This window comes from Microbulbifer hydrolyticus (genome assembly GCF_009931115.1).
Lineage (GTDB): Bacteria > Pseudomonadota > Gammaproteobacteria > Pseudomonadales > Cellvibrionaceae > Microbulbifer > Microbulbifer hydrolyticus.
In genome coordinates, this window is record NZ_CP047491.1 from 3,750,001 (window position 1) to 3,807,671 (window position 57,671).

Sequence of the window (57,671 nt, forward strand, 5' to 3'; positions counted from 1 at the left end):
CGAACTTGGTGCCATCCGACTTGGTCACCAGTGGCAGGGTCAAACCAAACACCTTGCCCCGGTGCTGACGTCGCGTCAGATCCACGCCGCCGGTAATATTGCCCCACTGGTCCGAGCCCCCAATCTGCAGCGTGCAGTTGTGGCGCTTGTACAGCTCAGAAAAATCCATGGACTGCAAAAGGATGTAGGTGAACTCGGTAAAGGAGATGCCCTCCCCCTCACGCTGGATGCGCTGCTTTACAGACTCCTTGTTCACCATATTGTTAACCGAGAAGTGCTTGCCCACATCACGCAGGAAGTCGAGCACATTCAGGTCCTTGGTCCAGTCCAGGTTATTGACCACCAGCGCCGCATTATCCTGTGCATCAAAATCCACAAAGGCACTGACCTGGCGCTTGATTTTCTCAACCCAGCCATTAACTACCTCGGGGGTATTGAGGGAGCGTTCCTGCGCCTTGAAGGAAGGGTCGCCAATCAAGCCGGTTGCGCCGCCAACCAGCGCAATCGGCTGATGTCCTGCCGCCTGAAACCTCTTGAGTGTCAGCAGCGGGACTAGACTGCCTATATGCAGGGAATCCGCAGTGGGATCAAAGCCGCAATACAGTGTGCGACTCTCGCTCGCAAGGTGCTGTTCCAGTTCGCCGTCACCGGTGGCCTGATTGACCAGCCCGCGGCGCGTGAGATCTTCCAGCAGTGTCGCATCCACTCCGGCCATTGTATCCCCTTGCGGTAAGTTCAGATGTGCTCGAGACGGCCCCCGAACACTCGATCCGGCGGGCAAAAATTGGGCTGCAAATGTACCGAATCCTGCGCTAAATACAAGCGGAGCCGAGTAGTGGCGGCAAGTTGCCGGTTTTCTTGGGTGCGGCAGGATTTCGACGCAGGTCAGAGGAACTGAATCATGGACAGACAGGTCAATTACTCCGTGAACAAGGGCGGGAATTTTGTTATAAAGTTGCGCCGGTGTTCGTTTTTTAGGCACAATCGCCGGAACCCGATAACAACCACTGTCAGCGCTACCCCGATTTAAGATCATGCAGAAACAACGCAATAACCCTCGCCTGCTGGGCGCCATGGGCAAACACTTCCCCCGCACTCACGCACTGGCTGCGGGCGCAGCCAGTTTTGCGCTGGCGCTGACACTCTTCGTTTCCACCCCGGAAGTGGAAGCCAAGCGCACCTCGCTGGAGGTTTCCCTCACCCTCCCGGAAGAAGCCGTACAGCAGATCCAGGAGGAAGCAACCGCTGCAGCCATCGATGCGCCCCAGAGCGTCATGGAGGGGCTACGAGTGGTACAGGAGACCGTACGTAACGGCGACACCCTCTCCGATCTGTTCCAGCGTGCCGGTATCAGCAGCGCCGAAATGTACCAGCTGCTATCCAGCGGCAAAGAGGCCAAGCAGCTGGCCAAGCTGGTACCCGGGGAGGAACTCACCTTCCAGATTGACGGTGAAGGCAGCCTGCAGACCCTCGAGCTGCACCGCGACCGCCTGAGCAAGGTCGAATTCAGCCGCAACAGCTCCGACGAATACAAGTACGCGCTACACCAGCGTGAGGCGGAGCGCTATACCGCATTCCGCGAAGCCAAGATCGAAAGCTCTCTGTTCGTCGATGGCACCAAGGCAGGGTTGAGCAACAACCTGATTATGGAGATGGCGGACATCTTCGGTTCAGATATCGACTTCGCACTGGATATTCGTAAAGGTGACCGCTTTAGCGTGATCTTCGATGAAAAGTTCCTCGACGGGGAGAAGATTGGCAACGGCGCTATTCAGGCCGTGACCTTTACCAACCAGGGCAAGACCTTCAGCGCAGTGCGCTACACCGACAGCAACGGCGACACCAATTACTACACTCCCGACGGCAAGAGCATGCGCAAAGCCTTTATCCGTACGCCAGTGGATATCGGCCGTATCAGCTCTCATTTCAACCCGCGCCGCCTGCACCCGATCTTCAAAACCCGTCGGCCGCACAACGGTACCGACTATGCAGCACCCCGCGGCACTCCGGTTTACTCCGCTGGTGACGGCCGGGTCATCAAGGCCGGCTACAGCAAGGCCAACGGTAATTACGTATTCATTCAACACGGTGAGCGCTATATCACTCGCTACCTGCACCTGAACAAGCGCAAGGTAAAGCGCGGTCAGCGCGTCAAGCAGCGTCAGGTGATCGGCACCGTAGGCGCTACCGGATACGCAACCGGCCCGCACCTGCACTATGAGTTCCTGGTTGACGGCCATCACCGCAACCCGGCCACCATCGTGCGCAAGCTGCCCAAAGCAAAAGCCATCGCGAAATCGGAAATGGCCCGCTTCCAGACTCAAACCCAGCCACTGATTGCGCAACTGGAGCGTTTCGAGCAGCCCGCACTGGCACAAAATGCGGAAGAGAAGGACTCCGTAAACTGAATGACGGACCTTTACATTGGCCTGATGTCCGGCACCAGCGTCGACTGTATCGACGCGGTGCTGGTGGAATTCACCGAGTCAGACAACAGGCTGCAATGCCAGACCCGAGCCGCACTCGGGCACCCGATCTCATCCGCTATGCGCGAGGCCATTCTGGCCCTTTGCGCACCGGGTCCCTCTGAACTCGACCGCGCAGGGCAGCTCGATCGGCAGCTCGGCGAGGAGTTCGCTGCGGCTACCCTGGCAGTCCTCCAGGAAGCCGGCATCAAGCCTTCCGCGGTCAAAGCCATCGGCAGCCATGGCCAGACCGTACGTCACCGCCCCCCGGGCAGTGTATCCATACCCTTTTCCTTACAGCTGGGCGATCCGAATACCATCGCCGCACTCACCGGTATCACCACCGTGGCGGACTTCCGTCGCCGCGATATGGCCCTGGGCGGCCATGGCGCCCCGCTCATGCCGGCATTCCATAACGCCGTGTTCCAGGCAGGCCGTGACCGCGCTGTGGTGAATATCGGTGGAATGGCAAATATTACCGAGCTCGCGGCGGGTGGCGGGGTGCGCGGCTACGATACCGGGCCGGGAAACGCATTGCTCGATTACTGGGTAAAACTACACCGCGGCAAGGCCTACGATGCGGACGGTAGCTGGGCTGCCAGCGGCACACCACATACAGAACTGCTCAACCGCCTGATGTCCGACCCCTATTTTGCCGCACCCGCGCCGAAGAGCACGGGACGGGAAGCATTCAATCCTTCCTGGCTGGAGCGCGCCTGCGCCGGGCTGGAAGTCCCCCCCGCGGACATTCAGGCAACGCTGGCCGAAGTAACCGCAGCATCGATTGCCCAGGGGGTACACGAATTCGCACGTGGCGGAGAGCTGCTGGTGTGTGGTGGCGGTGCGCGCAATCGCGACCTTATGGACCGCCTGCGACGTCGTCTGCCCACCTGGTCGGTAGCGGCTACGGACGATTACGGAATCGATGCAGACTGGGTAGAAGGGGCGGGGTTTGCCTGGCTGGCTCGTCAGACCATGCTAGGGCTGAGCGGCAACTGCCCCGCAGTTACCGGCGCAGGGAAAGAGACCATCCTGGGCGGGATCTTCCCCGCCTGACATGTCCGTCGCGGTCTTTCCGGCGCGCAGGGCGGTCAAATAGAGAATGAGGAACCGCAGCCGCAGGTCGCGGAAGCGTTGGGGTTCTGAACCACAAAGCGGGAACCTGACAGCCCCTCTTCATAGTCCACGCTGGCACCCACCAGATACGGGTAGCTCATTGCGTCCACCAGAACCTCGATGCCGTCTTTTTCGACCACTGCATCGTCTTCGGCCACCAGTTCATCAAAGGTAAAGCCGTACTGGAAGCCTGAGCAGCCACCACCGGTCACAAAGACGCGCAGCTTGAGCTCCGGGTTGCCTTCCTCTTCCAACAGGCCTTTCACCTTGGCAACGGCCTTCTCGGTCACCTGGATCGGATCGGGAGAAAAGGAAACAGCTTCAGACATATATCACTCTCGAAACAGGTTCGCAGACCAACCCTCCGCAGAGAGCGGCTGCCCGCTGCCGAATGACAGCGGTGCGGGCGCATTATGGGTAAAACCCAGCAAACAGGTCAAGTATTGCCCGTTTCACCGGGTTTCACCAGCGTCCTCCGGCGCGTTATTCCGCGTCGACGGTGGTTGCGTCCTCGGAATAGCCCAGCATGCGAGGCTCACTGGTGTTATCCACTTCCACATTGGATACCAGGGAACCGTTGACCTGGGCGCCCTTGACCATCTCGATCAGCTTATAGTGCACATTGCCCTCAACGATGGCTTTGGAGGCGAGCTCCAGATGGCCACTTGCGTGGACGTCACCTTTTACATTGCCATTCACCACAACGTTGGGGACTCGGATCTCACCCTCGACGATACCGCCGTCAACGATTTGCAGGCGGGCGTCGCTATCACTGTGGGCGCAGACATTGCCGTTGACCCGGCCTTCAATCACCAGGTTACCGCGAAAGTGCAGGTCGCCGGTTACTTCGGTATGACGCGCGATCAGAGTCGTGTTGTTGCCACCAGTGCTAGCCATAGTTTTCTCTTTCTTCTTCAACATAATTCAACCAAAACCTCATGAATTGAGCGGAGCCTGGTAACTCCACTGAGAGCGCGGTACTGCGCTCACTTCAGCAAATCAGCTCTGCTGCACCAGCCAGCCGTAGCGCTGGTCAATATTGAACCCTTTGCGCTTGCTGGATTTAAGCGACAGTTCTACCCCTTCCGGCACGAAGCCCTCCGGCAACTGCAGCTCTCCCTCGATATTCTGGAAATACTTGAAACGCAGCGGAATCGACTCACTCTCAACCTGAGAGGAGAGGTCCGCCAACGCGTAACGGCGCGGCTCACCGTCGACCTGGCCAACGATCGTAAAACGCACCGCGCCAGTCACAACCTGATGACGGGCCGCGGACTGTTGCACCAGCAACTTGTACTGGTAGCGGCGCTCACCGGCTTCCGAGATACTGAAGCGACCAATGGAGACCCCATCGCTTCCCTCTGAAGGCGCCATGATACCGCGATAAAACGAGATCTCCTGGCGCAGCTCGGCAATCTGGTTTTCCTTCGCCACCAGCTCTCCGCGAACCGACTCGCTGGCCTGCTCGCCAATGGCCACCGACTGCTCCGCCGTGGCCGCGCGCACCCGCAAGGCCTCTATCTCGGCGCGCAGGCGATCGACCTCATCCAGAGCCTTGGCATGTGCCCGGGTCTTGTCATCCAGGTTTTTGCTCAGCTGATACTGCCCGGCAAAGTAAGCACCGGCACTGGTGGAAAGCACCAGCAGGGCCACCCCCAGCACAGAAAATACGCCGTGAAGTATGGGCCTGTGGGGCACCACCTTCATGCGATATTGCTTGCTGCCTTTAACTTTGCGTGCCATGTGTCCTGGGTGTCATTATCTGGATAGTGTTATCGATTGTCGTTTATTTTTCTATTCTGCGAATATCTTCGATTCTAAGGCAGCAATGCCGGGCTCTCCAGCCCCTGGTTCTCATTTAAGCCAAACATGATATTCATGTTCTGCACCGCCTGCGCTGAAGCCCCCTTGGCCAGGTTATCAATGACCGACAGGACAACAACGGTATCACGCCCCTGCGGCCTGAGAACCGCCAGACGACACATGTTGGTGCCGCGCACGCTGCGAGTCTGCGGGTGGCTGCCCGCCGGCATCACATCTACAAATGGCTCCGCCTGGTAACGCTGCTCAAACAGAGCCTGCAGCGCTTCCTGGGTCGCCTCCGCCGCAGCGGGGTTTTTCAGTTTCGCGTACAGCGTGGCATGGATACCGCGCACCATCGGCAACAGGTGCGGCACAAAGGTCAGGTCCACATTACCACCAACCACCTGGCTGAGCCCCTGCTCAATCTCCGGCAAGTGGCGGTGACCCGCCGCGGCGTAGGCGCGAAAGCTGTCGTTGTTTTCGGCAAATAACAGGTCGGTTTTAGCCTGGCGTCCGGCACCACTGGCACCACTGGCGGCATTCGCGATCAACCCGCTGGACTCAACCAGCCCTGCTTCCAGCAGGGGGATGAAACCCAGCTGAATCGCTGTGGGGTAGCAACCGGGGCAAGCGAGCAGCTGTGCGCCGCCTATCTGCTCCCGGTTGATCTCCGGCAGGCCGTACACCGCCTTCGCGGCCAACTCCGGGCAGGCGTGCTGCTGCCCGTACCACTGCTCCCAAGTGGGGATATCCTGCAGACGGAAGTCCGCGGACAGGTCGATCACCCGAACACCGCGCGCCACCAGGTCCGGCACCTGGGCCTGGGCCACGCCGTGCGGTGTGGCGAAAAACACCACATCACACCGGGCCAGCTCATCCACATCCGGTGCGCTGAACTTCAGATCGTAGTGACCACGCAGACTGGGGAAGAGTTCCGTCACCGGGGTGCCAGCTTCCGCACGGGACGTGATTGCGCTCACCTCCACCTGAGAATGGCCAGACAACAGGCGCAGCAACTCCACACCCGTATATCCCGTTCCACCTACGATTGCTGCTTTGATGACGCTCACTTTTGCTCCTCGCTGATCACTATCCCTGGCGGAACCTCCGCCGCTGCCTGATGGCGGGCGATAGCCCCTGTATACTGAGCCGTGCACTCTACCATAAGCCACCGATTTTAAAGGACTAACCGTGCGGCGACGCCAGCAGTCAAGCCCAGAGACTTTTACTTCGCCCCTATCCCAGCGGCGCCGCTCGAGCCTGCTCGAGCAGGCACGGGTCCAGCTGTCGTCACAGCAGGCGCTGGCGTTGCTGGTGTTGTTTGCCCTGATTATCGGGATCTGCGCGGGGCTGGTGGTGATTGGTTTCCGCCAGCTGAGTGAAGGGCCGGCGATTTTTTACCTGCCGCAACTGGAGGATTTTGAGTCTCTGTCCCCGGCGTGGCGCTTCGGATTACCGGTAAGCGGCGCCCTGGTACTGGGGCTGTTTTTCCACTGGGTCGCCCCATCCGGCCGCCCCACCGGCGTGGTACACGTGCTCGATCGACTGCACAATCACCAGGGCCGGATGCCCACCAAGAATGCCGTTCTGCAGTTCTTCGGCGGCGCTCTTGCCCTGCTGAGCGGCCAGTCGATCGGCCGTGAGGGGCCATCGGTTCATTTGGGTGCTGCCACTGGCAGCTGGATCGCGAAGCGTTTCCGCCTGCCCGACAATTCCGCGCGCACACTACTCGCCTGCGGCGTTGCCGCAGCCATTGCAGCCTCATTTAATACACCCTTGGCGGGGGTGATTTTCGCCATGGAAGTGGTGATGCTGGAGTACACCGTCGCCGGCTTTCTGCCGGTCATGATCGCCGCGGTGGTTGGCAGCGCGGCGACTCGCCTGGCGTTCGGGCACCAGGCCGCCTTCGACGTACCGGCCTCCCAGCTGGAATCCCTCGCTGAGCTGCCGATCCTTTTTGTCAGCGCCCTGCTCATTGGTGCACTTGCCTCGCTGTTCATTATCAGCCAGCGCCGCCTGGTTCCGCTGCAACAGAAACACTCACCCCTGCTGCGATTCCTGGTGGCCGGCACCGGCACCGGGCTTCTGGCACTGTGGGTGCCCGAGATCCTGGGTGCCGGCTACGACACGCTCGAGCTGGCCATGCTCGGCCAGCTCAGTATTGCCGCACTCTCCGCCATCGTGCTCGCCAAACTCGTCGCCACCGCACTGGCCACCGGGCTCGGAATTCCCGGCGGCGTCATTGGCCCCAGCCTGATACTGGGTGCCTGCATCGGCGGGGCCGCTGCGCACCTCGCCAATCTCTGGCTGGGGGCGGCTACCGCCAGCCCCGGCCTCTATGCAATGGTGGGCATGGCAGCCATGATGGCGGCACTGCTGAATGCGCCGCTGGCGGCACTGCTGACGATTCTCGAGCTCACTTACAACCCAAACGTCTTGTTCCCTGCCATGATGACGATTGTTATCGCCTGCCTGGTCAGCCGGCAACTGTTTGGCAGTGACGGCATCTATCAGGAATCCCTGCGCGCACTGGGCAAGAGCGGCACCCCCAGCTGGCGCGCGCAGATGCTGAGCAGAGTGGGCGTTGCCAGTGTGATGGAGCGGGCGGTAGCCATCACGCCGCAATTCCTTGAGCGGGCACAGGCCGAGCGTCTCATAGAGCAGCAACCGGCCTGGCTACTGGTCGGTGGTGAAACGACCCAACAGGCCCTGCGCACGGCCGACCTCGCGAATTTCCTGCAGCGTCCGCCAAAGGAGGGAGAAGGCGAGCGCCGCGAATCAAAGGAAGATGAAAAAATTGATCTCATGCGCCTGCCTGGCGAACGCCTGCAGCTGGCACCGCTCAGCTGGCGCGCCACGCTGCTGGAGGCGCAACAACAGCTTGAACAACAGGGGGCCGGTGCACTCTACGTAGGGAGAGATTACGACCAGGACAGCACGGGTATACTGAACAGCGATGTGGCGGGTATCATCCTGCCACAGCATATCGAACACTATTATCGGCAATAACGGTCATCAGTGGCCGCCAACGCCGAACTCAGAATAAATTCATAACCGGATCAATTTCCGGACAAGGAGCATCGATGTACGATTGGATCAAGGCTTTTCATATCGTATCCATGGTGTGCTGGTTTGCCGCACTGTTCTACCTGCCGCGGCTCTTCGTCTATCACGTGGACGCCACGGATGCGCTCAGCAAGGACCGCTTCCAGATAATGGAGCGCCGCCTCTACCGGGGCATCGCCATCCCCTCAATGATCGCCACCATCGTGTTCGGAGTCTGGCTGATTTACATCCAGAGGTCCTACAATCCGGATTACCTGAAAACTTCAATCTGGCTGCACGCCAAGCTGACGCTGGTCGTGCTGTTGATCGGTTACCACCACATCTGCGGCAGCTATGTGAAGAAATTCGCTGCCGGCACCATCAACAAGAGCGGTCGCTACTTTCGCGTATTCAATGAACTACCGGTACTCGCGCTGCTGGCCATCGTGATACTTGCTGTCGTCAAACCCTTCTGAGCACCGTGTTGAGCTAGGCGCGGGAGAGCACCGGAGGTGCCGCTGCCGCGCACTGGCAAGGCTAGAATGAATAGATCCCTCTTCAGGCCCTGAAAGGTTATGGATACACGCCAACCCATCATTCTCACGGTCACACATCACGATCCCAGTGGCAGTGCGGGCATTGCGGCAGATACGGAAACCGCCGCCAGCCTCGGCTGCCATTGCACCTCCGTGGTATCGGCGATCACGGTGGGTGATACCCGTGACCTGGCCGGCGTGGCGCCGGTGGACGAGAACCTGCTGGTGGAGCAGGCGCGGGCAATTCTGGAAGACATGCCGGTGGCCGCCATCAAAATCGGCTACCTCGGCTCGGTGGAAAATGTGCACGCCCTGCACAGCGTGCTGCGGGACTACCCGGACATTCCACTGATCATCGACCCCGATGCGACACTCGCCGACAAGGAGAGCGTGCTGGCACCACCGCTATGGAGAGCCATGTGCGACCTGCTGCTACCGCTGGCTACCCTGGTTGCGCCCAATAGACGCGAGGCCCGCGCCATGGCCGGCGAAGCCGATGTGCACGATGCACAGGCGCAGGAGCTGCTGGAAAGTGGCTGCCGTTACCTGCTGCTCACTGGTGTTCCCGCCGCCGACCAGCAACTGGAAAACCGCCTTTACGATACCCGCGGGCTGGTGCGGGAATTCCGCTGGCAACGCTTGCCGCCGGCCGCGTACGGCGTCTGCGGCATCCTCACCACCGCCATTGCCTGTCATATCGCCCACGGCCTGACCATGCTTGAAGCGGTAAACCGCAGCCAGCAGTTCACCTGGAGCGCCATCGCCGACAGCCGGCGCCTGGGCATGGGGCGGCCGGTGCCCAACCGGCTGTTCTGGACCTGCAAGGACTGAAAGCAGCACACCCGGGCACCCTTCCCCACAGTAATCTGTTGCGCAACCAAACATGCGGTTTGCGGCAACCGACCGTGGCGAAGATAATAGCCCGCACTTTCCGATCCCGTTTCACCCCATCTTTCAAACCAATCCGGTTTCCGAATTTCTATGAGCAAATCCGAATCCCTCTTTGCCGAAGCCCAGAAAGTCATCCCCGGCGGCGTCAATTCGCCGGTACGCGCCTTCCGCGCGGTGGGCGGCACGCCGGTCTTTATTGAGCGCGCCGAAGGCGCCTACCTGTACGATGCTGACGAGAAGCGCTACATCGATTACGTGCAATCCTGGGGCCCGATGGTACTGGGCCACGCCCACCCGGACGTGATCGATGCGGTTGTGGAGCAGGCCCAGTCCGGCCTCAGCTTCGGCGCCCCCACCGAGCTCGAAACCGAGCTGGCAGAAGAACTCTGCCGTGTGTGGCCGAACATGGACCTGGTGCGCTTCGTGAACTCCGGTACCGAAGCCACCATGAGCGCCATCCGACTGGCCCGCGGCTACACCGGCCGCGACAAGATCGTGAAATTTGAAGGGTGCTACCACGGCCACTCCGATTCCCTGCTGGTAAAAGCCGGCTCCGGCGCTCTCACCATGGGCGTCCCCTCCTCGCCGGGCGTACCCGCCGCCCTGGCGGACCACACCATCACCCTGACCTACAACGACATCGAGGGCGTGAAAAAGTGCTTCGCAGAGATCGGTGACCAGATCGCCTGCATCATTGTCGAGCCGGTAGCGGGGAACATGAACTGCATCCCACCGGTACCCGGTTTTCTCGAAGCCCTGCGTGAAGTCTGCGATCAGGCGGGCAGTGTGCTGATTCTGGATGAGGTGATGACCGGCTTCCGGGTCAGCCTTACCGGGGCCCAGGGCTACTACGGTATCGAGGCAGACCTGACCACGCTCGGCAAGGTGATCGGCGGCGGCATGCCGGTCGGCGCCTTTGGCGGCAAGCGCGAGATCATGGAGCAGATTGCACCACTGGGTCCGGTCTATCAGGCGGGCACTCTTTCCGGCAACCCAATGGCCATGGTCGCGGGCCTGGAAACCCTGCAACTGATTCAGGAGCCGAAGCTCTATGAGGAGCTGACAGCCAAAACAGACCGTCTCGTAGAGGGCGTACTGGCAGCGGCCAAAGAGGCCGGCATCCCCATGACCGCCAACAAGGTGGGCAGCATGTTCGGGTTTTTCTTTACCGATGCCGAGAAGGTGACCAATTACCAGCAGGTGATGGCTTGTGATACCGAGCGCTTCAACCGCTTCTTCCACGGTATGCTTAAAGAGGGTGTTTATCTGGCACCAGCCTCTTACGAAGCGGGATTTATGTCCGCTGCCCACAGTGACGAAGATATCGAGGCCACCATTGCCGCGGCACGCAAAGTGTTTGCGCAACTCGGCTGAATCGCACCAACCGAATGCGCGTCGCCGCCGAGCTGCGCGCGTTCGGCACCCCCTCCGGCGAAATCACGCGGCCGCCAGCGCCGCCATCACCAGCAGCCCGAGACAACAAAAAAACCCGCTAAACCAGCACAGTGAGCGCGCAGCGGCCCAGTCTTTCAGGTAACAGATACCGTATAGAATCCGTGTTGCCACAAAGATAAGCGACAGTCGCGCCAGCCACTGCTCATCCACGCCTGCGGCAATCGCCGCGAATACCCCGGCGATAAATGCCGGCAGAATCTCGAAACTGTTGCGCTGGGCCCAATCCGCCCGCCGCGACAAGCCGCTCTGGTGCTCGAGAAACTCCCGCGGCGAACGGTTGTTGTAGCGTCCCTCCGCGGTGGCCTTGGCGATCGCGGCAAATGTGGGCGGCATCAGCACCACCACCAGCAGACACCAGAATGCAACAGCCATCAGAGTAACTCCCGTTTTGGTATGATTGCCGCCAGCTTAGCCGCCGCCCAGTGTGTGCGCCAATCCTACCCTTCCAGCCGGAGTGACATTCCATGAGTATCAGCCTGCACCGCGGCGCCTATCCGAATACCCGCCCGCGCCGCCTGCGCGCCCACGACTTTTCCCGCCGCCTGGTTCGGGAAAACCAGCTGACCACCGATGACCTGATCCTGCCACTGTTCGTGATCGAGGGGCGCGGAGAAACCCAGCAGGTCGCCTCCATGCCCGGCGTGGAACGGCTGACCGTGGACCTGCTCACCGCCAAAGCAAAAGCATTGGTGGAACTCGGCATTCCCGCTGTCGCGCTGTTTCCGGTGGTGGATCCGTCCGCCAAATCCGACGACGCCCGCGCCGCCTATGCCCCCGACGGTCTCGCCCAGCGCGCGGTTCGCGCCCTCAAGGACGCGGCACCGGAACTGGGTGTGATTACCGATGTAGCCCTGGACCCCTTTACCAGCCACGGCCAGGACGGCTTGATGGATAAACAGGGCTATATCGTCAATGACGACACGGTGGAAGTGCTGGTGCAGCAGGCCCTTTCGCATGCTCAGGCGGGCGCAGATGTGGTGGCCCCATCCGACATGATGGACGGCCGCATCGGTGCTATCCGAGGAGCTCTGGAACGGGATGGGCATGTAAATACCCAGATCATGTCCTACGCCGCCAAATACGCTTCCGCCTATTACGGTCCGTTTCGGGACGCCGTAGGTTCTGCCGGCAACCTGAAGGGTGGCAGCAAGGTGAGCTATCAGATGGACCCGGCCAATGGCGATGAGGCGCTGCACGAGTGCGCGCTGGACCTGGCTGAAGGCGCCGACATGATCATGGTGAAGCCGGGCATGCCCTACCTGGATGTGGTGCGGAGAGTGAAGGAAGAACTCAGGGTGCCCACCTTTGCCTATCAGGTGAGCGGTGAGTACGCCATGCACTGCGCAGCCTTCGCCAATGGCTGGCTGGCCCGCGAAGCGGTGATTCTGGAGTCCCTGCTGGGCTTCAAGCGCGCCGGTGCCGACGGGGTGCTGACCTACTTTGCGGAGGAAGCGGCGCAGCTTTTGCGGCGCTGATTATTCGATGTGTAAAGCTGGCCCATAATTCCGGGCCAGCGCACTGCTCCTGTTCAGGAGGCAGTTACGGCCACTGATCCGGTTCCTCGGGTGGCCAGGGTTGCGCCTCTTCCACCGGCGCACCGCGAGAGCCCGGATCCTGAATGGCCTCCTCCCTTCGCAACCGCTCTTCCAGTATCCTGCGCTCCTCCTGAGCCCGCCGCTCCTCCTCCAGATATCGCTGCTCCTGAATTCGTCCGGACTCTTCCAGACGCTGCAGGCGCTCCCGCTCCGTCGATGGTGGAATCTGCTGTTGACCGGCCTCTGGCTGTTGCTGTGGTACCGGCTGCTCCTGCTCCAGCTGCTCCCGCAACTGGCGTTCCCGTTCGCGCTGCTCTTGTTGTCGCCGTTGCTCCTCCGGGTCGATGCCCCAGCCCGGCGTCATGTCCTCACGGGGCGCCGCGTTTTCCTCATCCCGATCAAACCAGTTCCGGAACCAGCCGCGACGCTCACAGCGGGGGTCGGTTTTCAGGCGACTTTCCACCGACACCGGGATCTCGCGGCCACCCTGGCAATTGCGCGGGTCCATGTATTCACCCCGATCGTTCACCGGCTTCCACTCAACGCCCCGGGGAGCCTTGATGCGCCCGTGGCGGTGGGGCAGCTTGCGCATGATGTCGGTCCAGATTGTCAGTGCACCCGTGGCACCGGTAAGGCTGGTGCGCTCATTGTCGTCACGCCCCATCCATACCACCGCTGTCACTCCGGGGCTGAAACCGGCAAACCAGCTATCGCGATAATCGTTGGTGGTACCGGTCTTGCCGGCGAAGGGCACACTGTTGGGCAGGCGCCGGTAAGCACTTTTACCGGTCCCTTCCCGCATCACCTGCTCCAGCCCATAGCGCAGCAGGTATATCGGGACCTCGTCCACCCCACGGTTGGATTTGGGACGGAAGCGCTGCACCTGTTCGCCGTCTGCGTCGGAAACTGCCAACAAAGTGCGCGGCTCTACGTGCTCACCGCCATTCGCCATGGTCTGATACATACCCGCCACCTCAAACGGTGTCAGCTCCACTGCACCGAGGAACAGCGACGGAACTCGCGGCAGACTGGCCTGTACTCCGAGACGGCGAATAGTCTGGCGCACATTTTCGATACCCAGATCCAGCCCCAGACGCGCGGTGGCCTGGTTATACGAGCGGGACAGGGCAACATAGAGCGGCACCAACCCGTGGCTGCGATTGCCGAAGTTGGCCGGCATCCAGACCTGGCCATCGGCGGTTTCCTCGCGGATCGGCGCATCGTCGATCAGGGTCGCAAGGGTGTATTCATGTGCACGCTCCAGTGCGGTCAGGTAGACCGCGGGCTTGATCAGAGAGCCGACCTGGCGACGCGCTTCCAGGGCACGGTTGAACCCCGGGTAGTGCGGTCGGCGATCCCCCACCATGGCGAGCACATTGCCGCTGTGGTTTTCCAATACCACGGTGGCGCCCTGCAGAGAGTTTTCCTGGATACCGCGGTCTTTTTCCAGCCTGGCCGCGCCGTCACTCACCGCATCCTCAGCCAGCTTCTGCACCGAGGGAGAAAGCGTGGTGTACACCCGCAGGCCTGCGGTGCGCAGCTCCTCCACGGAGTAATAAGGACGCAACTCTTCCAGCAGCCGCTCGGTAAAGGCGGGATAAGGATTCTGCGCTGCGGCGCCGGCAGCGGCCACCTCCAGCGGCTTTTTACGCAGCCGCTCGTGCTGCTCTTTGGTGATCAGGTCCTGCTCGAACATCACGTCCAGCACGGTGTTGCGGCGCTCCAGCGCCCGCTCGGGGTTGCGCCAGGGATTATAAAATGAGGCTCCCTTGGCAAGCCCGACCAGCAGCGCGATCTCATGTGGCTCCAGCTGGCTGAGCGGTTTCTGGAAATAGAATTCGGAAGCCAGCCCGAAGCCGTATATCGCCCGACTACCCTGCTGCCCCAGCCAGACCTCGTTGATGTATTCCTGGAGGATGTAGGCCTTGTCGTAGTGGACCTCCATCAGGATTGCCATCAGCGCTTCATTAAACTTCCGCCACAGACTCGGCTTGTGATCAAAGAAGATGTTCTTCACCAACTGCTGGGTAATGGTGGAGCCACCCTGTACCACGCCGCCCGCCTTGAAGTTGGCCACCATGGCGCGCGCGATGCCGCGGGGAGACACCCCGAAGTGATGCACGAAGTCCTGATCCTCTACCGCAATCAGGGTGGCCCCCAGCAGTGGCGGGATTTCCTCGATACGCACCGGTGTGCGGTCGTCGCCCCCGCCGAGCAGGGTGCCAATGGGCGCAGCGTCGAGGCGGAACTCCTTCAGGCGCTCATCACCCTCGCTACGCAGGTTACTCAATTCATCGTTGCGCAGGCGGAACCGGACCTTCGCCGCCGGCTCGCGCTTGTCCGCATGGATAAAGTCGCGCCGCCAGACCAGATACTCCATGCCCTCGCGCTGCCACTGCCCCGGCTCCTCAAGTGCCGAGACCTGCTTGTAGTTCAACGCCGCGAATTCGGATGCCAATTCATCCGGGCGCATCACCATACCCTCCTTGAGAATCAGAGGACGGGCGTAGACCCTGGCCGGCAACTGGTACTGGCGGCTGTCCAGCCGCTCGCGCAATTGCACATCCAGCCACACCATGTACCCGGCAAGAACCAGCACGCCGAGCAGGGCCAGCAGGCTGAGACGCTTGATCCAGACGCGCAGTCGGCCGGAATGTCGTTTTGCGTTTGCACTTTTCGCTTTAGTACGGCGCTTTTTCGATGCCATATGCGTTCAGATAAACTCGTTTCTTTCAATAAACTATCGATGAGTCAGGCCATGGGGCCCGAAGGTCAGACCGGTTAATACAGCCATAATTGAGCCATTTATAGCGCGCATTTATAAGGTCGCTTTTGTTCAAGTCAAACCTGGCGGGTCACACATCGTCATGATGCGCGCCCCCTCGCCCCACGCTGCCCAAAACTTGCACTTGCTCCGCCGCCCGCCATAATGCATCCAGCGCCCGTCCTGCGGGCCCCTCGAATAGAATACACACTAGCTACGGACCCCTTATGCACCAGTACGACCTTTACGGCATCGGCGCCGCCCTTCTCGACACGGAAATAGAAGTCACCGACGGCGACCTGCAGTCCCTGGGCATCGACAAAGGGGTCATGACACTGGTGGATGACCAACGCCAACAGCAGCTGGTGGACGACCTGAAAAATCACATGGTCACCGCCAGCCACGCCTGCGGCGGTTCCGGTGCCAATACCGTCATCGCTGCAAGCTATTTCGGGCTCGATACCTTTTATTCCTGCAAAGTAGCCAACGACGATAACGGTGATTTTTACCGCGACAATCTCGCCGCCGCCGGAGTCGGCTACCCCAAAGCCCTGCACAACGCAGACACCGGCATTACCGGCAAGTGCCTGGTACTGATCACGCCAGATGCCGAGCGCAGCATGAATACCTACCTCGGTATCAGCGCCGAGCTGTCTGTCAGCGAACTCGACAGCGAGGCACTCGGCAAATCCCGCTGGGCATATATCGAAGGCTACCTGGTCTCCTCTGACACCGGCCGCGCCGCCGCCATCGAGCTGCGCAAACAGGCCGGAGCCTGCGGCGTAAAAACTGCCCTGAGCCTATCCGACCCCATGATGGTGCAACTGTTCCACGATGGCCTGAAAGAAATGATTGGTGACAGTGGTGTCGACCTGCTGTTCTGCAACCGCGATGAAGCCCTCAAGTTCTGCGCCACCGAATCCCTCGATGAGGCGGCGCAGACACTGCGCGATTACTGTCGCGCTTTCGCCGTGACCCTTGGCGCCGACGGCGCACTGCTGTGGGACGGCGAACAGGTACACCGCGTGTCCTCCCCGAGCGTAAAAGCCATTGACACCAATGGGGCCGGCGACATGTTCGCGGGTGCCTTCCTGTACGGCATCAATCGCGGTATGGGATTCGCCGATGCCGGAGAACTGGCCTGCCGCGCAGCCGCGCAGGTGGTGAGTCAGTATGGACCGAGATTGCGGGCGGAGCAGCACAAGACACTGCTGGAGCAGGAAGCCAGCGCGTAATTTCGGAAGGATTGGTTTACCGGGGCTTTCAATACAGGATCTCAGGCGCGTCGCAGACAGGGGGTGACGCAGCGCCCAGGGAGGGGCTAGCTGACCGAAGAAGGACGCGGGCCACTGATTTCAGGAAGACACGCGGCGGCGGCAATACCAAACCCCTGGGCGTAATCCACCCCCATAAGGCGCAGCTTTTCCAGCAATTCCGGCGTCTCCGCAAACTCGGCGATGGTACTGATGCCCATACGCTTGGCCAGGTGATCCACCGTGCTCACCATCGCACTATCGATTTCATCTTCCAGCATATTCCGCACGAAAGAGCCATCGATCTTCAAATAATCCACCGGCAGCTGGCGCAGGTACGCCAGCGATGAAGCACCGCGGCCGAAATCATCCAGCGCAAAACTGCACCCTGCCGCGCGTAACTTGTGGATAAAAACCAGCGCACGATCCAGGTTATTGATCGCGCTGGTTTCGGTAATTTCAAACTGCACCCGCGACGGCGCCACGCCGGCCTCGGTCAATTCCCGCAGTACAAAATCGGCAAACAGTTCATCGCCGAGACTGATACCGGAGATATTGATGGCATAGTGGAAGCCACCGGACCCGCTCGACTGTTCCAGCGCCATGTAGCGGAGAATATTGCGGATAACCCAGCGATCCACCTCGTCGATCATGCCATAGCGTTCCGCCGCCGGCAGAAACAGCCCGGGGGAAATCACATCCCCATCCCGCCCCTGCATGCGTACCAGAACCTCGTAGTGATGCACGCGGTTTTGATCCTGCAATGCCACCACCGGCTGGCGATAGAGCAGCAGGCGGTCCTCGCGAATAGCGGCATGAATCTCGGCAAGCCAGGTACTCTCGCGGCGCTTCTCCAGTGCCTTGCGCGAATCCCCGAAGAATTTGACCCGGTTGCGCCCCTGGTCCCGCGCGGCACTGCACGCGTCGTTAGACGATGCCAGCAACTGGCTCGCCGGCGGCGCGTGGCTGTCGACACTCACGGCACCGATGGAGAGGGCCGGACGGGTCTCACTGTCCTCCCACTGGAACACAAACCCGTTCACCGCCTCCCGCAACCGGGTGACGATACGCTTGGCCTCTTCCAGAGTGCAGTCTTTCAATAACAGCGCAAACTCGTCACTACCAACCCGCCCCAGCAGGTCGCCATTACCCAGGCAGCGAGTGAGAATCTTTGCCAGCGCTATCAACAGCGCATCCCCGGCGCTGTACCCCAGCGTGTCATTGACTACCTTGAACTGGTACACGTCGAGATACAGCAGGATATGGTGTTGGCGGGGACCGGTATCGGTATTCAGCAGTTGCTGCAGCGCGTGTTCGAATGTCTGGCGGTTGGGCAGATGGGTGAGCGCATCGTGGCTACTCTGCCAGCTGAGGCGGGAGGAGATCCGGCGGGCATCAGAAGTATGTCGCAATACGAGAACGTAACCTTCCAGCACCGCATCATTTTTGAGACTGTTGATCTGCACGCTGATTTCCAGCAGCTCACCAGTCTCCCGGCGGATGTTCGCGCGCAGCTCTCGCCGGCTGGGAATATCTTCCTCGCGGTCACCGCTGGCCAGGTTCAGGTCGAGCGCTTCCCCCTCGTCATCAAACAGCGGCAGGCTGTCGGCGAGGACCTGCCCCGGCAACAGCCCCACCAGATTGCCACACAGCTCACTGACCAGCGGGTTGCTATAGCAGACCAGGCCGTGCCGGTCGGTCACAATCACCCCGTCAGCCACTTCACCCAGCGCCAGCTCCGCAGCCGCCGGACTCAGTCGCGCACCAGCTAGCTTGCCGGTGCCAGACTCTTCCAGCAAGCTGTGATAGGCCGCATTTTTGGGTGTAAATTCAGTCAATGAACTTCCAACTCAACCGGCAATATGAGCCGATTTTACCGAGGCATCCCGCATCGGGACTGCAGAACAATAGAGCACGAATGCTCTCCATAAGGGAAAATAATACCGACATATTCGCCAGCGCGAAAACCTCCCTCTAATCCCCGACGGCATTTGTGATCAGAATCACAGGCCTCCGGGAACCACGTTTGATCCAATTACAGATGCTGGCGCAGGAATGCCTTCAGCTTTTCATCCTCAAACGCCCGCTGCAGTGTGGCACTCAGCAGACGATTGACCGTGCTCTCCACTTCTTCCGCGCTGGGCTTGATCAGGTTGCGGTCATTGCCACTGGTACTGTAATTCCCGTAGAAGGTGGCGCCTTTTACGCTGACTTGCAACTGGATCGATGCTCCTGAATTCACCTTGGTTGTGTAGAGCTTGTTCGGACTGTCGTAACTGAGGTCGGTGAGATTTGCCACCACCTGCACGTCACCACCGGTCTCGACACTGCGGAAAGACCAGGATTCCAGCCCCTGGTACAGCGCGCTCGCCAGAGACTGTTCAATGTTATTGGACATAGTCACATTGGAGGAGTCGGCATAAATGCCCCCAAGGGACCCAAGGCCGCCACCCGGGAGCTGGTTGACTCCGCGCGCATGTACAGTATAACCAGCTCCGATGTTATCCGGTGCCACGTTAACCTCGGGTTTGACCGCCACCTGTACCGGGCTGTGCGCACAGGCAGCCAGCATGAATGCAAATCCCGTTACCAGCAATGTGGTGGCAAAACTTTTCATCAATTATCTCCAGTGATTGTCTACCGAAATTGTTTATGGGGTGAAGCGCGCTCAGACCGCCCAAGCCATCAATCGTTCAACCATGATCATGGTGCGCATGATGATGACCGGCACCCTGCTTCGGGCTTTCTTTTACCTTTTTCCAATCGGGTGCGCGCACCGGCAATTTGACCTCTAGGTTGCTACCGTCGGCAAACACCAGCCGCAACGGTAATACATCGCCAGCTTTCAACGCGACACCATGTACCATCAGATGGGTGGCACCCGGGCGCATTTCAATAGTGCCATTGCCGGGCAGCGAAAGTTTTTCCAGTGCGCGCATCCGGCTTATGCCATCCACCTGCTGCGTGGCGTGCATTTCAACTTTGCCCCCGGGGTGCGCCGGCAACTCCACCCGCCCCAGCACGCGTGAGACTCCGGACAGATCCCGCAAGGTCACATAGGCCGCACCCATCGGCGCACCTGGTGGCATTTCCCGTGCGTACCCGCTTACCTCTAGACCCGCGGCCAGATCTTCAGCCGCAGTCGGAGCGGATAAATGCGCGCGACCTTGCGCGGACTCGGCTGCGGCAACCCCACCCACAGGGGTAGAGAGCAGCAGTACCAGTGCGCAAACGTCAAAACCTGAAAATGGCCTTTTCATAATTTTCTCCCGCTTATAGTCCCGCTTCGACCGGGCTTTTTATTCTTCGCCGGGTCGTCTCCCGGACTCAGGGGTTCTTTTGTAACAGTAATCGCGGCGGATTGCCGAGCTTTATGTCACCACGAACCCGATAACCCGGTACGGCCTGGCGCAGTTGGCTGTATATCCAGCGCCCCTCGGCATCGCTGCGGGCGACAATAACGACGCGCAACTGATGTTCACGAATGCGCTGCGCAATGGCGTTCAGCATTTCCACCATGGTATCGGAGCGTGCTCCAAGCTCCTTGACCGGCAAAGTCACAGTCTGTGCACCGGGGCCATCCAGCGTCACATCCTGCCGAGCTCTCGTCTGCTCTCGCTGCAGTTGGTCCCGCACCTCTTTGGACAGCGGGTTGCCGGGAGCAATTTCGTCGGCCCTGTTCAGCAGGCTGTTTACCTCACCGAAGGAGCGCTGGCGCAGTGCGTCACGCGCTCGCTCCACCAGCTGCATTACCAGTATCTGGATACCCGCGGCGGCCTGGGTATTGCCTGGATCCAGCTGCTGCACCTGCAAGTAGAAGTCGTAGGCGCTGGCACCGGCAGGCATAGTGATAAAACCCTCTCGCTGAGCACGCTCTGCGCGCCCGAGGAAATGCTGCACGGCACGCTGCCTGATTTCTTCCGGGCTGGGCCCGGTGGGCGCCGGCGGCGGAGGTGTCGGCTGGGGCGGCGCGGGGGGCGGGGGCGTCGCACATCCGCCAGTCACTGCCAGCAGGCACACCAAAATCACCACAACGAACGGATTCCGCCCGGCGGCAGCATCGGGACGCGAAAAGAAACGGCCCGAGACCCAAGTCACTATTCTGATATCTGCCTCCAATTTACCACCAGCCCGCCAAGGGCTGTTGTTTTTTTGTACCGCAAGCACCGTTATACTCGGCCTCCCGGTATACTGTGGCCTCACCAGCACCAACGCCAGCTGCGACCAAATGCCCGGTTTCGTCGACCAGGTTCAGGGGCCGAGACGGAACGGGGACTGGCAACACCAGTCCAACATTGCCCGACTATAAAGAATTTTATTACCCATGACTGCGAAGATCTCCGGCTTGCGAACCACAGAAGCGTCACACTTATTCGCAGGCGCCGCACTGGCAGCATTCCTGCTGCTATGCCTGACCCTGCTCACCGCGCCGGCCAGTGCCCGCGACGGGTTCTCTGCCACCCAGTCATCGTCGCCGTTTGGCGCCCTCAGTGCCGGGCAGGATGATTTCCTGCCCGTCGACCAGGCCTACCAGCTGGATTTCCTGTTTACTGACAGCAGCGCCAGCGCACTGTTCCAGATTGCCCCCGAGTATTACCTGTACCGCGACAAGCTCGCGCTGTATCTGGTCGAGGGGGAAACCAAAACCGCACTGCCACTGAACCTTGTAAAAGGCGAAGTCATCTGGGACGACTACTTCGAGAAAGAAACCGAGGTCTATCGCTGGCAGCTGGAGGTCCCCGTGGATCTCGCAACCGAGGGCAAGTCCCGTATACAGGTGCGCTACCAGGGCTGTGCTGACGCGGGCCTCTGCTACCCACCGCAAGTGCGTGACTTCGAGCTGGACCCAGCAACAAAGACCGCCGCCCCGGTTGACAGTAATCCAGCGGCCGGGGCCACCGGTACCCCGGCGCCGAGTTCGGTCGCCAGCGTCCCCTCGCCCGGCAACCCGGCGGGCGGCCTGTTACTGGCGATGGCTCTGGCCTTTGGCGGCGGCGTGCTCCTAAACCTGATGCCCTGTGTTTTTCCGGTACTGTCGATCAAGGCGCTGGCGATAACCCACGCCGGTGATCGCCAACACCTCCACGGCTGGGCCTACACGGCTGGTGTCGTTGGCACCTTCGTTCTCATTGCCGCCGCAATGCTGGCGCTGCGCACTGCCGGCGAGGCGGTGGGTTGGGGCTTCCAGCTGCAGTCGCCTGTGGTGGTTGCGGTGCTGGTCTACCTGTTTTTTGCCATGGGCCTCAGCCTGTCGGGGGTAACCGAGTTCGGCGGACGCCTGATGGGACTCGGTGCCCACAGCACTCAGAACAGCGGCCTCGGGGGCTCTTTCAGCACAGGAGCCCTGGCTACAGTGGTTGCCAGTCCGTGTACCGCGCCGATGATGGGTTCCGCCCTGGGCTTTGCTGTCACCCAGCCCGCACCAGTGGCACTGGCGGTGTTCGCCGCCCTCGGCGCCGGTATGGCTGCGCCATTTCTTTTACTCACCTATGTGCCGGCTCTGGCCCGCCGTTTGCCGCGCCCTGGCCCGTGGATGGAGACGCTCAAGCAGCTTCTCGCCTTTCCCATGTATCTTACTGCGGTGTGGTTGCTGTGGGTGCTCGGTCGCCAGACAGGCAGCGACGGCGTCGCATTGGTGCTCGCCGGTGCCGTGGCCATTGCCTTCGCCCTGTGGCTCTGGCCGGGTGCAACCGCCAGTGGTGGTAAACGTAAGTGGATGCGTAATGCATTTGCGGTCGCAGCAGTGGCGGGAGCAGCCTGGGTTATCCCGAACCTCGAAAGCGCTGGCAGCCCGGTGACACAAGCCGGCAAAAGCGGCTACTGGCAGCCCTATTCTCCGGAAGCGCTGGCGTCTGCCCGCGACGAGGGGCGCCCGGTGCTGATCAATATGACGGCGGCCTGGTGCATCACCTGCCTTGCCAACGAGAAGGTGGTGCTGTCCAGCGATGCGATCACTGCTGCGGTGGGTGATCTCGGCATCACCGCACTGAAAGGAGACTGGACCAACCAGGACCCGCAGATCACCGAGCTTCTCGCGCGTTATGGCCGCTCCAGCGTCCCGCTTTACCTGCTATTCCCCGCCGGTGGCGGTGAGCCACAAATCCTGCCCCAGATCCTCACCCGCGACAGCCTGCTTATCGCCATGCGCAGCGCCGCCGGACAGGAAGCGATCGTCGATTCCGCTACAGATATCCCCTGACCTTGCCTTTGTGGCCATTCAAATAGGTGAACAGGCCACTCACCACAAAACTTTGCGGTAAATAGGCCGTGAATTTCGGCGAACTGCGGACAACTTCTCTATTTCCCATTCTGGGGCATGGACAGAGGGTCACTTTTACGGCAAACTCCCGGCCAATTCAGGAAAACTTGCTGATTACCGCTGTTTACCGGCAAGTTTCATGACTTTTACCGAATTTTAGTCACAGTTTCGCGCGCTTTATCGAGGCACAGAATGGCTAGATTGCTTTTGCTACACGGCCCCAATCTGAACCTGCTGGGTACCCGCGAGCCCCAGATATACGGCTCCACCGCCCTCGCCCAGATCAACGAAGCAGCTCGCACCCAGTGCGAAGCCGCCGGCTGTGAATTTGATTGCCTGCAGAGCAACAGCGAAGCGGAACTGGTAGAACGCATTCACCAGGCCTACGCCGACAAGGTGGACTTCATTGTCATCAACCCCGCCGCGTTCACCCACACCAGTGTGGCATTGCGCGATGCGCTGGCGGGCGTGGCTATTCCTTTTGTCGAAGTTCACCTCTCCAATCCGCACGCCCGCGAGGCTTTCCGCCACCACTCGTACCTGTCGGATCTGGCGGTCGGTGTTGTGTGCGGGTTCGGAGCAGATAGCTACACTTTGGCTCTTGAAGGGGCCCTGAAGCGACTTTAACCACCAATTTTTCATTCGCCGGCTGCGCGCCGGCGTTTATGCATCCACAAATTGAGAGTGAAACTGTTATGGATATCCGCAAAATCAAGAAACTGATTGAGCTGCTCGAAGAGTCCGACATCGGCGAGCTGGAAATCAAAGAGGGGGAGGAGTCTGTACGCATCAGCCGCGGCACAAGCGGTGCATCCATGCAGATGCCGCAAATGGCGATGCCAATGCAGATGGCGCCCGCCGCGCCGGTCGCGACTCCGGCAGCCCCCACCGCTGCACCGGCCCCCGCTGCCGGTGAAGGCAGCGCAGAATCCGTACCCGCGATAACCGGCCACCCGGTGAAATCCCCCATGGTTGGCACCTTCTATGCCGCTTCCAGCCCGGGCGCTGAGCCGTTTGTGAAGGTCGGCCAGCAGGTAAAGGTAGGCGACGTAATCTGCATCGTCGAAGCGATGAAGATGATGAACCAGATCGAGGCAGACAAAGCCGGCACCATTGAGTCCATCATGGTGGAAGACGGCCAGCCGGTAGAGTTCGACCAGCCGCTCGTGATCATTTCCTGAGCGGGGTAACGACGCATGTTTGAAAAAATTCTGATCGCCAACCGCGGCGAAATCGCCCTGCGCATACTGCGGGCCTGCAAAGAGATGGGGATTGCCACCGTGGCGGTGCACTCCCAGATCGACCGCGACCTGAAACACGTGCGCCTGGCTGACGAAGCCGTGTGCATCGGCCCCAACCCGTCGCCACAGAGCTACCTGAATATCCCCGCCATCATTGCCGCGATGGAAATCACCGACGCGGTAGCGGTACACCCTGGCTACGGCTTCCTGGCGGAAAACGCCGATTTTGCCGAGCAGGTACAGAAAAGCGGCTTCACCTTTATTGGCCCCGACGCCGACACCATTCGCCTGATGGGCGACAAGGTCTCCGCCATCGCAGCGATGAAAGAGGCCGGCGTTCCCACGGTGCCGGGCTCTGACGGCCCGCTACCGGAAGACGGCGAGAAGTGCCTGGAGATCGCGCGCCGGATCGGCCTGCCGGTGATCATCAAGGCCGCTGCTGGCGGCGGTGGTCGCGGTATGCGTGTGGTGCACAGTGAAGGCGCCCTGCTTAACGCCATCTCGGTCACCAAATCCGAAGCCGGCGCCGCCTTTGGTGACAGCACGGTGTATATGGAGAAGTTCCTGCAGAACCCGCGCCACGTGGAAATCCAGGTGATGTCTGACGGCCAGGGCAACGCCGTGCATTTCGGCGATCGCGACTGCTCCCTGCAACGCCGCCACCAGAAGGTACTGGAAGAGGCCCCGGCTCCCGGCATCCCGGATGCGGTGCGCAAGGGAGTGCAGGACGCCTGTGTTCAGGCCTGTATCGATATCGGCTACCGCGGCGCCGGAACCTTTGAATTCCTGTACGAAGACGAGCGGTTCTATTTCATCGAGATGAACACGCGTATCCAGGTGGAACACCCGGTATCCGAGATGGTGACGGGCGTTGACCTGATCAAGGAGCAGATTCGCGTTTGCTCGGGCGAAAAGCTTTCCTTCAAGCAGGAAGACATCAAGATCACCGGCCACTCATTCGAGTGCCGCATCAACGCGGAAGACCCGAAATCGTTCTTCCCATGCCCCGGCAAGGTAGAAAACTACCACGCTCCGGGTGGCCTGGGTGTGCGAGTGGACTCCCACCTGTACTCCGGTTACACGGTACCACCGAACTACGATTCCATGATCGCCAAGATCATCACCCACGCCGAAGACCGCGAAACCGCCCTGGCGCGGATGCGGGTGGCGTTGAGCGAGACGATCATCACCGGCATCAAGACCAATATTCCACTGCAGGAAGAGCTGGTTCGGGATGCGGAGTTCGCCAAGGGTGGTGTGAATATTCACTATCTCGAGAAGAAGCTGGGACTCGAGTAAGGCCCGGTTTCTTTTCCCGCCTCAGTGGTGTTTCGCTCAAAATGAACTCCGAGGCGGGAAAGCACCGGGTATAGGTTTTCAAAACCGCAGTGAATACATCCATGTAAGCTGCGGCGGCGACGTCCTGTCGCCGACGCTTTTGAAAACCTATACCCGGCACTTCCCCTTCAGCCTTACCCCTCCTACTCTGTAAGCTCCCCCGTTCTTGTAGAATGCGAACAAATCTGCGCTGAAGGCTTCGCTGCCGGTATGGCTTTGCGAGACCTTCTAAAACAGGGACGTTTTAGAAGAGCCCCCATGGATGGGTTTACGGCGTGTCTCGCAAAGCCTTACCGGCAGCGGAGCCGCCACGAGCTTTCCAAGTACCCAACTACCACACTACCCGGACCCCCAATCAAATGCCCTGGCTACAACTCCGCGTAAATACCACCCGCGAACAGGCAGAAAGGATCGAAGACGCCCTGCTGTTTGCCGGCGCCGTCTCCGTCACCCTGCAGGACAATGCCGACCAGCCAATCCTCGAACCCGGCCTCGGCGAAACCCCCTTGTGGGATGAAACCCTGGTCACCGGCCTGTTCGACGCTGAAGTCGATACCGGTGTAGCCGAGGCCAAGGCTGCGTCCCACCTGTGCGAACTGCTCCCCAATGCCCGCTGGGAGCAGCTAGAAGACAAGGACTGGGAACGGGAATGGATGAGCCACTACAAGCCCATCCAGTGCGCCGACAACCTGTGGATCTGCCCCAGCTGGTGCGAACCGCCGGCCCCCGATGCCGTCAACATCATGCTCGACCCTGGCCTCGCTTTCGGCACCGGCACCCACCCGACCACCTTCCTGTGCCTGCAGTGGCTTGCCGGTGAACCCGTACAGGGAAAAACCGCCATCGACTTCGGCTGCGGCTCCGGCATTCTCGGCATCGCCGCCCTGTTGCTGGGCGCGGATAGTGCCATGGGCACGGATATCGATCCCCAGGCCCTGCTCGCCAGTCGCGACAATGCCGTGCGCAATGGCCTGGACCCGGAGCGCTTCCCGGTGTACCTGCCGGAAAAGGCACCGGCACCGAGTGCATCGAGTGCCGACATCATGCTGGCCAATATTCTCGCCGGCCCGCTGGTCACGCTGGCGCCACAGCTGATTGAGCGGACCCGGGTGGGTGGTCGCATCTGCCTGTCAGGGATCCTCAACAGCCAGGCGGAGAAAGTGAAAGCGGCCTACAGCCAGTGGATCGATTTCGATGCCGACGGCGAGAAAGAGGAATGGGTGCGCCTGAGCGGGACAAGGGTGCGCTGAGGGCGCACCAGGAGCCTGACGCCTTGATCTGATGACGAGGATAACGGCAGCGGTATCGTCATACCGACAACTACTGGCCCCCTGCACTACGCGCGGGGCCATCGGACTGATAAACTTCCCCGCCAAAGTAATAACCGTCGAAATCCATGTCGCAACTGGTCACCCGCTGCCCCCACTGCAGCACCTCGTTTCACGTCAGCGAACAGCAATTGCGCGCCGCCCGCGGCGCTGTGCGCTGCGGCTCCTGCCTGCAGGTCTTCCGCGCCGACGAGAACATCGTCTTCAACGAAGGTGACCCAACCCCGGCTGCCACCAAAAAGGCCATCGACGAACTCCTGGAAGACGACGACTTCCTGATTCACGACGACATTGAACTGGACGGAGACGACGAGGACACGCCACCGCAGCGGAGCAGCAAGCCAGCCTCGGGGCCCGCAAAAGGCGAACCACCCAAAGCGGCAGAGCGCCCCCGCCAGAACCCGCTGATCGACGATGCCTTTGGCGAACAGCAGTGGCAGGATCTCGACGACCAGGAAGACGCCCAGCAGGACCTGGATCTCAGCGGAGAACTGGACAGCCAGCTTCCTCCGGCCAGCGAAGACCCCTGGGCCGAGGAGATCGCCAGGGAGGAATCCAGCGGCGTCATCCCTGCGGATCATTCCGTGGAGAGCCTCGAACAACCGGGACACAGCGAAGACAGCTTCTTTGCCGACGAGCAAATAGTCCCCACCCGCGAGGGGCCGGGCAGCATGCGCAACCAGGGGCACCTCGCCGATGACGATGCACCGGGCGATGCAATCCCCGCTGCCGACGACCATATTGATCCACGCCAGCGCGACCAGGCCCCGTTACTGCCGAGAGACCAGCTGATCTCCGCCATCGGCCCCGCCCCGATTGAAGTCAACTGGCAACCCAGGCGACACAATCGCGTGCCCGCCTGGCTGTGGACGCTCGGAGTGGTACTGCTGATGCTGGCGCTGGCAGCCCAGACGGCCTACTTCCGCTTCGACACCCTCAGCAAGCGCGATCCCTGGCGCGGGATTTACGCCCAGCTCTGCCCGCTCCTTGACTGCAAGCTTCCAGCCCAGGTCGACATCAGCGCGGTACATACCTCTAACCTGGTGGTACGCAGCCACCCGCAGATACCCGGCGCACTGGCGGTGGAAGCGGTACTCCTGAACCGGGCGCCCTTCGATCAGCCGTTCCCGACGTTACAGCTACGCTTTACCGACCTGAAGAATGCCCCGGTCGCCAGCCGTCGCTTCACCCCACAGGACTATCTCAAGGGTGAACTGTCCGGAAAACGGCTGATGCCTGCAGGTAACCCCGTACACATCGCCCTCGACATCATCGATCCCGGCCCCGAAGCGGTGAACTACGAGCTGCGTATCGCGCCCTGACGGCCCACAGCGCGTTACCGGGGAACTATGTTATGGCGCGAATTGCTACAAATTGTTGCACAAAGTTCGCCCTAAACGGCCAGCCATCGAACAATTTGCGCGCTTTTTCGCTTTTCCAGCGGCCGAGCAGCCGCTATCATAGGCGGCTCTTTTGACACACCAACGTTCGAGACCAGACCCCGCGGGAGGGCGAGTTGCCCACGGAATTGCCAAGCAGTTTCGCCATAGGCCCATACAATATCGGTGCGCCAGTTATCCTGGCGCCCATGGCCGGCGTTACCGATCGACCCTTCCGCAAACTGTGCCGTGAACTCGGCGCCGGCCTGGTTGTGTCCGAGATGGTCACTTCCGACACCAGCCTGTGGAACAGCCGCAAATCGCGGATGCGCCTCAATCACAGTGGGGAAGCCGGGCCCATTTCGGTACAGATCGCCGGTGGCGACCCGCAGATGATGGCAGAGGCCGCGCGCGCAAACGTCGAGCGTGGCGCGCAGATCATCGACATCAACATGGGTTGCCCGGCAAAGAAGGTGTGCAAGAAAGCAGCGGGCTCCGCCCTGTTGCGCGACGAAAAACTGGTCGCCGATATTCTGGAATCCGTGGTGCAATCCGTCTCAGTACCAGTGACGCTGAAAATTCGCACTGGCTGGTGCCCGGATTCCCGCAACGGAGTAACGGTGGCCAAAATGGCCGAGGATCTCGGAATTTCTGCCCTGGCTGTACACGGACGCACCCGCGCCTGTGGCTACCATGGTCAGGCCGAATTCGATACCATTGCCGAGATTGTGTCGGCGGTGAAGATACCTGTCTTCGCCAATGGCGACATCACCGGCGCGGAAAAGGCCCGCAAGGTGTTGGACTACACCGGTGCCAAGGCGGTCATGATTGGCCGAGCGGCTCAGGGACGTCCATGGATTTTTCGGGAAATCGCCCACTACCTGGCAACAGGAGAGCGTTTACCGGAGCCCTCACTGGATGAAGTCAGGGACATATTGATCACTCACCTGGGTGAGTTACACCGTTTTTACGGTGAGGTTATGGGGGTACGTATCGCCCGTAAACATGTGGGTTGGTACGTGAAAACACTCGCGCACAGCGAGGACTTTCGCAATACCTTTAACCAATTGGATTGCGCAGAAGCACAACATGCCAGCGTTCGTGAGTGGTTTGAACGCCGAATAACTAGAGGGGCAATAGCGGCATGAATAACGAAGCACTGATTCCGGATACCAACGATGTGGTATCCCCTGGGGGCCAGACTCAATTACAACAACCGCAGCAGCAGTCGCTGCGCGACGCGGTTGAACAGGCGATGGAAAACTACTTCCGTCACCTGGACGGTCAGATGGTGACCGATGTCTACGATATGGTGCTGTCTGAGATTGAAGCGCCGATGCTGGAAGTGGTGATGAAGCACACCCGCCACAACCAGACCCGCGCTGCACAGCTGCTGGGCCTCAACCGGGGCACCCTGCGCAAGAAGCTCAAGCGCTACGGCCTGCTGTAAGGCGGCCAACCGCCGCGGACAGTGACGTCCCAGGCGGTAAAAATTCGACGAGGGGGGATGGGCATATGCCCATCCCCCCTCGCTATTTTGTGTTTATGATGAAATAGATCCCACCGGCCGCTTCAACACGGGCCTTCGACCCATGATCCATTTCATCGCCGGCCCTTGGCCGCGGCGGCACATCCATGTGCCGCATTAGTTCTTTTTTTAAATCAGATGGACGATGCGATATGACTGACAAGGTGGCCGTTCGCCGCGCGCTGATCAGCGTTTCCGACAAAACCGGCATTGTGGAATTTGCCCGCGAACTCTCCAGCCTGGGTGTGGAGATCCTCTCCACCGGCGGAACCTACCGCCAGCTGGGCGAAGCCGGCATCCCGGTGGTGGAAGTATCCGACTACACCGGCTTTCCGGAAATGATGGATGGCCGTGTAAAAACCCTGCACCCGAAAGTGCACGGCGGCATCCTCGGCCGCCGCGGTAAAGACGACGCGGTGATGAGCGAGCACGGCATCAAGCCCATCGATATGGTCGTGGTCAACCTGTATCCTTTCAAGGCCACCGTTGCCGACCCGAACTGCGACCTGCCCACCGCCATCGAAAATATCGATATCGGCGGTCCCACCATGGTCCGCTCCGCAGCCAAGAATCACAAAGATGTCGCCATCGTGGTCAACGCACACAGCTACGATACCGTGATCGAGGAAATGAAGGCCAACGACGGCCAGCTCGGTTACGAAACCCGCTATGACCTGATGGTGCAGGCGTTCGAGCACACCGCCCAGTACGACGGCATGATTGCCAACCACTTCGGCGCTCGCAACACCAGCAACGAATCCCGCGCGTTCCCGAATACCTACAACGTCCAATACGAAAAAGCCCAGGACATGCGCTACGGCGAGAACCCGCACCAGAAAGCGGCTTTCTATGTCGAAGCTGATGCCGAGGAGGCCTCCGTCTCCACCGCCACCCAGCTGCAGGGCAAGGAACTGTCCTTCAACAACGTGGCCGACACCGACGCCGCGCTGGAAACCGTCAAGCTGTTCGACGAACCCGCCTGCGTCATCGTCAAACACGCCAACCCCTGCGGCGTCGCCGTGGCCAAGGACATCAAGACCGCCTATGAGCTGGCCTTCGCCACCGACCCGGAATCCGCGTTCGGCGGCATCATCGCCTTCAACCGCGAACTGGATGCCGAAACCGCCCAGCTGATCGTCGACAAGCAGTTCTCCGAAGTCATCATCGCGCCCAAGGTCTCCGCCGAAGCGGCACAGGCCGTTACCGCGAAGAAGAACGTGCGCCTGCTGGAATGCGGCGAATGGAGCGCAGCGCGCCCCGCCGCCTTCGACTACAAGCGTGTGACCGGTGGCCTGCTGGTGCAGGAAAAAGACAACGGCATGGTTGCTAAAGACGACCTCAAGGTCGTCACCAAGGTGCAGCCGTCCGACGAGCAGCTCGAAGAACTGCTGTTCGCCTGGAAGGTGGCCAAAATGGTCAAATCCAACGCCATCATCTACGCCAAAGACGGCCGCACCATCGGCGTCGGCGCCGGCCAGATGAGCCGTGTCAACTCCGCGCGTATCGCCGCCATCAAGGCCGAGCACGCCGGCCTGGAAGTGAAAGGCGCGGTTATGGCGTCTGACGCCTTCTTCCCCTTCCGCGACGGCATCGACAACGCCGCCAAGGTCGGCATCAGCGCCGTGATTCAGCCGGGTGGCTCCATGCGCGACGACGAAGTCATCGCCGCTGCCGACGAGCACGGCATGGCGATGGTATTTACCGGTATGCGTCACTTCCGCCACTGATCGACAACGACACCTTCCGGGCTGCACAAAACCCGGATGCAAAGGGCCAGGTGCCGGGGCCCGTTTGCGAGACCTTCACCGCCATGGATGGCGGTGCAGAGCCCCCAGGGACGGGTTCACGGCGTGTCTCGCAAACGGGCACCGGCACCTGGCCCGCCACGGAGCTGGCAAACCACTACCCTGCCATCACTCCGTCACCTGTCCGACAAGTTAAGAATGCTAAACTAGCCCACCTAAATAACAGGCACGGGGAAACTCAAGAATGAACATCCTGGTAATCGGCTCTGGTGGCCGTGAACACGCACTGGCCTGGAAGGCCGCACAGAACCCCGCCGTAGACACCGTCTTCGTCGCCCCCGGCAACGCCGGCACCGCCCGCGAACCCAAGCTGCAGAACGTCAATATCGGCGTCGACAACTTCTCCGCCCTGTCTGACCTCGTCGAAGAAAAGGGTATCGACCTCACCATCGTCGGCCCCGAAGTACCGCTGGTCGACGGCATCGTCGACTTCTTCAACAGCCGCGGCCACAACATCTTCGGCCCTGAAAAAGCCCCCGCCCAGCTCGAAGGCTCCAAAGCCTTCACCAAGGACTTCCTCGAACGCCACGCCATCCCCACCGCCGCCTACCAGAACTTCACCGAAGTCGAGCCGGCCGTGGCCTACGTGCGCGAGCAGGGCGCGCCCATCGTCGTCAAAGCAGACGGCCTGGCCGCAGGTAAAGGCGTCATCGTCGCCGAAACCGTCGAACAGGCGGAGCTGGCGGTGCGCGACATGCTCAGCGGCAATGCCTTCGGCGACGCCGGCTGCCGCGTCGTCATCGAGGAATTCCTCACCGGCGAAGAGGCCAGCTTCATCGTCATGGTGGATGGCGAAAACATTCTGCCCATGGCCACCAGCCAGGACCACAAACGCGTTGGCGACGGCGACACCGGCCCCAACACCGGCGGCATGGGCGCCTACTCCCCGGCACCCGTCGTCACCCCGGACGTCCACGCAAGGGTTATGAAAGAAGTCATCGAGCCGACCGTCAAAGGCCTGGCCAGTGAGGGCATGCCCTACACAGGTTTCCTCTATGCCGGCCTGATGATCGACGAACAGGGCGCCCCCAAGGTCATTGAATACAACTGCCGGTTCGGCGACCCGGAAACCCAGCCGATCATGATGCGCCTCAAATCCGACCTGGTGGAGTTGTGCATGGCGGCAATCGAAAAACGCCTGGACCAGGTGGAAGTCGAGTGGGATTCCCGTCCGGCACTGGGTGTCGTACTGGCTGCGCACGGCTATCCCGGAAGCTACCGCAAGGGCGATGGCATCACCGGGCTCGACAAGGCCGACAGTGAAAATGCCAAGGTCTTCCACGCCGGCACGGCACTGGACGGCGAGCGTGTTGTAACCAGTGGCGGCCGGGTCCTCTGTGCCACCGCACTGGGTGACACCGTGGCGGAAGCCAAGGACAATGCATACGAATGCGCCCGCAAAATTCACTGGGAAGGCGCCTTCTACCGCAAGGACATCGGTTACCGTGCCGTTGAGCGGGAACAGTCTGAAAAGGCCTGAACCCCGCGTTTTAGGAGTTTGTCGATGAGCAATCAACGTCAATTGTCCGGCTTGGACCGCCTGCTGCTGCAGGCGGATCGTGCCCTGCGTACCCTGAGCCCAGGATCCCCCTGCCACGAGCGCCCTTCCCCCGCCAAGTCTGCCGGTGAGGCTGAACTGTCAGACACAGAGCGCCGCCATGCGGCGGGCCTGATGCGGGTGAACCACAGCGGTGAGGTTTGCGCCCAGGCCCTGTACCAGGGTCAGGCGCTGACCGCGAAGCTGCCACAGGTGCGTGCGGAAATGGAGCATGCGGCGGATGAAGAGATTGATCACCTGGCGTGGTGCGAGCAACGCCTGGATGAACTGGGCAGCCGCCCCAGCCTGCTGAACCCGCTCTGGTACGGGCTTTCTTTCGGTATCGGCGCTGCCGCAGGCAAGGTGAGTGACAGGGTCAGCCTAGGGTTTGTCGCCGCCACCGAGGAGCAAGTGTGTAAACACCTGGAGAGCCATCTGCGGGAGCTTCCGGCACAGGACGACAAGAGCCGCGCGGTGGTGGAACAGATGCTGGTGGATGAAGCCAAACACCAGCACGCGGCGCTGGATGCCGGCGGGGCGCGCTTCCCCGGGCCGGTAAAGGGGCTGATGACCCTGGTATCCAAGGCCATGACCTCGGTGAGCTATCGGGTGTAGGCGTTCCGCTCACGCAGTCTGAACAAAAAACCCCGAGGCTTTTGCAAGGCTCGGGGTTTTTGTTTGGCGTTCGAAACCGAATCAGGCTTCTTCGATACGGTATGTGTGCACGATCTCGACACCGGCCTTGCCGAGCATGATCGACGCGGAGCAGTACTTTTCCGCAGACAGCTCAACGGCCTTGGCCACATGTTTTTCCTTGATATCGCGCCCGCGCACCACAAACTCCATCTCGATCTTCTCGAACGGTGCCGGGACCGCATCCGGGCGATACCCCTTGAGCTCCACATGGCAGCTGACCACATCCTGGCGGGTCTTCTCAAGGATGCCGACCACGTCGTAAGAAGCGCAGCCACCCACCCCCAGCAGGATCATCTCCATGGGGCGGATACCATTGTTCTTCTGCCCACCTTCCATTACCACCGAATTACCACTGTCGGACTCACCGACAAAAGTGACGCCATTTACCCAGGTCACCCGACCCTGCATAACACCCGCCATGGGATCTACTCCTACTCAATTGATGGGGGCGGGGAGCTTACCACACTGGCGAGCCGTACCGCCCATAGCCAGAAACCGGAGCCACAGCGGTGACCGTATTGGCACGATAGTTCCAGAATAGTAAGTCATCACTTACGGCGGTTGTATCAACCTCTCACAACCGTTATAAACAACATCACATTCCGCGCGCCCCTGGCCACCATAGCGAAAGCCATAAACAGTGGCCCAGATCACATTGCGGACTATTGCCACCTACAGCCCCTGTCAGCCCCACACAATAAGCGGGATAATCCTCCGCTTACCGGGATCAGGCACAAAAAACCTAGAAAAGGAGTAGATCCGTGACGGTTGCTACCGAAGAAACCCTGTCTACTGGCAACATTGAAGACTTTCTCGCCCATTGCCACCGCCGCCGCTACCCGGCCAAGAGCACGATCATCTACGCTGGCGACCGCTGCGAGTCTCTGTACTTCATCATGCGCGGCTCCGTGACCGTACTGATCGAAGACGACGAGGGCCGCGAGATGATCGTTGCCTATCTGAACGACGGCGACTTCTTTGGCGAAATGGGCCTGTTCGACCAGGACACCCGCAGCGCCTGGGTGCGCACCAAGACCGAATGTGAGGTCGCGGAAATCTCCTACACCAAATTCCAGGAGCTGACCCGTCAGCACCCCGAATTCCTGTTCAACCTGGCCACCCAGATGGCGCTGCGCCTGCGCAACACCACCCGCAAAGTGGGCGACCTGGCGTTCCTCGACGTGACCGGCCGCGTGGCACGTACCCTGCTCGACCTGTGCAACGAGCCGGATGCCATGACCCACCCGGAAGGCATGCAGATCAAGATCACCCGCCAGGAAATCGGCCGTATCGTCGGTTGCTCCCGCGAGATGGTGGGGCGGGTACTGAAGACCCTTGAAGAACAGGGGCTGGTATCGGTGAAAGGCAAAACGATGGTGGTCTTCGGCACAAGATAGACCTCCAAAGAATCCTGAAAAAAAAGCCGGGCATCTGCCCGGCTTTTTTTGGTTCGCCCGATCATTCAGTTGAATAGCTCCATCAGACGACGGCCAGGCTCCGGTTCGCGCATAAACGCTTCGCCGACCAAGAAAGAATCCACATTGTGACCACGCATGGCCGCCACGTCATCGGTGGTGTGGATGCCACTCTCGGTCACCACAATGCGGTCTTCCGGGATTAGATCCAGCAGCTTGAAAGTGGTCTCCAGCTGCACTTCAAAGGTGTGCAGGTTGCGATTGTTGATGCCGATCAGGCGATTCGGCAGCTTCAGCGCCCGCTCCAGCTCTGCGCGATCGTGCACTTCCACCAGCACGTCGAGACCCAACTCCATGGCCAGGTCGTTCAGGCTGGTCAGCTGGGCATCGTCCAGGCAGGCGGCGATCAACAGGATGCAGTCGGCACCGATGGCGCGCGCCTCGTACACCTGATAGGGATCGACAATAAAGTCCTTGCGGATGACCGGCAGACGCACCGCATTGCGGGCCTGTTGCAGGTATTCATCAGCGCCCTGGAAAAAGTCCACATCGGTCAACACCGACAGGCAGGCAGCACCGCCCTTCTCGTAGCTGGTAGCGATTTCAGCGGGAATAAAGTCCTCGCGAATCACGCCCTTGCTGGGGGAAGCCTTCTTGATCTCGGCGATCACGGCTGCCTCTCCGGCGTTGCGCTTGGCCTCGATGGCCTGCACGAAGCCCCGGCACGCGGGCTGCTCTAGTGCACGCTGTTGCATCTCATCCTGCGAGACCTGCTTCTTGCGCTCGGCCACTTCTTCCCATTTGCGCTCGACGATGGTCTTCAGAATCGTTGGGGTACTCATTACTTCACTCTTTGAATGCGCTGGTAAAGGCGGCCAGCTCGTTGATCTTTTCTCCGGCGAGGCCGCTGTAGATGGCGTCCTGCGCCATGCTCACCCCTTCCGCGCGGCTCGCGGCCACGCCACTGACGTAGATCGCCAAGCCGGCATTCATGGCAATGATATCAGCTGCCTTGTCCCCTGCGGGGGTTTCGCGCTTGCCGAGGGCGTCGCGGATCAAGGCGAGGGAGGCTTCAGAACCATCCACACACAGTCCGTCCAGGTTCTGCCGCTCGATACCGAAATCCTCCGGCGCGATGGTGACTTTTTTCAGCTCACCGTTCTTCAGTTCCCAGCCGCGGGTATCCGCGGCGAGGCTCACTTCATCCAGGCCGTCATCGCTGTGCAGTACCAGTACATGTTCGGAGCCCAGCTTCTGCAGCACCTCTGCCAGCATGCGGCAATAGTGCGGGTCGAACACGCCGATCACTTGGCGCTTGACCCCGGCGGGGTTGGTCAGCGGGCCCAGCAGATTGAAAATGGTGCGCAGTCCCAGCGCCTTGCGCGGGCCGATCGCGTGGCGCATGGCGCTGTGGTAACTGGGCGCAAACATAAAACCCACCCCCACGCCGTCGATACAGCGCGCCACCTGCTCGGGTGTCAGGGGAAGATAAATACCGGCTTTTTCCAGCAGATCTGCTGCGCCGGAAGAAGAGGAAACGGAGCGGTTGCCGTGCTTGGCCACCCGCGCGCCGGCGGCGGCGGCGACAAAGCTCGATGCACTGGAGACATTGAACAGGTTGGCGCCGTCACCACCGGTACCGACGATATCCACCGCGTTGGTGTGGTCGATCTCTACCTTGGTGGCCAGCTCGCGCATCACCTCCACGGCACCGGTAATCTCCTCGACGGATTCACCGGCCATACGCAGCGCCACCAGAAATGCACCGACCTGCGCATCTTCCGCTTCCCCGCGCATAATCTGGCCCATGGCCGCACGCATCTCTTCACGGGTGAGATGCTCACCCTCGACCAGTTTGGCGATCGCCTGCTGGATATTCATTATTCTTGCTCCCCGTTCCCTATGAACTTGCCCTGAAAGGCTATCAGCGCTCCGATTCTGGACGCGAAGGTACTGATGCCGGGATCCATCTGCGAGACCTTCTAAAACAGGGACGTTTTAGAAGAGCCCCCATGGATGGGTTCACGGCGTGTCTCGCAGATGGATCCCGGCAGCTGTACCGCCACCAGCCCCTCTACGGAGCACCCCTCAGGACTCCAAAAAATTCCGCAGCATATCGTGCCCATGCTGGGTCAGGATCGACTCCGGATGAAACTGCACACCCTCCACCGGTAACTCGCGGTGGCGCAACCCCATGATCTCATCGATCTCACCGTCTTCGGTTTCGGTCCACGCCGTGACTTCGAGGCAGTCCGGCAGGCTGCCCTTCTCCACCACCAGCGAGTGGTAACGGGTTGCCTCAAACGGGTTGGAGAGACCGTTAAATACACCGAGATTGTTGTGGATAATCGGCGAGGTCTTGCCGTGCATCACCTCGCCCGCGCGCACCACACGGCCCCCGAATACCTGGCCGATACTCTGGTGGCCCAGACAGATCCCGAGGATCGGCAGTTTGCCTGCGTATGCGCGGATGGTATCCATCGAGATACCCGCTTCATTCGGCGTGCATGGACCCGGCGAAATCACGATTTTTTCCGGGTTCAGTTTTTCGATATCGGCAACGGTAATTTCATCGTTGCGCTTGACCACCACTTCCGCCCCCAACTCCGCGAGATACTGCACGATGTTGAAGGTGAACGAGTCGTAGTTGTCGATCATCAGGATCATGATTTGCTTCCTTTCTCATCGCCCATTTCCCCCAGGCGCTTCTGCAAACGGGCGAGGGATTCCTGGGTGGCGCGCAACTCGCGCAAAATTTCAGTCTGGCTGGGCGGCATCGCCAGCTCGTCGAGGCGGCGCAGCTTGGCCTCTTCCAGGTTGTTCAGCACCACGCCGATGAACAGGTTGATCATCACAAACGCGCCCATCACCACAAAGCTGAGGAAATAGATCCAGCTGTAGGGCATGGACTCCATCGCGGTGTACATGATGTCCGTCCAGTCCTCAAAGGTGACGATGCGGAACAGACTCAGCAGTGCGATCGGCAGCGTGCGCCAGTGGGTCGGGTCGATTTCATGAAACAGGAAATAACCGGCCACCCCGTAAATATAAAAAATGATCCCCATCAGCAGGCTGATATGGAACATGCTAGGCAGGCTGCGCAGCAGTGTATCCACCAGCAGGCGCAACTCCGGGAAAGCGGACACCAGACGCAGCACCCGCAGAACCCGCACCAGACGCGCCAGAGTTGCCAGCGGTCCCGCCGCGGGGATCAGGCTCAACACGATGATGGAGAAATCAAAGCAGTTCCAGCCGTTGGCAAAATAGCGCCACGGGCGGTTGCCATGGGCGAACATTTTGATCGCCGCCTCAACCATAAATGCCAACAGGATGAACTGGTTTATCCCATGTAGCAGACCGCTGTAACGCTCCAGTACCCAAGTGGAGGTCTCCAGCCCCACCACCACGGCGTTGATCGAAATCAGGGTAATAATCACCTGATTAAAGATCGGCATGTCCACCAGCCGGCGACATTGCTCGGCAAAAGAGCGTTTCTGTTCTACTGAGATTTCGGTCATCGGTATTACTTCTTCCAATGGTTACACAGCAAAGGTTATTGACCGGTAGCGATGGCCACGGCGCGGAACAGTGCCCGCGCCTTGTTCATGGTCTCATCCCACTCGGATTGCGGATCGGAATCCGCCACCAGGCCGGCACCGGCCTGCACGTAAACTTTTTCGTCCTTGATCACCGCGGTGCGAATGGCAATGGCGGTATCCATATTACCGTTCCAGGCAAGGTAGCCCACGGCACCGCCATAGACGCCGCGCTTTTCCGGCTCCAGTTCGTCAATGATTTCCATCGCGCGAATTTTCGGGGCACCGGACAGAGTACCTGCGGGATGCGCGGCACGCAGGGCGTCGATACCGGTGAGCCCCGGCTTTATTTTACCGGTGACATTGGAAACGATGTGCATCACGTGGGAGTACCGCTCGACCACCATTTTATCGGTCACCCGCACCGTGCCGGTCTCGGCCACCCTGCCCACGTCATTGCGGCCCAGGTCGATCAGCATCAGGTGCTCGGCAATCTCTTTCGGGTCCGCCAGCAGATCCTTTTCCAGCGCCAGGTCCTGCTCCTCGGTCGCACCGCGACGGCGGGTACCCGCGATCGGGCGCACGGTCATGTCGCCATCCTCAAGGTGCACCAGGATTTCGGGGCTCGAGCCCACTACCTGGTGATCACCGAGGTCAAGGAAATACATATAGGGAGACGGGTTGAGGCTGCGCAGGGCACGGTAGAGGTTGATCGGCGGCACGGTAAACGGGGCAGACAGGCGCTGCGACGGCACCACCTGCATGACGTCACCAGCCAGGATGTATTCCTTTACCTTGTGCACGCCCTGCTTGAACGCTTCCTCACCAAAATGGGAGGTGAAGCTCTCTTCGGCGGTGTGGTCACCGTCGATACCGAGCGGGTCGACCGCGGGCAGCGGTTGCGACAACTGGCCCACCAGCTGGTCGAGCCGACGCTGGGCCTGCCCGAAAGCGCTGTCCTGCTCCGGGTCCGCGTGCACGATAAAAATCACCGCGCCAGCCAGGTTATCAAACACCACCAGCTCGTCGCTGACCATCAACAGAATGTCCGGGTTACCCAAGGTATCCGGCGGACAGCTGTGGGCGAGCTTCGGCTCGATGTAACGAACGCAGTCGTAGCCGAAGTAACCGACCAGGCCGCCGTTGAAACGGGGAAGCCCTTCGATTTCCGGTACCTTGTAGCGGCTCTGGAATTCTTCCACGAAGGCGAGCGGATCTTCCACCTGTTTCCGCTCGACGATGCTGCCATCGCGCTCGATGGTCACTTCGTGATCGGTCACTTTCAGCACGGTGCGGGCCGGCAGCCCGATGATGGAGTAGCGCCCCCACTTCTCGCCACCCTGCACGGATTCGAGCAGGTAGCTGTAGCGGCCACCGTCGCGGGCGGCCAGCTTCATATAGGTACTGAGCGGGGTTTCGATGTCGGCCAGTACACGGCGGACAAGGGGTATGCGGTTGTATCCTGCAGACGCAAGCTGGGTGTATTCGCTGGGGGTCATGGCGACTCCGGTCTGTGCAATGCTTTGTTTTTTGTTCTGGGGCCTGGATTACGCATCGTCTGTGGAATCCTACCCGCGGGAAAGGCGCCCGTAGGACCGGATCATTCACCAGGTCTTCAGGCTTCAGCGGATCAGTGGCGCCATCGCCAGCTGTTATTGAGGTGGGCAGTGCAGTTCAATGTCACTTTCTCGCAGCGTAGGGGTCGCAGCGTCGAGTTGCTTCCCTGTATTCCGGCGAGCAAGTGTACAAATGTCTTGTGGGGTGGGCAAGCGCCGGCATACCGGCGCTGACCGGACAGTTCCAGAAACTCAGACCTGCGCCAGCTCCGCGCGCATGGCGTTGATGACTTCTGCGTAGTCGTCCTGGTTGAAGATGGCGGAGCCGGCGACGAAGCTGTCGGCACCGGCCTGGGCGATTTCGCGGATGTTATCGCGGGTGACGCCGCCGTCGATTTCGAGGCGAATATCGAGGCCGGAGTCATCAATCAGCTTGCGGGCCTCTTTGAGTTTGTCGAGGGTGGCGGGGATAAATTTCTGACCGCCGAAACCGGGGTTTACGGACATGAGCAGGATCATGTCGAGTTTATCCAGCACGTATTTGGCAGCGTCGAGGCTGGATGCCGGATTGAATACCAGACCGGCTTTGCAGCCCAGGGAGTGGATGAGCTGCAGGGAACGGTCGACGTGCCGGCTGGCTTCCGGGTGGAAGGTGATGTAGCTGGCACCGGCATCGGCGAACATGCGAATCATGTCGTCGACGGGGTCGACCATCAGGTGGACGTCGATAGGGGCTTCGACGCCGTGGTTACGCAGGGCTTTGCAGACCATGGGGCCGATGGTGAGGTTGGGGACGTAGTGGTTGTCCATTACGTCGAAGTGCACCCAGTCGGCGCCGGCGGCGAGGACGTTGTCGACCTCTTCACCCAGGCGGGCGAAATCGGCGGAGAGGATGGAGGGTGCGATTTTGTAGTCTGGCATTTTCTCGTCTCGGTGCTTTCGTCTGGGCCCATTGTTTCAGGCCCTGTGGCGACCAGGTGCCGGGTGGAGCTTTTCGGGACCGCTGTAAACCCATCCCTGGGCGCTTCGGCGCAAACATCCTGTTTGCGACGATCCCGAAAAGCTCCACCCGGCACCCGGCCTTCGATTTGTAATTCTTAACTTCGTTAGCAGACCGGATTCAACCGCTCAGGAATCACTGCTCAACCGCTGCTCCAGCTTCTTCAACCTCTCCGGCGTACCCACATCACACCAGCCGCCCTCATACACTTCCGCCTGCATAATGTCCTCGTTGTGGGCAAAGACCTCGCCCAACCCGTAGCGTTCACGAGCGTTGGGGTAGCCGGTGAGGATTTGCGGACGCAGGTAACTGATGCCGGCAAAGGTGTATCTGGGTTTCGTGCTGCCGGATAGCAGACCATTGTCGATACCGAAGTCCCCTTCAGGGTTGTGCGGAGGATTAGGCACCATGAGGAGGCGACCGGGGCAGTTATCTGGCAGCGGGGTTTCAATCCAGCGGGAGAAGTCGAAGTCGCACCAGACGTCGCTGTTGACCACGAGGAACGGCGCGTCTCCGAGGAGCGGCAGCGCTTTGGTTATGCCACCGGCAGTTTCCAGGGGTTCGCGCTCTTCGGAGTATTGGATCTGTATGCCAAAGCGGTCGCCACTGCCCAGGTGTGCACGGATCTGCTCGCCGAGATAGGCGGTATTGATGACCACCTGCTTGACCCCCGCGGCCGTCAGACGCTCGAGGGTGTACTCGATCAGCGGCTTGCCCAGTACCGGCACCAGCGGCTTGGGCATGCGGTCGGTGAGTGGGCGCAGGCGTTTGCCGAATCCGGCGGCAAGTACCATGGCAACGGGAGCGGGATTCTGTCTGGCTGTCATCTTCGCGCTTATTCGGGGATTTCGGTTTCTGCGGTCTGGCGCTCGCCTGCGGTGCGATAGTCGCGGTACCAGTCCTGCTTTTCAAGTAACGGCAGAATTTCTTCGCGGAACCAGTTGGCGAAGGGCTGCAACTCCGGGTATTTGTCACAGACTTCCAGAGTGTAACGGATCACCAGGGGCAGGTCTGGCAGGTAGCCGTGCTTTCCATCCCGCAGGTACAGGCGCGGGAACAGGCCAAGAACCTTGAAGTGGCGCTGCAGGCCGATCCAGTCGAACCAGCGCAGGAAGGTTTCTGCAGGAACTTCGGGAATGACGCCCGCATCCATGGCAGAGGACGCGTACGCCAGTGCCCAGTTTTCCACCTGGTCCTGCGGCCAGCGGATATAGCAGTCGCGCAACAACGAGGCGAGATCGTATGTGACCGGGCCCCATACGGCATCCTGGAAATCCACTACGCCGGGGCGTTCGCCGTCACGAATCATCAGGTTGCGGCTGTGATAGTCGCGGTGCACCAGCACCTGGGGCTGGGCACTGGCGCTGTCCAGCAAATGCGCAAAGGTCCGCTCCAGCAGCTGGGTCTCGTCATCACTGAGCTCCCGCTGTAGCAACTTGCCGATCAGCCACTCCGGAAGCAGGCGCATTTCCATATGTAGCAGCTCCCGATCATAGGGCGGGAACATACCCTCGGGGCGGTTGATCTGCTGAAGGCACAGCAGCTCGTTCATGACTTCCGCGTAGAGGCCAGAAACACTGTCCGCGTTGAGTTCACGCAGAAGCTGGGTGTCGCCGAGGTCTTCCAGCAGCATGAACCCCTGCTCGATATCCGCCGCGATCACCAGCGGGGTGTGGATACCGTTGCGACGCAGGTAGTCGGCCAGGGCAACGAATCGCTTGGGGTTGGTTTTGCTCGGCGGCGAATCCACCGCGATCAGCGTCGGGCTGGTATCGGTGCGGAAATAACGGCGAAAACCGGCATCACCAGACAGGGGCAGCAGGTTCAGGCTGCTCTCCAGCGGCGGCACCTGCAGCTCTTCATTTCCCGTATGCAGGGCGCGGGCGGCCCATAAGCGCAGCTGTTCGCGGCGCGCGTCCGGGACCTGGGTTACACATTCATTCATCCGCCACCTGCATACATCCGCACGTTTATGGCGGGCTTGAGGGCCCGCCCGGCACTCCGGCCGCCTAAAAAGTGCGCATTGTAACTGCGCAGGCGGCGCGGATCACCCGCTATTGTTTCCATGGGTACGGCCATTCAAGTAGAATCGACCGCTGATTTTTGCGCGCCAGCCCTGCCGGCACGGTCACGTTTTGCGGACTTCGCCGCAGATTCGGTCACACTGGCTGGAGATAGCCCCAAAACCCGGGCTGCGCAATGCGATCTGATCGCGCAATCTCGCCAACGGAACAGACTCTAAAGATAGCTGGAACCATTCACTCGATGCTGGAAGCTTCCCGCTGGCGCCGCCTTGCGCTGGCTATTGGACAATTATCACGCCCGCGCTCTCTCGCTTTTGGCTTGCTCGCTGCCCAACCACTGTGGTTTACGGCAGCTGCCGTGGCGGAAACCGCCGTGCCCCAGGCCACGCCGCACACCGACGGCTCAGTATCGGAAAACCCCTACCTGTACCTGGACTGGTTCCCCAAAGCCCAGCTGGATCCGGCTTTCCGCCACAGCCTCGCTCCCGTATGCGGCGGCGCGTTCATCGAGCCGCAGCGGCTGTACCCCAACGCGAACCTGTTACCGGAAGATGCGCCGCTACGCGCCACAGCTGACAGCTCCAACTGGCTGGAAGACGGCACCGCTCAATTGCGCGGCAATGTGCACATCACCCAGGGCTATCGCCAGCTGTTCGCCGACCAGGTGGACGTGAACCGCGAAGAAAGCACCGCGTACCTCAGCGGCGCCATCGAGATGCGCGAGCCGAGCCTGCTGGTGCGCGGCAAGGCCGCCGAAGTACATACCGACAGCAAAGCGGCCTCCATCGAAGACGCCACCTATGTCGTCCACAACGAGTTCGTACACGGATCCGCACGCTTCGCTTCCCGTGAGGCCAGCGGGGAGCTGATTCTGACCGAAGGCAGCTACACCCGCTGTGAACCGGACGACGTTTTCTGGCGAATGAGCGGTGGAGAGATCGCCATCGACAATGTGGAGCGCCAGGGCACCGCGCGCAATGTGCGCCTTGAGATTGCCGACATCCCGGTGTTCTATTTTCCGTATCTGCGCTTTCCCGTCGGGGATGAGCGCATGTCCGGCCTGCTTTTTCCCAGCATCAGCAACAGCGATGAAAACGGCTGGGATATTGCCATCCCGTATTACTGGAACATCGCGCCACAGCTGGACGCCACCATCGTGCCGCGCTATGTGCAGTACCGCGGCACGGGCCTGGAGCTGGAAACCCGCTACCTGAGCCCGTGGTTCAATACCGAAGCGCGTGTGGCAGGCCTGCCCAACGACAAAGGCGGCGACGATGAAGATGCCCGCCGCCTGATCAACGAGGGCTTCCCCGAGGATCTGGTACTACCTGCCAAGGGCGAGAACCGCTGGTACCTCAACCTGGATCAGCTGGGTGGCAACGGCGGCGCCTGGCGCACCCGTATCGACTATTCAAAGGTCAGCGATCCGGACTACTTCCGCGATCTGGACAACGCGGAGCTGAAGGTTCCGCAAAACGTCAGCGCACGCGCCCTGACCAACCTGAACCAGACGGCGGAAGCGAGCCTCACCAGCGACCACTGGCGGGGCAGTATTCGCGCCCAGGAATACCAGCAGCTGGTGAAGGACCGTTTCGACACCTACAGCCAGCTGCCCCGTTTCAACCTCAATGGCAATTACAAGTGGGGCAACTGGCATCTGCTGATGGATCACGAGCTTACCAGCTTCGATCACACTGACACCCAGACCATCCGCTTTATCGCCGATGTAGACGACCCCGACAGCGAAACCACCCTCACGCGTAACTTCGTCAACGCGAATCGCGCGCGGATAGACTACAGCTTTGGCTGGGACCAGCAGTGGCTGTGGGGGTTTTTCAACCCGGAAATCAAGGGAATCTATCTGGGTTACGAACTGGCGGACACCTTCCTGGCCGACTCGGCCATGGACTCGCCGGAGACCTCCGCCGGGCAGCTCACCATCGACAGCGGCCTGTTTTTCGAGCGCAGTGATAGCCTGTTCGACTATGAGTACATTCAGACGCTGGAACCGCGACTGTTCCTGATGGCCAGCAGCGAAGCGGACCAGACCGACTTCCTCAACGTGAGCAACAGCCCAGGCGACGGCGGCAACGACCTGCTCTACGATACCTCGCTGTTTACCTTCAGCTACGACCAGCTGTTCCGCGACAGCCGCTTCAACGGCAATGACCGCATTGACGACGCCGATCGCGCCGCCTTCGGTCTCACCACACGCTTTGTGGATCCGCGCAGTGGCCGCGACCTGTTCTCCGCCAGCGCGGGGCAGATTTTCTATTCCGAGGCCAGCCGCATCGAGCTCGCCGCGTTTATCGAGGATGTACCGCGCTCCGAGTTTGCCGCGCGCCTGGAGAGCCGGCCCAGCGACTCCCTGCGCATCAGCAGTGAAGTGATCTATCACGACACCGACAATACAATTAACCGTGGCAACGTTACCCTGCGCTATCTGGATGACGATTTCCGCCTGTTTAATGTCGGGTATCGCTACCTGCGCAAGGAAGAGATTTACGACGCCACTGACTCCTACCTGGTGCAGGGCCCGGTGCGGCAGGCGGATGTTTCCGCCGTATGGCCGGTCAATGACCGGCTTTCCATCCTTGCCCGGGCCAACTACGATTTCACCTTCGACAGGGAACTGGAATATCTCGCCGGACTCGAATATGACACCTGCTGCTATCGCACCCGGGTGTTGTGGCGGCGCGAGCTGGATAACGACCTGGCGGATGTGGTGCCCCCGGAAGAGCTGGAGTTCGACGAAGGTATCTATATTGAACTGCAACTCAAGGGCCTTGCCGGCCTCGGCGGTTCGGTTACCCGTATGCTGAGCCAGGGCATTGCCAACTTTGAACAGAGAGAAGTACTGAAACAGTGATGACAATAATGCAGATGTTCACCCCTTTTCGCCGCGGACTGCTGGCCTGTGCCGCCCTGTGCGCCCTTTGCGCCACCGCCCTGCCCGCCACTGCCCAGGTACAGAAACTCGACCGGGTCGTCGCCGTTGTCGACGACGACGTGGTGATGGCCAGTGAGCTTCAGCAGCGCCTGAACACCATTACCCAGCAGATTGCCGCGCAGAAAGTGCAGGCACCGCCGATTGAGATCCTGCGCCGGCAGGTACTGGAACAGCTGATTGTCGAGCGCCTGCAGTTGCAGATGGGCTCTCGCGCCGGCGTCACCATTTCTGAAGAGGAGCTGGACCAGGCCATCGCCCGGGTGCAGCAGAACATGGGCGCATCGCCGGAAGAATTCCAGCGCAAGCTGGAGGCCGATGGCATATCCAACAACGCGTTCCGCCAGCAGATCCGTCAGGAGCTGATCATCCGCCGGGTCGAGCAGGGCAGTGTCGGCCGCCGTATCCAGATCACCGACCAGGACATCAACAACTTCCTGCGCTCCAAAGAGGGCGAGTTCTGGAAGTCACCGCAGTACCAGCTGGGCCACATCCTCATCCCGGTCAGTTCCAGTGCCCCCGCCGAAGAAGTGACCCAGGCCCGCGCCAAGGCCGAGTCCATATACGAAAAGTCCAAAGCCGGGGAAGACTTCCGCGCCCTGGCGATCTCCAACTCCGCCGGCCAGAACGCGCTGCAGGGCGGCGACCTGGGCTGGCGTAAGACCGTAGAGCTGCCCACGCTGTTTGCCGATGCCCTGGAAGGCCTGAGTGTAGGCGATACCACCAAGCCATTCCGCAGCGATGCGGGTTTCCACCTGCTCAAGATTCACGAACAGCGCGGCGCCACCGAGCAGGTTGTGGAGCAGACCAAGGTGCGTCACATCCTGGTCAAGACCTCTGCCATCCGCGATGACGACGCGGCCTACAAGCTGTTGATGGATCTGCGTGAAAAAATAGGCGCCGGCGATCTCAAGTTTGAAGACGCCGCCAGGGATAACTCGGAAGACATCGGCACCATGCTGCAGGGCGGCGATCTGGGCTGGTCCAATCCCGGCCAGTTTGTGCCCGAGTTCACCCAGGCCATGAACAACACCCCGGTGGGCGAAATCAGCATGCCGTTCCGCAGCCAGTTCGGCTGGCACATTCTGCAGGTGGAAGGCCGCCGCCAGCAGGACATGACCGACCAGTACATCCGCAACCAGGCTGCCAACCTTCTGCGTAATCGCCGCTACGAAGAAGAGCTGCAAAACTGGCGTCAGGAAATTCGCGACCAGGCGTATGTGGAAATCAAGCTACCGGAACTGAAGGAGCCTTCCGAAGCTGCTGAAGGGGAAAGCGAGGGCGACAGCCAGTAAACGGATGACCCCAAGGATTGCCTTCACGCCCGGCGAGCCCGCCGGAATAGGCCCGGAGCTGGCGGTAAAACTCGCCTGCTCCGGGCGCTCCCCCGATATCGCGCGGGCGCAAATCGTAGCCATCGCCGACCCCGACCTGTTACAGCAGGAGGCGGCGCGTCAGGGTAAAACCCTGCAGCTTCTCCCTTTCGACCCCAGCCAACCCGCCGAGGCTTCCCCTGAAGGCGCCCTCCACTGTCTGCCGGTCCCCCTCGCGGAGCCCGCCGTCCCCGGCCGTCTCAATACCGCCAATGGCCCCTATGTGCTGGAGACCCTGCAACGCGCTGCCGATGGCTGCAAAAATCGCACTTTCGATGCGGTGGTGACTGGACCGGTGCACAAAGGGGTGATCAACGAAGCCGGCGTGCCGTTCAGTGGACATACCGAGTTTTTCGCAGAACAGGCCGGGGTTGAAAAAGTGGTGATGATGCTCGCTGCGGATGACCTGCGGGTGGCACTGGCCACCACACATATTCCGCTGAAAGATGTGAGTGACGCCATTACTGCAGATTCCCTGCAGCAGGTGCTGACGATTCTGCACCGCACCCTGCAGCAGCAATTCCGCATCGAACAACCCCGCATCGGTGTATGCGGCCTCAATCCCCACGCGGGGGAAGGCGGCCACCTGGGGCGGGAGGAAATCGACGTGATCGAGCCCACCCTGAACACCCTGCGCGCGCTTGGACTCGATCTGATCGGCCCCCTGCCCGCCGACACCCTGTTTACTCCGCCACAACTTGCGCGTTGTGACGCGGTACTGGCCATGTACCACGATCAGGGCCTGCCGGTGTTAAAATTCAAGGGATTCGGGCGCGCCATCAATATCACACTGGGGTTACCGTTTATCCGCACCTCTGTGGATCACGGCACCGCACTCAATATTGCAGGCAGCGGGGTTGCCGACACCGGCAGCCTCAACGCCGCACTGAGCCAGGCCATTGAGCTGGCCCAACTGCGCACCATTTAGCGACGTTACGGCGCGCTGCAACCTCTTACCCATACGAATACATTCATGGACAACTTTTTCCAACACAAAGCGCGCAAACGTTTCGGGCAAAATTTTCTCGTCGATGAGAACATCATCGAGCGCATCGTGCGCGCCATCGGCCCGAAAGAAACCGACAAGCTGGTGGAGATCGGCCCCGGCCAGGGCGCCATTACCGCACTACTGCTGGATAAGTGCCCATCCCTTACCGCGGTGGAACTGGACCGGGACCTGATTCCGATGCTCGAGTTTAAATTCCGTGAATATCCAGATTTCACCATCATCGAAAAGGATGCGCTGAAATTCGATTTTGGCAGCCTCGCCGAAGGCGATGGCGAACAGCTACGTATCGTGGGCAACCTGCCCTACAACATCTCCACCCCCCTGCTGTTCCACCTGTTGAGCTTTCGCGGCAAGATCCAGGACATGCATTTCATGCTGCAGAAGGAAGTGGTTGACCGCCTGAGTGCGGTTCCGGGAGTCAAAGCATTTGGGCGCCTGAGTGTCATGGCCCAGTACCACTGCCGTGTGCAGGGCCTGTTTCCGGTACCTCCGCAGTCATTCCGCCCGGCACCGAAAGTGGATTCCGCCATTGTGCGCCTGGTACCCCACCAGACCCTGCCCCACCCGGCAGAAAACGAAGCATTGTTGGAACGTATTGTCAGTGTCGCCTTCCAGCAGCGTCGCAAGACCCTGCGCAATGCACTGAAACCCCTGTTTCCCGAACTCGATCCGGAGCAGCTGCCGGTAGACACCAGCCGTCGCCCGGAAACCCTGGGCGTCAAGGAATACGTGGAGCTGGCAAACTACTGCAACCAGTTACCTGCTCCCGAAGCACCGAAACAATAAGCGGGAAAATCTTTTGGCCACCTACGCAATCGGCGATATTCAGGGCTGCCTGGAACCATTACAAAGACTGCTGAAAAAAGTCCACTTCAACCCGGACAAGGACAAACTGTGGCTGGCCGGCGACATGGTTCACCGCGGCCCGGACAGCCTCGGTACCCTGCGTTTTCTCTACGAGCACCGCAGCCAGATTACTGCCGTGCTGGGCAACCACGACCTGCACCTGCTGGCCATTGCCCACGGCGCCAAGCGCCTGACCGACAAGGAACATGACCTCGCCGAAGTCCTGCGGGCAAAAGATGCGGATATATTGCTCGGCTGGCTGCAGAAGCAGCCGCTGATGGTGCACAAAAAAGTGGAGGACAAATACTTCTCCATGGTGCACGCCGGCATTCCACCCATGTGGAGCATGAGCAAGGCATTGGAGCTTGCGGGCGAAGTCCATCGGGCCCTGCAGGACCCGGCCATGGCCGAAGCCTTTTTCTTTGGCATGTACGGCAATGAACCGCATCTGTGGAGCGATCACCTAATCGGCGTGGAGCGCCTGCGCTCTATCACCAACTACTTCACCCGCATGCGCTTCTGCAAGGAAGACGGCACCCTGGACCTCATCACCAAGCAGGGACCCTTGGCCGCGCACCACGATTACCAACCCTGGTTCAGCTACCGCCACCGTAAAACAAAAAGCGACCGCATCATTTTCGGGCACTGGGCGGCACTGGAAGGGGAAGCGAACACCAAGAAAGTGTATGCGCTGGATACTGGCTGTGTGTGGGGCGGCTATCTCACTGCCATGCGGCTGGAGGACGAGAGCTTTTTCTGTGCGGACTGTGCGCCCTAGGACCTATCCCGCCCTCTGACCGAAAATCAGGCTGTTCGGGAATGGAGCGCAGCTGGTAGCCCGTAGAACCCCTCCTGGTCTCCTCTAAAGTGCTTTCCAACTGTCGACCTCCAGATTTCCATCGCCTTTCGGCCAGCCTCAACCCCATCACCCCCGGTTACTTTTTCCTCCGCCCCCTCAGGGTGGGATGCTGTCTGTCGTCGCCTGACCTCTAATCAAGTCTCCGTTTTTGTACATGTATTCAGCCACCCGTCGGTTTTGAGGGGGGCACATGTAGCGATGGTGCGTCAGCTTGCGGCGAATATCGAAAACGCAGGCCGACATACATTCATAATAGAAACAATAAGGTCTTAGAGCATGCAAGCTTCCTCTCGCGCGAGCGGGCACACCCGTCGCGTCCGTCATATTCACTCAGCCTCACTGCTGGCGATGGCAATTGTCGCCTCAACCCATAGTGCCGCCCAGACAGCAAACTCTGAACTTTCGATGGTGAACATTCCCGGCACCATCCAGACTGCAATCGGTTGTGCTGGAGACTGGGACCCCGCATGCGAGGTGTCGCAACTGACCTACGATGCCAGCGATGATCTCTGGCAGGGCGCCTACACCCTGCCGGCTGGCGACTACGAATACAAGGTTGCAATCGACGGTGGCTGGGATGAGAACTACGGCGCCTATGCTGACGCAAATGGCGGCAACATTCCGCTGAACATCGCCGCTGAGCGCGAAGTGAAGTTCATCTATGACCACGAAACCAACTGGATTGCCGACAACGTAAGGCACAGTATTGTCACCGCAGCCGGTGACTTCCAGAGCGAACTGGGCTGCCCCGGCGACTGGCAGCCAGACTGTCTGCAGACCTGGCTGCAGGATGTCGACGGTGATGGTGTCTACACCTTTATCACCGACGCACTGCCGGCGGGCGACTATCAGATGAAAGCGGCACTCAACGAGGGCTGGGACGAAAGCTACGGTGACAGCAGCGGTAACAATATTGCGTTTACCGCAGAGGCGGGCAAGGAAATTTATTTCGCCTTCGACAGCAACACAAAGAGCGTTGTGGTCAGCACCGACGGTGTTCCGCGTGGTGACCTGACCACAGACAAAGCACACTGGGTGGACGCATCCACCATCGTGTGGCCGGTTTCCCTGCCGGAAGGCGGCAGCGCCAGACTGGTCGCCAGCGACAGCGCCGCGCTTACCCTGGGGCCAGACGGCGTTGCCGGTGATACACAGGTTGTGCTGGCGCACAATGCGAGCGGCCTGCCTGAAAGTGTCAGCGCCAAATTCCCGCATCTCGCGAATGCCACCGCCTTTACCGTGCCGAACAGCGCCGACATCGCGGCACTGCTAAAGGGCCAGCTGGCAGTCGCTATTTTTGATGCGGAAGGCAACATTGTGGATGCCACCGGTGTACAGACTCCGGGAGTACTCGATGCGGTATTCGCATACGACGGTACGCTCGGTGCGACAGTGGGTGAAAACTCAATCGACTTTGCCCTGTGGGCGCCCACCGCAAAATCGGTCAAGGTCCACCTGTTCGACAGCGGTGACCAGTCAGAGCCGACGACGCATATTGAAATGACGTCCAGTAACGGCGTGTGGACCGCGTCCACGAGCATCGACTGGGACCGCAAGTTTTATATGTATGAGGTAGAGGTCTATTCCTACGCGACCCGCAAGGTCGAGACTAACTGGGTAACCGATCCGTACTCCCTGAGCCTTTCCACCAACTCCAGCAAGAGTCAGATCGTCAACCTGAACGACGCAGACCTTAAGCCGGAAGGCTGGGATTCGGTGATGAAACCATCGCTGTCTGCAGCGGAAGATATCTCGGTCTACGAACTGCATGTGCGCGACTTCAGTATCAAGGATGACACGGTCAGCGAGACGGCCCGTGGAACCTTCGCAGCCTTTGCCGAAGGCGGGCGCGGCAGCCTGCACCTGGCGGAGCTGGCGGCTGCCGGTCTCACCCATGTGCACCTGCTTCCGGCGTTCGACTTTGCCACCGTCAATGAAGACCGCTCCGCACTGAAAACCACCGGCGATCTCAGCGTTTATGCCGCAGACAGCACAGAGCAACAGGCCGCCGTCAATGCGATTCGCGATGAGGATGGTTTCAACTGGGGTTACGACCCGCTGCATTTCACCGTGCCGGAAGGTAGCTATTCCACCGACCCGGAAGGTGTGCAGCGCATCATTGAGTTTCGCGAAATGGTGCAGTCGCTGAGCGATATGGGCCTGCGGGTAGTGATGGACGTGGTGTACAACCACACCAGTTCTTTCGCCCAGTATGACAACTCGATCCTCGACAAAATTGTCCCCGGTTACTACCACCGCCGCAATGGTGAGGGATACGTGGAGATGAGCAGCTGTTGTGCCAACACCGCGAGCGAACACACCATGATGGAAAAGCTGATGCGCGATTCCATGAAGACCTGGGCCACCGCCTACAAGGTCGATGGTTTCCGCTTTGACCTCATGGGCCACCACAGCAAGGAGAACATCCTGAACGTGGCCGCCGATATGGAAGCACTCACCACGGAAACCGATGGCGTGGACGGTTCAGCCATCTACCTGTATGGCGAGGGCTGGAACTTTGGTGAAGTGGTCGACGACGCACGCTTTGTGCAGGCACGACAGGCGAATATGGCTGGCACTGGCGTGGGTACCTTTAACGACCGCATGCGCGACTCGGTGCGTGGCGGCAACCCGTTTGGGGGCTTCGAGGAACAGGGCTTTGGTACCGGCCTGTTTACCGACAGCAACGGCAAGTTCGGCGGTGACGATGAGCGCGCCACCCTGCTGACCCTCGCCGACAAGGTGCGAGTGACACTCGCTGGCAACCTCGCAGACTATGTCCTGGAAACATCGAACGGCACCGAGCTGACCGGCGCGGAGCTGATTTACAACGGCCAGCCCACCGGCTACACCGCCGATCCGCAGGAGTCCATCAACTACGTTGCCGCCCACGACAACGAAACCCTGTTTGACGGCATCCAGATCAAAGCCAACAGCACTACCAGCCTGGCTGATCGCGTGCGCCTGCAGAACTTCAGTAACTCGCTGGTAATGCTCGCGCAAGGTGTACCCTTCATCCATGCCGGGCAGGAAATCCTGCGCTCCAAGTCCATGGACCGCGACAGCTACAACTCTGGTGACTGGTTCAACGCCATCGACTTCTCCCTTGCTACCGACAACTGGGCCGCCGGCCTGCCGATCGCGGACAAGAACGAAGACAAGTGGGGCCTGATGGGACCGCTGTTGGCGGACCCGGCTATTGCGCCACAGCAGTCGGATCGGGAGTTTGCCCTGGCGGTGTTCAAGGACTGGCTGCAGATTCGCAACAGTAGCGGCCTGTTCCGCCTGCCCACCAAAGAGGCGGTGCAGTCGGTGGTGTCCTTCGCCAATACCGGCCCCGAGCAGATCCCCGGCCTGATCGCCATGCATCTGAACGATGCCACTGGCGATTTTGACGAGGAGACGTCGCAGATCCTGGTGCTGTTCAATGGCGGCGCCGAGGCTCAGGAGTTCACTCTGGCGTCTGCGGCGGAACTGCCGTTTGCCCTGCATCCTGTGCAGCAGGAATCGGCCGACGCAGCCCTGGCAGACGCTTCCGTGGAGGCCGGCGTGTTCACCGTGCCGGCACGCACCACCGCCGTGTTTACGCTCGCCCGTGCAGATGACACATCGATCATTGTCGACGAGGAAGAGGAAAACGAGCAGCAGGAGGATAATGACCAGGGGTCAGGCAACGGCTCCAGGGGCGGTGCCACCGGGTTCGCGCTGCTGGCCCTGCTGGCTGCGGCCCTGTTGCGTCGACGCCGCGTCTAAACGGTAAAAACCCAAGGCAATAAAAAACCCGGCATTTTTGCCGGGTTTTTTATTGATCGCTACTTATACCCTTGCGGATTCTGCGACTGCCAGCGCCAGGTGTCTGTCACCATCCGCTTCAGGTCCAGCTCGGTCTTCCAGCCGAGCTCCTGCTCGGCGTAGGAGGGATCGGCATAGCATTCGGCAATATCACCGGGGCGTCGCGGCACGATTTTGTAGGGAATCTCCCTGTCCGCAACCTCGGCAAAAGCGCGCACGATTTCCAGTACCGAACTGCCGCGGCCGGTACCCAGGTTGTAGGTGTAGCAGCCCGCGTCTGTAGCGTCTTTCTGCAGTTTATTCAGCGCCGCCAGGTGGCCGCGGGCCAGATCGACCACATGGATGTAATCGCGCACGCCGGTGCCGTCGGGGGTAGCGTAGTCGTCGCCGAACACCTGCAGCTGGGGCAGGCGCCCTACCGCCACCTGAGCCACATACGGCAGCAGGTTGTTGGGGATACCGGCCGGGTCCTCACCGATGGTGCCGCTCTCGTGAGCACCGATGGGATTGAAGTAGCGCAGCAGGCTCACCTTCCACTGGCTGCCCGGCGCCTTGCACAGGTCACGCAGCATGTCTTCCACGATCAGCTTGCTGGCGCCGTAGGGGTTGGTGGCACCGGTGGGGAAGTTTTCGCGAATGGGCACTGTCTCCGGGTCGCCGTACACGGTGGCCGAGGAACTGAAAATCAGCTGGTGTACACCAAACTCCTCCATCACCTGACACAGGGTCAGGGTGCCGGCAACATTGTTCTGGTAATAACGCAGGGGAATGGAAACGGATTCGCCTACCGCCTTGAGACCGGCGAAGTGGATCACTGCAGAAACCGGGTACTGACGAAAAACCTCCCGCAATGCATCCGCATCCTGGATATCCACCTGATGGAAGGGCACGGTCTTGCCAGTGATGGCCTCGACCCGACGTAGCGCTTCCTCACTGCTGTTGCACAGGTTGTCCACCACCACCGGTTCCAATCCGGCCTCCAGTAGCTCAACACAGGTGTGGCTGCCGATATAGCCGGCGCCCCCGGTTACCAGAACTTTCATAATTTTCCTGTTTTGTTGGATTTTCTGTCGCTTTCTGCCGAGATCACCGCGCCAGGCGCAGCGATCATCGCCCAACCGGGCGCACCATGGCTTTGAGGGACGCATTTTACGCCGTAAACGGGCTTCGCAAAACTGACACCCTTTTCAACCTATCTTGAACCTATCTTCCATTGAAGCCCGTAGCGCTGACTATCCTGAAAGTGCGGGACCTGATACCAGGCCCCCTGTTGCGACAGCAGCATCGTCGCGCAATCAATAGGTAATAAAGATAGCGATCTCGCGCGTCAGCGCTCTTCAGCATTCGTTGCGAGATGTATTCGCGGTCATCACACGCTGCAGCGCAGTAGGCACTCCAAGGCAGGAGGTCGATTACTGACGCGGTACGCTACAGGGAGTCGTACACCATGTCGATATTCAATCACTACCTGGAACGCTACGAGTCGATTCAGGAGGAAGAACTCACCATCCAGGAATACCTGGAGCTGTGCAAAAACGACCGCAGCGCCTATGCCTCTCCGGCCGAGCGCATGCTGATGGCCATCGGCGAGGCCGAGCTGGTGGACACCTCCCGCGACCCCCGACTCTCGCGTATCTTTTCCAACAAGGTCATCAAGCGCTACAAGGCGTTCAACGAATTCTATGGAATGGAAGAGGCCATCGAACAAATCGTCTCTTTCTTCCGCCATGCAGCCCAGGGACTGGAAGAGAAGAAGCAGATCCTGTATCTGCTCGGCCCGGTGGGCGGTGGCAAGTCCTCACTGGCGGAGCGCCTCAAGGCATTGATGGAACAGGTGCCCATCTATACGATCAAGGGTTCACCGGTGTTCGAGTCCCCACTCGCGCTCTTCTCACCCAGCGAAGACGGGCAGATTCTGGAAGAGGACTACGGCATTCCACGCCGCTATGTGAATACCATCATGTCGCCCTGGGCGGTGAAACGCCTGCATGAATACAACGGTGATATCACCAAGTTCAAGGTGGTAAAAATCCGCCCGTCGATCCTCGATCAAACGGCGATCGCCAAGACCGAGCCCGGCGATGAAAACAACCAGGACATTTCGTCGCTGGTGGGCAAGGTGGATATCCGCAAGCTCGAGGACTTCCCGCAAAATGACCCGGACGCCTACAGCTTCTCCGGTAGCCTGTGCCGTTCCAACCAGGGCCTGATGGAGTTTGTGGAAATGTTCAAGGCACCGATCAAGGTGCTGCATCCACTGCTGACCGCCACCCAGGAAGGTAATTACAACAGTACCGAAGGGCTCGGCGCGATTCCGTTCAATGGCGTAATTCTGGCGCACTCCAACGAATCCGAGTGGCAGTCTTTCCGCAACAACCGCAACAACGAGGCCTTCCTCGACCGCATCTATATCGTCAAGGTGCCCTACTGCCTGCGGGTGAAAGAAGAGATCAAAATCTACGACAAACTGCTCGAGCACAGCTCCCTGTCCAAGGCCCCCTGCGCACCCGACACCCTGCGTATGCTGGCGCAGTTCTCGGTGCTGTCCCGGATCAAGAACCCGGAAAATTCCAGTATATTTTCCAAGATGCGGGTGTACGACGGTGAAAACCTGAAAGACACCGACCCGAAAGCGAAAACCATCCAGGAATACCGCGACAATGCCGGTGTGGACGAGGGAATGAACGGCCTGTCTACCCGCTTCGCGTTCAAGATCCTGTCCAAGGTATTCAACTTCGACGCCACGGAGGTGGCTGCCAACCCGGTGCACCTGCTCTATGTACTCGAGCAGCAGATCGAACAGCAACAATTCCCGCCAGAACAGCAGGAGAACTACCTCGGGTTTATCAAGGAATACCTGGCCCCGCGCTATGTGGAGTTTATCGGCAAGGAAATCCAGACCGCCTACCTGGAATCCTACGCGGAGTATGGCCAGAACCTGTTCGATCGCTATGTGACCTACGCAGATTTCTGGATTCAGGATCAGGAATATCGCGACCCGGAAACAGGCGAGATTCTCGACCGCGCGGCACTGAACGAAGAGCTGGAAAAAACCGAGAAGCCAGCCGGCATCTCCAACCCGAAAGATTTCCGCAACGAGATCGTCAACTTTGTACTGCGTGCACGTGCCGGCAACCAAGGTAAAAATCCGGACTGGCGGTCCTATGAAAAGCTGCGTTCGGTAATCGAGAAGAAGATGTTCTCCAATACCGAGGACCTGCTACCGGTCATCTCATTCAATACCAAGGCTTCTGCGGACGACAAGAAAAAGCACGCCGACTTTGTGGCGCGCATGGTCGAGCGCGGTTACACAGAAAAGCAGGTACGACTGCTTTCCGAG

48 protein-coding genes (2 of these 48 only partly in view) are annotated in these 57,671 nt (G+C 60.2%); 27 read left to right on the plus strand and 21 right to left on the minus strand.

Annotated features, from left to right (window positions below; genetic code table 11):
- A protein-coding gene (tyrS, locus tag GTQ55_RS15870) for a tyrosine--tRNA ligase (RefSeq protein WP_161859599.1) crosses the window boundary here: on the minus strand, positions 1-715 show its 5' portion. It extends 593 nt beyond the left edge of the window; the window shows 715 of its 1,308 coding nt (coding positions 1-715); the start codon lies at positions 713-715; its stop codon lies beyond the left edge, outside the window.
- A gap of 319 nt (positions 716-1,034) precedes the next feature.
- Here tyrS and GTQ55_RS15875 point away from each other — a divergent pair, with 319 nt between their 5' ends.
- Positions 1,035-2,408: a peptidoglycan DD-metalloendopeptidase family protein gene (locus GTQ55_RS15875; protein ID WP_161859600.1), complete on the plus strand. Its 1,374-nt coding sequence runs from the start codon at positions 1,035-1,037 to the stop codon at positions 2,406-2,408.
- Entirely contained in the window at positions 2,409-3,521 is a 1,113-nt protein-coding gene (locus tag GTQ55_RS15880) for an anhydro-N-acetylmuramic acid kinase (protein ID WP_161859601.1), read from the plus strand.
- 35 nt (positions 3,522-3,556) lie between these two features.
- Here GTQ55_RS15880 and erpA read toward each other — a convergent pair whose 3' ends face one another.
- From erpA to argC, 4 genes are all read right to left on the minus strand, one after another.
- A complete protein-coding gene (erpA, locus tag GTQ55_RS15885) occupies positions 3,557-3,910 on the minus strand; it encodes an iron-sulfur cluster insertion protein ErpA (protein ID WP_161859602.1) in 354 nt (117 codons plus the stop codon).
- A gap of 154 nt (positions 3,911-4,064) precedes the next feature.
- On the minus strand, positions 4,065-4,478 hold the full coding sequence (locus GTQ55_RS15890; protein WP_237567727.1) for a bactofilin family protein: 414 nt from the start codon (positions 4,476-4,478) through the stop codon (positions 4,065-4,067).
- 102 nt (positions 4,479-4,580) lie between these two features.
- Positions 4,581-5,324: a DUF6776 family protein gene (locus GTQ55_RS15895; RefSeq protein ID WP_161859604.1), complete on the minus strand. Its 744-nt coding sequence runs from the start codon at positions 5,322-5,324 to the stop codon at positions 4,581-4,583.
- A gap of 74 nt (positions 5,325-5,398) precedes the next feature.
- Entirely contained in the window at positions 5,399-6,454 is a 1,056-nt protein-coding gene (gene argC, locus GTQ55_RS15900) for an N-acetyl-gamma-glutamyl-phosphate reductase (RefSeq protein WP_161859605.1), read from the minus strand.
- Between the two features lie 121 nt (positions 6,455-6,575).
- Here argC and GTQ55_RS15905 point away from each other — a divergent pair, with 121 nt between their 5' ends.
- From GTQ55_RS15905 to hemL, 4 genes are all read left to right on the plus strand, one after another.
- Positions 6,576-8,393 (plus strand): chloride channel protein, encoded by a 1,818-nt coding sequence (locus GTQ55_RS15905; RefSeq protein ID WP_161859606.1) that lies wholly within the window; start codon positions 6,576-6,578, stop codon positions 8,391-8,393.
- 74 nt (positions 8,394-8,467) lie between these two features.
- Entirely contained in the window at positions 8,468-8,905 is a 438-nt protein-coding gene (hemJ, locus tag GTQ55_RS15910) for a protoporphyrinogen oxidase HemJ (RefSeq protein WP_161859607.1), read from the plus strand.
- Positions 8,906-9,004: 99 nt separating this feature from the next.
- On the plus strand, positions 9,005-9,796 hold the full coding sequence (gene thiD, locus GTQ55_RS15915; RefSeq protein WP_161859608.1) for a bifunctional hydroxymethylpyrimidine kinase/phosphomethylpyrimidine kinase: 792 nt from the start codon (positions 9,005-9,007) through the stop codon (positions 9,794-9,796).
- 150 nt (positions 9,797-9,946) lie between these two features.
- Positions 9,947-11,230, plus strand: coding sequence for a glutamate-1-semialdehyde 2,1-aminomutase (hemL, locus tag GTQ55_RS15920; RefSeq protein ID WP_161859609.1), 1,284 nt, complete (start codon positions 9,947-9,949; stop codon positions 11,228-11,230).
- Positions 11,231-11,293: 63 nt separating this feature from the next.
- Here the strand turns inward: hemL and GTQ55_RS15925 are convergent, their stop codons facing one another.
- Positions 11,294-11,683 (minus strand): MAPEG family protein, encoded by a 390-nt coding sequence (locus tag GTQ55_RS15925; protein ID WP_161859610.1) that lies wholly within the window; start codon positions 11,681-11,683, stop codon positions 11,294-11,296.
- A gap of 92 nt (positions 11,684-11,775) precedes the next feature.
- On the opposite strand from GTQ55_RS15925, the gene hemB reads away from it, so the two are divergent.
- Positions 11,776-12,786: a porphobilinogen synthase gene (gene hemB, locus GTQ55_RS15930; protein WP_161859611.1), complete on the plus strand. Its 1,011-nt coding sequence runs from the start codon at positions 11,776-11,778 to the stop codon at positions 12,784-12,786.
- A 64-nt stretch (positions 12,787-12,850) separates the two neighbouring features.
- On the opposite strand, the gene mrcB is transcribed toward hemB, so the two are convergent.
- Entirely contained in the window at positions 12,851-15,553 is a 2,703-nt protein-coding gene (mrcB, locus tag GTQ55_RS15935) for a penicillin-binding protein 1B (protein WP_161859612.1), read from the minus strand.
- A 284-nt stretch (positions 15,554-15,837) separates the two neighbouring features.
- Between mrcB and GTQ55_RS15940 the strand changes: the two genes are divergently transcribed.
- Positions 15,838-16,845 (plus strand): adenosine kinase, encoded by a 1,008-nt coding sequence (locus tag GTQ55_RS15940; protein ID WP_161859613.1) that lies wholly within the window; start codon positions 15,838-15,840, stop codon positions 16,843-16,845.
- Positions 16,846-16,931: 86 nt separating this feature from the next.
- Here the strand turns inward: GTQ55_RS15940 and GTQ55_RS15945 are convergent, their stop codons facing one another.
- From GTQ55_RS15945 to GTQ55_RS15960, 4 genes are all read right to left on the minus strand, one after another.
- The gene (locus tag GTQ55_RS15945; RefSeq protein WP_161859614.1) at positions 16,932-18,701 is read right to left on the minus strand and encodes an EAL domain-containing protein; all 1,770 of its coding nucleotides are present in this window, start codon (positions 18,699-18,701) and stop codon (positions 16,932-16,934) included.
- A gap of 197 nt (positions 18,702-18,898) precedes the next feature.
- Entirely contained in the window at positions 18,899-19,480 is a 582-nt protein-coding gene (locus GTQ55_RS15950) for a YajG family lipoprotein (protein WP_161859615.1), read from the minus strand.
- 76 nt (positions 19,481-19,556) lie between these two features.
- The gene (locus GTQ55_RS15955; protein WP_161859616.1) at positions 19,557-20,123 is read right to left on the minus strand and encodes a copper chaperone PCu(A)C; all 567 of its coding nucleotides are present in this window, start codon (positions 20,121-20,123) and stop codon (positions 19,557-19,559) included.
- 67 nt (positions 20,124-20,190) lie between these two features.
- Complete coding sequence (locus GTQ55_RS15960; RefSeq protein WP_237567728.1) at positions 20,191-20,709, minus strand: hypothetical protein; 519 nt, start codon at positions 20,707-20,709, stop codon at positions 20,191-20,193.
- 478 nt (positions 20,710-21,187) lie between these two features.
- Here GTQ55_RS15960 and GTQ55_RS15965 point away from each other — a divergent pair, with 478 nt between their 5' ends.
- From GTQ55_RS15965 to coq7, 11 genes are all read left to right on the plus strand, one after another.
- Entirely contained in the window at positions 21,188-23,062 is a 1,875-nt protein-coding gene (locus tag GTQ55_RS15965) for a protein-disulfide reductase DsbD family protein (protein WP_161859617.1), read from the plus strand.
- Between the two features lie 252 nt (positions 23,063-23,314).
- Positions 23,315-23,749: a type II 3-dehydroquinate dehydratase gene (gene aroQ / locus GTQ55_RS15970; protein ID WP_161859618.1), complete on the plus strand. Its 435-nt coding sequence runs from the start codon at positions 23,315-23,317 to the stop codon at positions 23,747-23,749.
- 68 nt (positions 23,750-23,817) lie between these two features.
- A complete protein-coding gene (gene accB / locus GTQ55_RS15975) occupies positions 23,818-24,303 on the plus strand; it encodes an acetyl-CoA carboxylase biotin carboxyl carrier protein (protein ID WP_161859619.1) in 486 nt (161 codons plus the stop codon).
- A 15-nt stretch (positions 24,304-24,318) separates the two neighbouring features.
- Entirely contained in the window at positions 24,319-25,662 is a 1,344-nt protein-coding gene (accC, locus tag GTQ55_RS15980; protein WP_161859620.1) for an acetyl-CoA carboxylase biotin carboxylase subunit, read from the plus strand.
- A 398-nt stretch (positions 25,663-26,060) separates the two neighbouring features.
- Positions 26,061-26,951, plus strand: a complete 891-nt coding sequence (prmA, locus tag GTQ55_RS15985; RefSeq protein ID WP_161859621.1) for a 50S ribosomal protein L11 methyltransferase — start codon at positions 26,061-26,063, stop codon at positions 26,949-26,951.
- Positions 26,952-27,097: 146 nt separating this feature from the next.
- Positions 27,098-28,351: a DUF3426 domain-containing protein gene (locus GTQ55_RS15990; RefSeq protein WP_161860220.1), complete on the plus strand. Its 1,254-nt coding sequence runs from the start codon at positions 27,098-27,100 to the stop codon at positions 28,349-28,351.
- A gap of 266 nt (positions 28,352-28,617) precedes the next feature.
- Positions 28,618-29,556: a tRNA dihydrouridine synthase DusB gene (dusB, locus tag GTQ55_RS15995; RefSeq protein WP_237567936.1), complete on the plus strand. Its 939-nt coding sequence runs from the start codon at positions 28,618-28,620 to the stop codon at positions 29,554-29,556.
- The gene (gene fis, locus GTQ55_RS16000; protein WP_161859623.1) at positions 29,553-29,858 is read left to right on the plus strand and encodes a DNA-binding transcriptional regulator Fis; all 306 of its coding nucleotides are present in this window, start codon (positions 29,553-29,555) and stop codon (positions 29,856-29,858) included. The genes dusB and fis overlap by 4 nt, the downstream gene beginning before the upstream one ends.
- Before the next feature lie 230 nt (positions 29,859-30,088).
- Positions 30,089-31,663: a bifunctional phosphoribosylaminoimidazolecarboxamide formyltransferase/IMP cyclohydrolase gene (gene purH / locus GTQ55_RS16005; RefSeq protein ID WP_202620637.1), complete on the plus strand. Its 1,575-nt coding sequence runs from the start codon at positions 30,089-30,091 to the stop codon at positions 31,661-31,663.
- Positions 31,664-31,925: 262 nt separating this feature from the next.
- Positions 31,926-33,221, plus strand: a complete 1,296-nt coding sequence (gene purD / locus GTQ55_RS16010; protein ID WP_161859625.1) for a phosphoribosylamine--glycine ligase — start codon at positions 31,926-31,928, stop codon at positions 33,219-33,221.
- Between the two features lie 24 nt (positions 33,222-33,245).
- On the plus strand, positions 33,246-33,893 hold the full coding sequence (coq7, locus tag GTQ55_RS16015) for a 2-polyprenyl-3-methyl-6-methoxy-1,4-benzoquinone monooxygenase (protein ID WP_161859626.1): 648 nt from the start codon (positions 33,246-33,248) through the stop codon (positions 33,891-33,893).
- A gap of 81 nt (positions 33,894-33,974) precedes the next feature.
- Here the strand turns inward: coq7 and GTQ55_RS16020 are convergent, their stop codons facing one another.
- Entirely contained in the window at positions 33,975-34,382 is a 408-nt protein-coding gene (locus GTQ55_RS16020; RefSeq protein WP_183946712.1) for an OsmC family protein, read from the minus strand.
- Positions 34,383-34,735: 353 nt separating this feature from the next.
- Here GTQ55_RS16020 and crp point away from each other — a divergent pair, with 353 nt between their 5' ends.
- The gene (gene crp, locus GTQ55_RS16025; RefSeq protein ID WP_161859628.1) at positions 34,736-35,371 is read left to right on the plus strand and encodes a cAMP-activated global transcriptional regulator CRP; all 636 of its coding nucleotides are present in this window, start codon (positions 34,736-34,738) and stop codon (positions 35,369-35,371) included.
- 65 nt (positions 35,372-35,436) lie between these two features.
- Here crp and trpC read toward each other — a convergent pair whose 3' ends face one another.
- The 8 genes from trpC to GTQ55_RS16065 form a co-directional block, all read right to left on the minus strand.
- Positions 35,437-36,231, minus strand: a complete 795-nt coding sequence (gene trpC / locus GTQ55_RS16030; protein ID WP_161859629.1) for an indole-3-glycerol phosphate synthase TrpC — start codon at positions 36,229-36,231, stop codon at positions 35,437-35,439.
- Between the two features lie 4 nt (positions 36,232-36,235).
- On the minus strand, positions 36,236-37,270 hold the full coding sequence (gene trpD / locus GTQ55_RS16035; protein WP_161859630.1) for an anthranilate phosphoribosyltransferase: 1,035 nt from the start codon (positions 37,268-37,270) through the stop codon (positions 36,236-36,238).
- Between the two features lie 207 nt (positions 37,271-37,477).
- On the minus strand, positions 37,478-38,056 hold the full coding sequence (locus GTQ55_RS16040) for an anthranilate synthase component II (RefSeq protein WP_161859631.1): 579 nt from the start codon (positions 38,054-38,056) through the stop codon (positions 37,478-37,480).
- Positions 38,053-38,907 (minus strand): ion transporter, encoded by an 855-nt coding sequence (locus GTQ55_RS16045; protein ID WP_161859632.1) that lies wholly within the window; start codon positions 38,905-38,907, stop codon positions 38,053-38,055. The genes GTQ55_RS16040 and GTQ55_RS16045 overlap by 4 nt, the downstream gene beginning before the upstream one ends.
- Positions 38,908-38,942: 35 nt before the next feature.
- Positions 38,943-40,424: an anthranilate synthase component I gene (gene trpE, locus GTQ55_RS16050; RefSeq protein WP_161859633.1), complete on the minus strand. Its 1,482-nt coding sequence runs from the start codon at positions 40,422-40,424 to the stop codon at positions 38,943-38,945.
- Positions 40,425-40,733: 309 nt separating this feature from the next.
- Complete coding sequence (rpe, locus tag GTQ55_RS16055) at positions 40,734-41,402, minus strand: ribulose-phosphate 3-epimerase (protein WP_161859634.1); 669 nt, start codon at positions 41,400-41,402, stop codon at positions 40,734-40,736.
- Between the two features lie 207 nt (positions 41,403-41,609).
- Positions 41,610-42,308 carry an N-acetylmuramate alpha-1-phosphate uridylyltransferase MurU gene (murU, locus tag GTQ55_RS16060; RefSeq protein ID WP_161859635.1) on the minus strand — a complete coding sequence of 233 codons (699 nt, stop codon included), beginning with the start codon at positions 42,306-42,308 and terminating at the stop codon, positions 41,610-41,612.
- Positions 42,309-42,316: 8 nt separating this feature from the next.
- Complete coding sequence (locus tag GTQ55_RS16065) at positions 42,317-43,426, minus strand: aminoglycoside phosphotransferase family protein (protein WP_161859636.1); 1,110 nt, start codon at positions 43,424-43,426, stop codon at positions 42,317-42,319.
- A 320-nt stretch (positions 43,427-43,746) separates the two neighbouring features.
- Between GTQ55_RS16065 and GTQ55_RS16070 the strand changes: the two genes are divergently transcribed.
- The 6 genes from GTQ55_RS16070 to pulA all read left to right on the plus strand — a co-directional run bounded on the left by GTQ55_RS16070 (position 43,747) and on the right by pulA (position 54,292).
- Positions 43,747-46,374: an LPS-assembly protein LptD gene (locus GTQ55_RS16070; RefSeq protein WP_161859637.1), complete on the plus strand. Its 2,628-nt coding sequence runs from the start codon at positions 43,747-43,749 to the stop codon at positions 46,372-46,374.
- On the plus strand, positions 46,374-47,747 hold the full coding sequence (locus GTQ55_RS16075; RefSeq protein ID WP_161859638.1) for a peptidylprolyl isomerase: 1,374 nt from the start codon (positions 46,374-46,376) through the stop codon (positions 47,745-47,747). The genes GTQ55_RS16070 and GTQ55_RS16075 overlap by 1 nt, the downstream gene beginning before the upstream one ends.
- A gap of 4 nt (positions 47,748-47,751) precedes the next feature.
- On the plus strand, positions 47,752-48,753 hold the full coding sequence (gene pdxA / locus GTQ55_RS16080) for a 4-hydroxythreonine-4-phosphate dehydrogenase PdxA (RefSeq protein WP_161859639.1): 1,002 nt from the start codon (positions 47,752-47,754) through the stop codon (positions 48,751-48,753).
- Between the two features lie 45 nt (positions 48,754-48,798).
- Positions 48,799-49,620 (plus strand): 16S rRNA (adenine(1518)-N(6)/adenine(1519)-N(6))-dimethyltransferase RsmA, encoded by an 822-nt coding sequence (gene rsmA, locus GTQ55_RS16085; RefSeq protein WP_161859640.1) that lies wholly within the window; start codon positions 48,799-48,801, stop codon positions 49,618-49,620.
- 13 nt (positions 49,621-49,633) lie between these two features.
- A complete protein-coding gene (locus tag GTQ55_RS16090) occupies positions 49,634-50,458 on the plus strand; it encodes a symmetrical bis(5'-nucleosyl)-tetraphosphatase (protein ID WP_161859641.1) in 825 nt (274 codons plus the stop codon).
- A 357-nt stretch (positions 50,459-50,815) separates the two neighbouring features.
- Positions 50,816-54,292, plus strand: a complete 3,477-nt coding sequence (pulA, locus tag GTQ55_RS16095) for a pullulanase-type alpha-1,6-glucosidase (RefSeq protein WP_237567729.1) — start codon at positions 50,816-50,818, stop codon at positions 54,290-54,292.
- A 59-nt stretch (positions 54,293-54,351) separates the two neighbouring features.
- Here the strand turns inward: pulA and galE are convergent, their stop codons facing one another.
- The gene (galE, locus tag GTQ55_RS16100) at positions 54,352-55,374 is read right to left on the minus strand and encodes a UDP-glucose 4-epimerase GalE (RefSeq protein WP_161859642.1); all 1,023 of its coding nucleotides are present in this window, start codon (positions 55,372-55,374) and stop codon (positions 54,352-54,354) included.
- Between the two features lie 404 nt (positions 55,375-55,778).
- Here galE and GTQ55_RS16105 point away from each other — a divergent pair, with 404 nt between their 5' ends.
- On the plus strand, positions 55,779-57,671 hold the 5' portion of the coding sequence (locus GTQ55_RS16105) for a PrkA family serine protein kinase (RefSeq protein ID WP_161859643.1). It continues 30 nt past the right edge of the window; only the first 1,893 of its 1,923 coding nucleotides appear in the window; it begins with the start codon at positions 55,779-55,781; the stop codon falls past the right edge of the window.

Excerpts from the sequence above, each read along its gene's own strand:
- hemB (WP_161859611.1), top strand. The coding sequence starts at position 11,776 with ATGAGTATCAGCCTGCACCGCGGCGCCTATCCGAATACCCGCCCGCGC.
- purD (WP_161859625.1), top strand. The coding sequence starts at position 31,926 with ATGAACATCCTGGTAATCGGCTCTGGTGGCCGTGAACACGCACTGGCC.
- prmA (WP_161859621.1), top strand. The coding sequence starts at position 26,061 with ATGCCCTGGCTACAACTCCGCGTAAATACCACCCGCGAACAGGCAGAA.
- GTQ55_RS15890 (WP_237567727.1), bottom strand. The coding sequence starts at position 4,478 with ATGGCTAGCACTGGTGGCAACAACACGACTCTGATCGCGCGTCATACC.
- accB (WP_161859619.1), top strand. The coding sequence starts at position 23,818 with ATGGATATCCGCAAAATCAAGAAACTGATTGAGCTGCTCGAAGAGTCC.
- hemJ (WP_161859607.1), top strand. The coding sequence starts at position 8,468 with ATGTACGATTGGATCAAGGCTTTTCATATCGTATCCATGGTGTGCTGG.
- GTQ55_RS16020 (WP_183946712.1), bottom strand. The coding sequence starts at position 34,382 with ATGCAGGGTCGGGTGACCTGGGTAAATGGCGTCACTTTTGTCGGTGAG.
- GTQ55_RS16070 (WP_161859637.1), top strand. The coding sequence starts at position 43,747 with ATGCTGGAAGCTTCCCGCTGGCGCCGCCTTGCGCTGGCTATTGGACAA.
- GTQ55_RS15965 (WP_161859617.1), top strand. The coding sequence starts at position 21,188 with ATGACTGCGAAGATCTCCGGCTTGCGAACCACAGAAGCGTCACACTTA.
- GTQ55_RS15895 (WP_161859604.1), bottom strand. The coding sequence starts at position 5,324 with ATGGCACGCAAAGTTAAAGGCAGCAAGCAATATCGCATGAAGGTGGTG.
- accC (WP_161859620.1), top strand. The coding sequence starts at position 24,319 with ATGTTTGAAAAAATTCTGATCGCCAACCGCGGCGAAATCGCCCTGCGC.
- rpe (WP_161859634.1), bottom strand. The coding sequence starts at position 41,402 with ATGCCAGACTACAAAATCGCACCCTCCATCCTCTCCGCCGATTTCGCC.
- coq7 (WP_161859626.1), top strand. The coding sequence starts at position 33,246 with ATGAGCAATCAACGTCAATTGTCCGGCTTGGACCGCCTGCTGCTGCAG.
- pdxA (WP_161859639.1), top strand. The coding sequence starts at position 47,752 with ATGACCCCAAGGATTGCCTTCACGCCCGGCGAGCCCGCCGGAATAGGC.
- GTQ55_RS16075 (WP_161859638.1), top strand. The coding sequence starts at position 46,374 with ATGACAATAATGCAGATGTTCACCCCTTTTCGCCGCGGACTGCTGGCC.
- GTQ55_RS15955 (WP_161859616.1), bottom strand. The coding sequence starts at position 20,123 with ATGAAAAGGCCATTTTCAGGTTTTGACGTTTGCGCACTGGTACTGCTG.
- GTQ55_RS15925 (WP_161859610.1), bottom strand. The coding sequence starts at position 11,683 with ATGGCTGTTGCATTCTGGTGTCTGCTGGTGGTGGTGCTGATGCCGCCC.
- hemL (WP_161859609.1), top strand. The coding sequence starts at position 9,947 with ATGAGCAAATCCGAATCCCTCTTTGCCGAAGCCCAGAAAGTCATCCCC.
- fis (WP_161859623.1), top strand. The coding sequence starts at position 29,553 with ATGAATAACGAAGCACTGATTCCGGATACCAACGATGTGGTATCCCCT.
- murU (WP_161859635.1), bottom strand. The coding sequence starts at position 42,308 with ATGACAGCCAGACAGAATCCCGCTCCCGTTGCCATGGTACTTGCCGCC.
- GTQ55_RS15875 (WP_161859600.1), top strand. The coding sequence starts at position 1,035 with ATGCAGAAACAACGCAATAACCCTCGCCTGCTGGGCGCCATGGGCAAA.
- aroQ (WP_161859618.1), top strand. The coding sequence starts at position 23,315 with ATGGCTAGATTGCTTTTGCTACACGGCCCCAATCTGAACCTGCTGGGT.
- GTQ55_RS15880 (WP_161859601.1), top strand. The coding sequence starts at position 2,409 with ATGACGGACCTTTACATTGGCCTGATGTCCGGCACCAGCGTCGACTGT.
- dusB (WP_237567936.1), top strand. The coding sequence starts at position 28,618 with ATGGCCGGCGTTACCGATCGACCCTTCCGCAAACTGTGCCGTGAACTC.
- GTQ55_RS15960 (WP_237567728.1), bottom strand. The coding sequence starts at position 20,709 with ATGCCTGCCGGTGCCAGCGCCTACGACTTCTACTTGCAGGTGCAGCAG.
- GTQ55_RS15940 (WP_161859613.1), top strand. The coding sequence starts at position 15,838 with ATGCACCAGTACGACCTTTACGGCATCGGCGCCGCCCTTCTCGACACG.
- purH (WP_202620637.1), top strand. The coding sequence starts at position 30,089 with ATGACTGACAAGGTGGCCGTTCGCCGCGCGCTGATCAGCGTTTCCGAC.
- erpA (WP_161859602.1), bottom strand. The coding sequence starts at position 3,910 with ATGTCTGAAGCTGTTTCCTTTTCTCCCGATCCGATCCAGGTGACCGAG.
- GTQ55_RS15990 (WP_161860220.1), top strand. The coding sequence starts at position 27,098 with ATGTCGCAACTGGTCACCCGCTGCCCCCACTGCAGCACCTCGTTTCAC.
- GTQ55_RS15950 (WP_161859615.1), bottom strand. The coding sequence starts at position 19,480 with ATGAAAAGTTTTGCCACCACATTGCTGGTAACGGGATTTGCATTCATG.
- GTQ55_RS16065 (WP_161859636.1), bottom strand. The coding sequence starts at position 43,426 with ATGAATGAATGTGTAACCCAGGTCCCGGACGCGCGCCGCGAACAGCTG.
- rsmA (WP_161859640.1), top strand. The coding sequence starts at position 48,799 with ATGGACAACTTTTTCCAACACAAAGCGCGCAAACGTTTCGGGCAAAAT.
- thiD (WP_161859608.1), top strand. The coding sequence starts at position 9,005 with ATGGATACACGCCAACCCATCATTCTCACGGTCACACATCACGATCCC.
- GTQ55_RS16045 (WP_161859632.1), bottom strand. The coding sequence starts at position 38,907 with ATGACCGAAATCTCAGTAGAACAGAAACGCTCTTTTGCCGAGCAATGT.
- trpE (WP_161859633.1), bottom strand. The coding sequence starts at position 40,424 with ATGACCCCCAGCGAATACACCCAGCTTGCGTCTGCAGGATACAACCGC.
- trpC (WP_161859629.1), bottom strand. The coding sequence starts at position 36,231 with ATGAGTACCCCAACGATTCTGAAGACCATCGTCGAGCGCAAATGGGAA.
- pulA (WP_237567729.1), top strand. The coding sequence starts at position 50,816 with ATGCAAGCTTCCTCTCGCGCGAGCGGGCACACCCGTCGCGTCCGTCAT.
- trpD (WP_161859630.1), bottom strand. The coding sequence starts at position 37,270 with ATGAATATCCAGCAGGCGATCGCCAAACTGGTCGAGGGTGAGCATCTC.
- GTQ55_RS16040 (WP_161859631.1), bottom strand. The coding sequence starts at position 38,056 with ATGATCCTGATGATCGACAACTACGACTCGTTCACCTTCAACATCGTG.
- galE (WP_161859642.1), bottom strand. The coding sequence starts at position 55,374 with ATGAAAGTTCTGGTAACCGGGGGCGCCGGCTATATCGGCAGCCACACC.
- mrcB (WP_161859612.1), bottom strand. The coding sequence starts at position 15,553 with ATGGCATCGAAAAAGCGCCGTACTAAAGCGAAAAGTGCAAACGCAAAA.